Source organism: Arthrobacter sp. M4 (genome assembly GCF_020251205.1).
GTDB lineage: Bacteria > Actinomycetota > Actinomycetes > Actinomycetales > Micrococcaceae > Arthrobacter.
In genome coordinates, this window is sequence record NZ_JAIWYX010000013.1 from 1 (window position 1) to 56414 (window position 56414).

The window sequence follows — 56414 nt, forward strand, 5'->3', positions numbered from 1 at the left end:
GGCGAACCGCCGCTCAAAGTGGGGAATTACGTGGCGAGAACCCACCTAAAGTGAGGAATTCCGTGGCGGACGACACACGGTTGGACGCCTGTAGACGCCTTGTTGGATGCCCTGCGCAAAGAGTCTCCAGAGTGGTTCGACTTAGACCTATCCGACTTGCAGATGATGATTAATTCCGCAGCAAAACCTCGTCACGAGATTCGGGGCGAATTGATTCGTGCATTGTATGGACACAGCACGCCGGGAGCCTTTGCCGTGGTCGCCGCTATCCCGCCAGCCGAACTCTTCCACGGAACATCCCCGGAAAGTATCAGGTCCATCTTCACCGTTGGCCTCCTGCCGATGAAGAGACAATACGTGCACATGTCAGCAGATGCCGATACCGCAGTGCTAGTCATCGGAAGCCGTAAAAGCGAACATCCGGTGATTCTGACCATCGATACAGTTGCCGCTCTCGCTGCGGACACCACCTTCTACCGAGCAAGCAACATGGTTTGGCTTGCCAGCCACGTTCCTGCGGAATTCATTCGAATATCTCGGATGGATTGAAGAGGAACGATGGGTCTTGGGTCTTGGACGTCGTCAGCCAACAGCGCAACCGGCTCAGCAGAACGGACCTGGTGTCGAAATCGACCGTTTTTGCTACAACGGTCGTTTGCTTCGCAAGGAAGTGTGAATCGCGACGTTCAGTGGCCATCTTTCCGCAGTGCTAAATGGCCCCTCTGCCCCTGGAGGGTGGTCGTTGAGCATGAGGCGCCACGGAGGGGAGAATACCGATTATGTAGGGTGTTGCTTTACGCATTCCCATCTCTCCAAAGTCCGCTCATTTCCCAGATAACATTCGAAAACAAGGGATACCGTGCCCCTGCGGAGGATATTCACAATCTACAAGCGATTGCTTCCCCAAGGAGTCCTCCAACGAAGTAGAGCGCCACTTGGGCCAGCGTGACTTCCTCGGCGAATTAGGCCACCGCGCCCCAAGCGAGGGCAAACAAGACGTCCTCTGCGGCGAAGAGGGATGCCGTAGCTGGAAGTAGGACTCCTGCCGCAGCAAATATGCAGCCTAATGAAGGATCGTCAAGGCCAGTTGGGTCAGTGTTGTTGACTCGGCTGCAGCCCGCGTAGGCATAGCGGTTAGCGCTCTTACCCGAGGGGTCCGCCTGTGTGAAGCGGCCGATGGTTGCGTCGTAGTAGGGTGCTCCGAATTTGGTGTATCGGATCTAAATCCTTCCTGAAGATTTAGCCTTCCGATACCTGAAGAATGTTGTGATGGACAAAAGCAGACCAAATATCGTCAACATGAGACCGGCAAAAAACGCATCCTGGGACCTAATCAAAACGATAAACCCAGATATAGCGGCAACGAGCCCCAGAACTATTATGCTGACAAAATATCCTTTACTCATCGGTAAACCTCCACTCAATAATCAGTGTTTTAAATTATGCATATATTTCAGGAATCATTGAGTCATCACCCGCAAACACTGGCAAGACCAAAAAGCGATCCGAGGAAATATAGTGTTGACTCTACAAGGACCGTTTCTTCGGGGAAGAAGGCGATATCACCCAAGGCGAGGGCATTAAGTACACCCCGGAGGCCACTAGAACCGCCCCGCCCAGAGCGAGTACGCCCAAGGCCAGGAAGAAGCAGGTAGTCTGGTCGGCCAGTCCTATTGGATCGCTGGCATTGGCCGGTTGCAGCCAATGTAGGCGTATCGATGAAGGCTCTGGCCGCTGGGGTCCAGTTGCATGAAGCGGCCAATCGTTGCGTCGTGTTCCGCACTCCGAATTTGGCGTATCCGGTTACCGTATGTTTGTAGCCCCCGCCATACTGCCATGGTTTGGCAGCTGCCTACACGCCGGCGGCTACCGACACCCTAGGCGTCGCGCTGTATGTGGCAACTACCGCTTGACTGCTGTCGGTGAGCAGGACCGTTGAGCCTAGCCAAAAGCATCCGCAGGATCGGCGACCTCTTCGGTACCAATGCAAAGCGGGCAGAGCCCTATTTCATTTTCTTGTCTCTGCAATCCCGTAAGACCTTTCGCTGTATCCAAGCCAGCTTCCAAGTCCGGGATCACGTACCTTCTGACGAGAAGAATGCTGCACGGTGGCCGTCACCGGGTCCAGCGGTCAATCCGGCCTTGTATCGGGATCGGGCTTGTTCGGAAGGTTCGGATTGGGAGACGAATCATGGTCTGTGTCGTTCCGGCCAGAGATCAGTTTCTGGCGATGCTCCTCTGTCTTCGTGGACTCCCTCGATCCCCATCCGAATCCAAAGTAACCTCCCAGAATTGTGGCCATCACAAGGAACGCGGTGCCAGCGGCCGCGGCGCCCAAAAACCATCCCAGGATTAGTGCGATAGCTGCCGCGGTCAGTAGTGCAACGAGCACCTTGATTACATTTCTCATCCGCGTTCCAATCCAGTTTTACTGCAACCACGACCATACGTTGAGGATGTCTTCTTGAAACGCTCTAGAGGCGAAATAAAGGGCCGCCCAGTAGAAATTCACTTCATCAACATCCTGCTGGACATGCCAGCCCGTGCGGCGTCATTCCCTGTGCCGGTTTCGCGAGTCGTTCCTTTGCTGCCGCCATACCCTAGCCTTCCGTACAGTCAGCATCAAAGACGTCAGCCCAGATAGCAGTGACAAGATCCTAACGAGAACGTCGGAAACGACCGCCGCAACGACCAACACAACCACAGCGGCCGAGAAAAAAACAATGGTGAGGGCAGGAATAAGCCACCGAGGTGTACCTGGCGGTACCCGCCGACCATTCTCCCTGCTCGACTCCTCAGGCATCATCTTCCCGTCCGCACAAGATGCCAGCGCCCAACGAAGTCGTGCCGAAGCTGACTGCTACGGATGCCAACGTAGCTTCCCATTCAGCCGCTGCTGCGGCGATAATAACTCCCCCACAGGTACATATACCGGTTGGGGGTTCCGGTCTCCAGGGTTTTCCCTCAGCAAAGGAAATCTATGGTGCAGCGTCGTTGCTGCCTAGGGGCTTAGGGTCGTCGCGGTGGCTATCCTGGGAAATAAACGGGCCCGTGCCCGGGTTCGATACTGAGCAGCGACAGTTCCAGGATGTCTTCGAGGACGCTGGCGATCTCGGGCAGGCCGTCATCCCCGGTCGTTTTGGACTCGGTGCCCATGGCGGTGTTCCCCCGGCGGTTCGTGGCGGCTTTGGTCCTTCCACTGTAGCCGGGATCCTTGGCCGGGCTTGGCGCAGGTGGTGGGTCCGCGCAGCCCTCCCCGTCCAGGTGTTCTGCTCAGCGGGGGAAGTGGGGGTAGATGTAGCCCTCGGCCCAGTAGGGCGTGTAGTTGTAGTGACCATAGACCGCTTCCTGGTAAGCCTGGGTGCTGCTTAGTTCGGGGTCGTACTCGGGTGCCCCGGCCACGTGTTCGCGCGCAAGGTCCACGGTAACTTCCTCGGCGCTAATGCCTGTGACGGCATCCACAGGGATGAAAGAGTGCTCCTTGCCAATCCCGAGGAAACCCCCGGAGGCAACCAATAGGAAGCGCACCCTGTCGCCCTCGAGGTCGATCAGAAGATCATCGACCTTGCCGAGGTCTTCTCCGTCGCGGTCTTTCACCGCGAAACCACGAATGTCTTCCTCCCCCACCGCCACGGTCCTGTCCGTCTCGCTCAGTTTCACCAGCTGACGTGCTTCATTTGCAGTCATTGCAGTCCCTTCACTGTTCGTTTGCTGCTTCCTCAGCTGGCAAGACAGGAGGTGGTTTTTCCTCGGCGTAACCCATGCCGCCGGGCCTGCTGCCGTCGTGCCAGGCTCTGTTCAACCATCGTAGGAACCCGGCAGAAAGCAGGCAATGACCGGCCGACCAGGACCGGTACAAGCTCAAGTACCCAAACATCCAATGGAACCGTGGGGCCAATACTGGCGCATCGTGTCAGATGAAGAGCTGGCTACTATCCAGAAGCGCGAAGCGCTGCAGAACCAACGTAAGGAAGAGCTTCCCAAGCTTAGGAATGATTCAGGCCAAGGACACTCGCTGCGGGAACACCCTCACCTACGGCGTTAGTTTTGTTCTGGCTCCCCGTATCCGCGCAGTGGTGGATGGGGTGAACCGGGGGGCGCAAAGTAGGACGGCGTGCAAATCAGGAACTTCTGGAAACACGTGGCCGGCTTATCCGGCGCGGACCCCCGGTCATCAGGCGTAGGGAAGGGGCGCGGCCCTTCTCGATATGTGTGAAGGCATGGCCTCGGCGAGGTGGTCGTTGCCCGCGCGGATCGCCTCCAGCAGGCCGTGGTGCTCGTCGGACTGCTGGCGCTGGTCACGCGCGCTGGTCAGGTAGAACAGCCAGGTCATGCTGCCGCTGACCGCGCGCTTCCATGAGGTCAGAAGCGCGCTGCTTGCCACGTCGACGATGGCTTCATGCACCACCGTGGAGGTTTCTGCAACTTTCAGCCAGTCCTCACTGTCCGGCGCGGGGTGTTCTGCGTCGATCGCGTCGAGCAGCGGCTGCAACGAGGCGCCGCGGCCACAGCTTTCGCGGCCAGCCGAGCAGCGAGGGTTTCCAGGCTCAGCCTCACGTCGAACAGTTCGGTAACGTCGGCTGCGATCCACTGCATAACGCGGGAGGAGCGGCGCGGCAGGATGCGCACGAAGCCCTCGTTCTCGAGGTGCGTTAGGGCCTCCCGGATGGGTAGCCGTGACACGTTCAGCTCAGACGCCAGTGCGGCTTCCACCAGCCCGGAGCCCTGCGGGTAATGGCCGCGGATGATCTCTGCGCGGGCCGGCTCAGCGTCTTGGGGAGGAGCCGGGCGCGGCTGTCCACCTTGCTGATGGCCAGGCCTTGCCGGACGAGTGTTTCCACCAGCAATGTGGCGGCTGCGACGCCGTCGATCACCGGAACGGGAGCCGCCCGCAGACGTGTTCCTCCAATCCGGCCATCCCGGCACAACCGAGGCAGATGACCTCGGCGCCGCGGGCTCGAGCGCAATGAACAGGTATGCAACCAAAGACCTCAACGGAACCGGCGTACCCCGGCACCCCGCCCACTATCAGTCAGTTATGAAGCTGTTAGCCTGCCGGGCCGGTCCCTCCGCGACAGGACCGGCTTGGTTCCTCTCTGAGGAAAGAACTCCCGGCCATCCGCTCAGATGCACCAGCGGCAAAGTCATGTAACCCTCTGCCAGTCACACCATGAAGGTCTGACCGAAGAGATTTGGCCTCCCCTGACCCGGGGTGCCGTCAAAAGAATTCCAGAAGATTTACGCCAAGGTCATGCACGAGCCCTTGAAAGTCGCCATGAACAGGTATGAGCACAGGACCCCACGACCAGCAGCGCACAGCCTCACTCCCCTCGGGAACCTGGTCATACCGTTACAGCTGAATCAGTCCATGAATGAGTGAGAACCCAAAACGTCGCCAATTCAGGAAGGAAGCGCCGGCCCCGCGAACGGCCAACTACAACTAAACACCGCGACTGACACACCGTCAGCAACACGCTGGCAAGGGTGTGGACAGTGTCCACATGGCCAGAGGCCCAAAAACCGCGCCCAGCCTGAGGGAAAACGCGTGCCCGAGGTGGGACTCGAACCGCATTCCAGCCCCTGGAAACAAAGGGAACTCCAGAAAACATCCGCAATCCGGCCCAGTCCGGCCGATGTACGACCCAGTCCGAAGCGAATCCTGTTGACATTGTCAACGACGCCTTCCTGATAGATTTTGAACAGATTTCGGACAAAACAGAGCGACTGCGCTCCCCATTTCAAGGGGAGCGCAGTCGCTCTGTGTGCGGGTCAGTGGCCCCTAATGATTTGAGTTCAGGCCAGCCGGTTCTACCCGTATCTATTCGCAGCACATGTGTCAGCTCGATTTCAGTCATGGCAGATTGTCGGGACCGGGCAATGCAGCGGCCCCAAGGCACTCGAGCCGAATTCCGGCGTCGTTATGACGGATAACGGAAGCATGCCGGACTGGTGACGAAACAGTTCCCGGAAAGCGCCGAAAAGGCTGCAGAATCACGCCCTCGTGACCGCGAAGGGGACCGATTAACGGTTGGGCGCCGAAACGGCAACAGCCCTCCTTATTGGGCAGCCCGCGCTCCTAGGCTGGTGATACCACAAACACTTGAGGAGGTGGCACTCACACTCATGAAAAAGATTCATGCGTGGCTGGCCGCAATTCTGTTGGCCGCCGGACTGGGTCTCGTTACTCCGAGCATGGCCTCGGCAGCGCCGTATTGCGGGCAGGTCTGGGGGTCGCTGGCGAAAACAAGCGCAGCCATGTCCGCTGCCTCTGTCTTCAACGTCCGGACAGGGCAGCACACCTGCTTTGACCGGCTGGTGGTGGACATCAACGGACCGGCCGGGGGCTACAACGTCCAGTACGTTTCCGTCGTAACCGAGGATGCAAGCGGACGCCCGGTGCCGCTGCGGGGCGGGGCCTTCCTGCAGGTGGTAGTGCACGCGAACGACTACGACATCAACACCGGCTTGCCCACGTACAGCCCGTCCAACAAGAATGAGCTGGCCAATGTGTCCGGGTACCAGACCTTCAGGCAGGTGGCCTTTGCCGGCGGCTTCGAAGGCTACACCCGCCTCGGTCTGGGCGTCCGTGCACGGCTTCCGTTCAGGGTCTTCACACTGGCAGGCCCGGGTACGGGATCGCGCCTTGTCATCGACGTGGCCCACAGGTGGTGAGCCAATCTTGTCCGCACCTTCTTTCGTGAGGAGACCTAATGAACCGCCACAAGTTCGTGACCGCCGCTGCGGCCACGACGGCCCTAAGCGCGGCAATCGCGCTGATTGCCTGCTCGCCGCCCGCTCCGCAACCGTCGCCGAGCAGCTCCAGCAGTTCGCCAAGTTCGTCGGCCACCCCGACAAAACCAACGACCTCGCCGACCCCCTCGGCAGCCTCGAGTAGCCCCACCGCTACCCCAACACCCACTCAGACGCCACAGCCGATTACTCCGTGGTCTACCGCCGACTTTTCGTCGCCAGCCGCCATCACCGCTGGCAGCGCTAAGCTGACGCAACTGCGCGTGGGCGCCCATCCCGATGAGGGCTTTGACCGCATAGCGTTCTTGTTCGAGGGAATGGCGCCAGGCGTCACCGTGCACTATGTCGCCCAAGTGGTCGGGGGTGCCTCGGGTAAACCCATCAGTCTCACCGGCGGCGCCAACCTCCAAATCGTGTTCCATCCAGCCGCCGCCCACAATGACGCCGGCCAGCCCACCATCACGGTTCCCGCAGGTGTCCAAGTCACAGGCTATCCGGGGATCCAGTCCTACGTACTCAACGACGACTTCGAAGCCGTGCTATCGGTAGCTATCGGCCAAGCCACCAAGTCGGGCTTCCGGGTGGGACAGTACTACCAAAACGGCTTCTGTACGGTCTATGTAGACGTACCCCGGCCATGACACCGGTCATCATGACCAATAAAAGTCCCCGGCTGGCCTTTGGCTACCCGGGACAAGCTTCCTGCTAGAGTTCCGGCAGCTGAAAACACACACCGCATAAATGCGTACCCGTGATCACGCACCGATTCGGGCGTATGCTCATCCGGTCGAAAGCAGAATCACGCCCTCGCCGGGCTTATCGGGATGCCGCAGCTCGCCACACGGAAGACCAGGGCACAGGTGTCGGTACAAGTCATGTAGCCCGCCCCCCATAGCCACGGGGGCGATCAAGCCAAAGAGCGCCGTCGCGCTGGCCGCACTTCTCAATCTGGTGGGTGCTTTCTTTCCACGGAAGTTGCCAGGACCATCTCTGGCGGACTGATACGAGAAGGGTCCGGCGGTGTCCGGATCACCCCGGAAATCATCTTCGCCGGTCTCGTGGGCGCAATCATCTGGAACCTATTGACGTGGTTGCTCGGCCTTCCATCCACTTCGACCCATGCTTTGTTCCGGGTCTTATCGGAGCAGCCGTCGTGGGTATGGGCTTTGGCCTGTGGACTTCACCGTACTGAGTGCAACGTCGGTTTCCGGCAGCGGGCGGCCGCGTTCTGACAGCAGCGAGGTGACTTCCGCCGGCGTCGGCATGGCATCGCACAGGAAAGCCGCGAGGCGACAATCGCCCCTGCGGCATTCGCGTAGTCCAGGACGCGGGCCAGCGGCCAGCCGGACAGCAGGCCGTGAACAAATGCCCCACCGAACGAATCACCGGCACCCAGGCCATTCACCGTCTCCACGGGCACCGGGGCGGAGACAACGCGCTCGGCGCGGGTCTTGGCCATCACGCCTTCCGGACCCAGCTTGACCACCGCGATCTCGACGCCGGCAGCCAGCAGGCGGTCAGCCTGCTCATCCGGAGTGCCCTCGCCAACCGCCACGGCGCATTCCTTGTCATTGCCGATCGCCACCGTGACCTGCGGCAGAATCTTCGCAACCTCGGTCTGGGCCTCCTCCTCGGACGCCCAGAACATCGGCCGGTAATCCAGGTCAAGAATGGTGTACTGGCCTTCCTTCAAACCCGCGCGGGGGCGGGCCCCGTGAGCAGCAATGTGCGCGCTGCGGCTGGGCTCCTGACACAGGCCCGTCACCGTGGACCAGAAAATCTTCGCCTCCCGGATAGCATCCAAGTCCAGTTCCTCAGCCCTGATCTGCAGATCCGGAGCCGTGGGAAAACGGCCATAGAAATACAACGGGAAGTCGTGCGGGGGCTGGATGGCGCAGAAGGTGGCGGGCGTCTGGAGGCCTGGGACGGGGGTGACAAAACTGTCATCAACGTTGAACTTCTTCAACTCCCGGTGCAAGTAATTGCCAAAGGGATCGTCACCGGTCCGTGTGATGACACCGGTACGGCGGCCATGCCGCGCAGCGGCAACCGCCACGTTGGACGGCGAACCGCCCAAATACTTGCTGAAGGTCTGCACATCCTCCAGTCCCACCCCGATGTCGTTCGGGTAAATATCAACGTTGATGCGCCCGATCGTAAGCAACTCGTGGGTCACGATAATCATGCGCCTTTCCTCTGGCCTTGTGGCCAGGATCCGTAAAGTTAGATTGCTAGCTGCCGTGCCCCTTGTCCGGTCACAAAGCGAGCTGGAATGCCGTACCTCGGCGGCTATCGGATAAACGTTCCAGCCTGCCGCTGGCGGATGAGTATTCCTTTGCGTTCGAGGTAAGCCCAAGCGCTGCGCACGGTGCCGATGGTGACCTTCAGTTCTCGTGCCATTACCCGCTCAGGGAGCAGCCTGATCCCATGCCCGATCACACCGATTTCCAGGGCGTGTTCAAGGCTTTGCGCAAGTTGGTAGTACAGCGGTTCGGGGCCCTGGCGCTTGAGCTGCAGCAACTGTGAAAAGGGTGGCGGGGTGGTTCCCGATGGCCCCTCGGAGAGGCCATCGGGAACCGTGCGATGCTGGTCAGAGGGCATCGTTGGAACGTGACAGGCCAGCGTCGAAGCGCAGCGCATGGACTCCGCAGCCGCCAAGGTAGGACCGGGTGCGCTGGGCGATGGGGAACGGGGCATCCGGCGGGCAGGGGTACATGTCCTGCTCCACGATCCCGAAGATGTCCGCGCCGGTCCGTGCGACCGCTTCCAGCAGCGGCGGGAACTCCGGGACGCCAAGCGGTGGCTCGGTCATAGCGCCGAGCGTTACTGCCTCGCTGAACGGCAGCTTCTCCGCGTGGACCCGCGCGACAACGTCGGAGTTGACCTGCTTGAGGTGCAGGTAGCCGATGCGTTCCGGATGGCGGTTGATGATGGCAAGGTTGTCCCCGCCGCTGTAGGAGACATGGCCCGTGTCCAGGCAGAGGTTCACGAACTCCGGATCGGTGTCCTGAAGGAAGCGGGTGATGTCCTGTTCGGTTTCCACGTGACTGTCCGCGTGCGGGTGATACTGCAGCCGGACGCCGTACTGTTCGAACATCGCCTTGCCAAGACGGTCAACGCCGGTGGTCTTCGCCTGCCACTGCTCAGCTGTGAGTTCTCCCGGCTCGAGTTCGGCACCGGTGTAGAGGTCGCGCCACATTTCCGGGAGGACCACCACGTGCTTGCCGCCGAGCGCTGCGGTGAGGGCCGCGACGTCGGTCACCTGATCCCAAACAGCGTTCCAAGAGTCCGGCTGGTGAAGCCGCTCAGACACAGTGCCGGCCGAGAGGCGAAGACCCCTGGACTCGAGCTCGTCGCGGAGCTGCGCCGGATCGGTGGGCAGGTATCCATAGGGCCCAAGTTCAATCCATTCGTACCCGGCTTTGGCCACCTCATCGAGGAAGCGGGTGTACGGGACCTGGTTGGCATCGCTGGGGAACCAGACGCCCCAGGAATCGGGGGCTGTTCCGACGCGAATGGAAGCCATAGTCTTTGTCCTTATCTGGGTGGTGGTCAGGCTTGCTGGTGCGTGTTGATGTCGATGACCGCGTTCGATGCGGCCGAGTCCAGTGCCGCACCGACCACGCGCATCATTTTCACGGCGGTGTTGAAGTCGGTGTCCATGGGGCTGCCATCGCGGACGCAACGCAGGAATTCCTGGATCTCCGCGACGAAGGCCTCGGCGTAGCCGGTGCCGACGCCGGCGCCGGGCATGGCGGCGACGTCGTTGAAATACGGGTGCTCCGGCCCGGTGAAGATCCGGCGCGGTCCATTGGTGGCAGAGGTGGCGACGCCGTTCTGGAAAAGGTGGAACTCACCGGCGCTGATCGAGTCGAAGAGGGCGTGCCCCTCCGAACCGAAGGCCTCGACCCCAAGGGAGTTCGGAATTCCGCTGGAGATCCGGCTGAGCGTAATTTGGCCCACGGCGCCGCCGTCGAACTCCACCGTCAGCAGGGCGACGTCATCGTTCGTCACCGGTCCGCGCTCCTCGGTGGTCGCGGCGCCGTGCCCGATGGCACCAGCCGCTGGCTTTGGGCGTTCGGTGATGACGGTGCGAAGCGTGGAGTTCAGGACACGGGTGACGGGTCCGACGACGAACTGGGCGGCGTCGATCGCGTGGGCGCCGATGTCAAGCAGGGCGCCGCCGCCGGAGAGCTCCTGCGAATAGCGCCAGGACAGCGCGCCGGCCGGATCGGCCGCGTAGTCCGCGTTGTACCAGGCCCGGACGGTATGGACCTGGCCGATCGCGCCGCCCTGGACCGCCTGCGCGAGGGCCGCCAGTCCGGGCAGGCGTCGAAAGGAGAACCCGACGCCAGTCACCGCCGAAGACGCTTCAGCCAGCCCGGCCAGCCAGGCGGCTTCCTCCCGCGTGCGGCCGATGGGCTTCTCGGCGAAGAGGTGCTTCCCGGAAGCAATGACCTTGGGCAGGATCTGGGCATGCAGGTGGTTCGGCAGGGCGACGCTCACAGCGTCGATCTCGGGATTGGCCAGAAACGCGTCGATGTCGGCCACGGCGTTGGCGAAGCCGTATCGCTTGGCGACAGACTGCGCCAAACCCAGGTTCGGATCGGCGATGGTGTGCAACTGCACGTCGACATCGCCGAGGTCGCCGGCCATCATGGCGTTTCGGTAGCCGAAGGCGTGCGCCTGGCCGGCCATGCCTGCGCCGATGATGCCAATGCGGATGGTGGTGGTCATAGTGCTCTTTCTCTTTCTGGACGTGCTGGGATGAGGTGGCCGCGTTCAGCGGCCCCCGAACCCTGAGTGAGTGAAGCCGGGCCAGTGCCTCCGGCCGGACCGGTACGCGAGGCTAGCGGCCGATGGAGTGGAGTTCGTGCTGGAGGGCTTCGAGTTCCGCGCCCCCGGACATCTGCTGGGCAAGGTCCGCGATGGTGATCTGGGCCTTGGAGTAATCGCCGATTGTGCGGCCCCTCTGCAGGAGCACGAAGTGGTCGCTGACCGGGTAAGCGTGGTTGGGGTTGTGGGTGATGAAGATGACGCCCAGGCCGCGTTCGCGGGCCTGGATGATGTACTTCAGAACCACGCCGGACTGCCGGACGCCGAGCGCGGCAGTCGGCTCGTCGAGGATCAGCACGCGGGCGCCGAAGTACACGGCACGGGCGATCGCGACGCACTGGCGTTCGCCGCCGGACAGGGTGCCAACAGCTTGCTCGGGGTCGCGGATCTGGATGCCCATCTTTCCGAGTTCATCGACGACGATGTCCTTGCTCTTGTGCGGCGTGAGGAACCCGCTCTGCGTGGGCTCGGAGCCGAGGAAGAAGTTGCGCCAGATCGGCATGAGGGGAGCGAGGGCGAGGTCCTGGTACACGGTGGCGATGCCGCGCTGGAGGGCAGCGCGGGGTGAACTGAACCGCGTCGGCTCGCCGTCGACGAGGAACTCGCCCGAGTCCGGCGGGTGGACCCCGGAGAGCGTCTTGATAAAGGTGGACTTGCCTGCGCCGTTGTCGCCCAGCACGGCCGTCACCTCGCCCGCCTTGACCTTGCACGAGACGTCCTGGAGGGCGCGGACGTGGCCGAAGTTCTTGCTGATGTTGCGGACTTCGAGAATGGGGGTTGTCATGATCCCACCGCCTGAGACTTCTTCTTAAGGTAGAGGTTGATGAAGACCGCGATCAGGAGGATCGCGCCGAGGAAGAATTTAAACAGTTCGCTCGGGAATCCGGCCAGGGGCATGCCCTGCTGGACCATGCCGAAGATGAGCGCCCCGATCGAGGCTCCAAGGGCCGAGCCGGCGCCGCCGGTGAGGAGGCAGCCGCCGATCACCGCAGCGATGATGAAGTTGAACTCAGCGCCGATGCCCGTGGTGACGGTGGCCGACGCGTAGCGGATCACCGTGAGCTGCCCGACGAGCCAAGCGGCCGTCGCTGTTCCGACGAAGAGTCCAACACGGACCTTGGCAACGGGGACGCCGACGGCGAGAGCACCCACGGCGTTGCCGCCGACGGCGGCGATCCAGTTGCCGATCTTGGTGCGGGTGAGCAGGACGACGCCGACCGCCGTGAGCACGATCCACCAGATGAGGGATACCTGGAACCCGCCGACGGAAGAGCCGAAGAGGGCCTTGGCGCTGTCGAAGCCGGTGTATGAGGAGACCCCCGAGACCGTCACCTGGTGGGTCATGTTCGTTGTCACCGCGTAGTTCAGGCCCCACAGCATGAACATCGTGCCCAGCGTGATGATGAAGCTCGGGAGTTTCGTCTTGTGGACAAGGATCCCGTTCAGGAGCCCGATTGCGACGGCGAAGACGAGCGACGCGAGGATGCCGAACCAGACATTCGTGTTGAGCTGGGTCGTGACGAGTGCGGTGACGAGGCCGGTCGAGCCGGTCATGACGCCGGTCGAGAGGTCGAACTCGCCGCCGATCATGAGCAGCGCGACGGCGACGGCCATGATCCCGAGGGTCGCGGCCGGGTCGAGGAAGTTTCCGATGCCCGCCTGGCTCGCGAAAGGCGGTGCGATCACCGAGAAGCCGATGAAGACGATGATGGCAGCGGCTGCCGAACCGAATTCGGGCGACATGAAGATCCGGCGAATGCGCCCGACCTGGACGAGCCGGTCGTCAGCGCCGGCCGGCGCCGCGGCGTGGGCCAGTCCGGCCAGGGCCTTGTCCTTCTCGGGGGGCGTTTCGTTCGCTGTGTTGAGGTTTTGAGTCATGGTCATCGCGTTCCCTTGCTGACGAGATCGGCGACGGTGGAGACGTTGTCCTTCGTGATGAAGGCCGGCCCGGTCAGGACGGGCAGTCCGCCACCGACGGTGTTGAGGTTGTCGTGGTTCAGCACGAGGAAGGCGATCGGCAGGTAGCCCTGCAGGTACTGCTGCTGGTCCACGGTGAAAGCGATATCCCCCGCCTTGATGGCACTGAGCACGTCTTTGTCGATGTCGAAGCTTCCGAGCTTGGCCGTGCTTCCGGCGTCCTTCATGCCGGCGAGGGTCGCCGTGGCAACTGACGGGTTGAGGGCCAGGACGGAGTCGAAGGACTTGTCACCGAGCAGCTTTGACTTGACGGTCGCCTGGATGCCCTGCGGGTTGTTCAAGTCCACCTGGAGCTTTTCGATCTGGCCGCCGAACGCCTGCGCCGCACCCTGGCAGCGCTGCTCGAGGCCGATGTTGCCGGCCTCGTGGATGAGGCAGAGCAGCTTCTTTCCGCCGGCCGCGGCAAGCTTCTGCCCCGCGCCCTGTCCGGCGACAGTCTCGGTCTGGCCTACATGCTCGAGGGCGCCGAGCTTTGCCGAGACATCCACACCGGAGTTGATGCTGACCCACGGGATGTTCTTCGACTTGACGTCTCCCAGAGCGGACCCGAGCGCGTCAGGGTTAGCCAGGGAGACCACCATGCCGTTGGGGTTCTTCGCCAGTGCGGCCTCGATCAGCTGCGCCTGCTTGGCGCCCTCGCCGTCGCCGGTGATGCTCACGTTGACGCCGTACTGCGCCGCTGCGTCTTCGGCGCCCTTCTTGACGACGTTCCAGAAGGAACCGTCCGGATTGCCGTGGATGACGACGGCGAAGCTCAGGTCTCGCTTTGTTCCTGCGGCTGCCTGCGCCCCTCCAGTGTTGACGTCGTTCGCTTTCCCGCCGGTACCGCAGGCGCTGAGCGTCAGTGCGATCGCGGCAATTCCAGCGACCGTCAGGGATTTCCAACTCTTCATCGAGTTCCTCGTTTCATGGATGCCGCCGGAATCCGGCGGCGGGAAGGTTTGGGCGGATGCTCTCCCGCCCGGTGCGTCCAGGTTCGTTGCCCGTCCCGGCGATCATGTCGGGGAGCGTTCTTGAACCAGAATCTAAAGCGCTCTAGATGTGATTGTGCATACAATCTAAAGCGTTCTAGAATTACCTGTCAAGAGGGTGTTGAAGGCCAGGTTGCTGGAGGCGCGCAAACTGAGGAGTGATCTGATGAAAGTGACCATGGCAGACGTGGCCCGGGCCGCGGGGGTGTCGTCGGCCCTGGTCTCCCTGGCGTTCCGGGATGCCTACGGAGTCAGCAAGCCCACCCGGGAACGGATCCTGGCCACCGCCGAGAGCATGGGGTACCAGCCCAATCGGATGGCGTCCCGGCTTGCCAGCAAGGTGGATGACACTTTGGGCGTTTTCCTCCTGGACCTGCACAACGAGGTCTTTGCGGACATGTTCGATGGCATGCGGGACTCTGCCCATCAGAGCGGACGTGAACTCGTACTCACTGTCGGTTCCATCAGCGGTGACCTGGATCGGCCCGCCCTGGACTCCCTTGTCCGTGCCAGGGTAGACGTGGCGATTGCGGCTGGCTTGCTGCTTTCAGATGCCGAACTCCAAGCATTCCGAGGCAGGCTGCGGCTGGTGAGTGTTGCCCGTGTTGTGCCCGGCTTCGATGCCGTCGCCTCGGACAATGTGCTCGGGGCAACCATGGCCGTGGAACACTTGCTGGAACTGGGCCACCGGCGGATCGTCCATCTCGCTTCACCCCCGACTGACGGGTACCTGGGCAGGCGGGAAGGCTATACGGCGTCGATGGCACGGGCGGGGCTCACCCCCCATTTGGTCACGTGCGGGTATTCGCGGCAGGAAGCCTCCGACCTTGCAGGACCGCTCCTCGATGCCCCGGACCGGCCAACTGCAATCTTCACGCACAACGACCAGACCGCGCTCGGAGTCCTCGATGCCGTCCATGCCAGAGGTCTGAGAGTTCCCGAGGACATTACAGTCGTGGGGTACGACAACACCTCCGCGAGCAAGCTACCCGGAGTGGACCTCACTACTGTCGACCTGCATCCTGTTGACCTCGGCCGGCGAGCTGCCGAAATAGCGGTTCTTCGCTCCAATAACCCTGCCTTGGAGCCCATGGTCGAGGTCCTTTCTCCCTCGTTGCTCGTGCGAGCATCTTCCGCACCACCGCTGCCATGACCATGAATCGCGTAGCGGCTATCCGCCGAAGATCTTCGTCAGCGCTCCGCTGATGAAGCCCTGGCCCGGAGGAAGTCCTGAAGCTCACGCAGGCTGCACCGAGAGTAATGGGGCCCTCCGGAATCGGCGGAGCCGCAGGAAAATGCATGACCATCTGTCAAGGCCATCCGGGCAGCAGCTGCCGAGCACGGAGTCACTGTCTGGCCACAAGATGGGCAGCGATGAGTTCGGCACTGGGATGCAGGGACACACCCCCGGCGGCCACGCCCACCACCAGATCGAAAGCCTCGTCGGTGCTGAAGTCGTGCCGATAGCCGTTGATCCACAGCAGCAGCACCATCAGCGTCCACGCCGTCCGCTTGTTCCCGTCCACTAGAGATGGAACCTGGCCACCGATTCCAACAACGCTGCCGCCTTCAACGGCAACTCCGGGTACGCCTCAGACCCCATCACCGTCGTCGCCGGCCGGGCCAACGCCGAAGACAGCAACCCCACATCCCGGATATGAAACCTGTACCGGTCAACAACCTGCAGGGCATCCTCAATGTCCAGATAGGACGTCACGCGTCCTCAAGGCGCTTGAGCAGCTCCGCGTCATGGCTCATCACAAACTCCAAACTCTCGCTGATCTCACGCCGACGCCCATACCGCTGCAACACCAACTCCGCACCCTGCAACAACAGAGCCGACTTCGACGTGTGCTCCTCGGCAGCCAACTGCTCCAAACGGCGATCAAGATCCTCGGGAACACGCAAATTCATGGCCATAAAATGATGGTACCAAAGCAGTACCAGACCGGCTCCTGCTCACAAGACTGCAAAGGCAGTGCGGTGGGGGTACGCGCTTCGACAGCAGACGGGGGCACGCTCGTATTCGAGGATGAAACAGGAAGTCACGGCTGGTTATCGTTCGGATTGCTCCATGATCGCTGGGCGGACCCTCCGCGCAACCAGGGCGCTGCCGCGCCGGTACCAATCCAAAACTCTTGCTCGGCGCTCCTTCGTCACTTTCTCCCTCGCAAACTTTTGGATTGTCCCCGGTACCCCAAGTTGCACTCCAGGCCCGGACCCCAGCGCATTGATCCTCTATCCGAACAACGTCCAAGACCAACGACGGCTCCGAGCCGCACCGACGTGAGGCTCCATTTGGCATGAGTTCCTTGAGGAGCGGGCAGCGCCATACCTACGCCCTCGAGGGCCGCGGGGCACCAGCCCGAACGCCAGACGCCCAAGCCGGGCGCCTTGATTCCTACGCTCAATTGAAGCTGGTGAGGTAAGCCTTGCCGTCATGGTTCCGGGCAAGTTTCGCCAGGTCTTGCAGGACCTGCTGTTGGCGCTGTTGCCTGCCGTCGGGGTCCCGGTCGTCTACGTGCTCTGTCCGTAGGTCCTTCTTTCTCGGGTGCCTGTGCAAGGCAGGTTCGGAGGCACCTGCCGCGGCATCCATTGCTTTCAGCGGGTCGTGAAAGAGCGGGAGCGCCGAACGGCGTCTAGACCTATTTGGTATGTCCAACGTCTTCTTTCGCTTGCCCTAGTCCTTCAGCGGCTCGAAGGCTGTTTCCCGAGTCGTTGCAAGGCCTATGGCACCGATGACAGCCACCATTGCGGTGCAGATGGCAATGGGTAGCCAGGTTCCCAGGCTGCTGAGCATGGCGAAAGCTATGAGGGGTGTGAGGCCGGAGATTGCTCCGGCGAGCTGGTATCCGGCGGAAATTCCGCTGTAGCGGACATCTGCGGTGAAGAGCTCAGCCTGGAAGGCTGCCTGCGGGCCCCAGGTGGCGGCTACGAAGAATAGTAGGCCGGTGACCGCCAGCAGCAGGCGTGGAAAGCTCCCGTCATTCAAGATTGTGAAATAGACGAATCCCCACACGGCGCAGCCAATGGCTCCGAACGCAATCACTGGGCGTCGACCGATTCTGTCCGACAGATAGGCGAAGGAAACCGACAGGGCAATGTACAGCAGCTGTGCGACGCTGATGGCGGCGAGGACCGTGGAGGCTTGATAACCAGCGTGCTGTGTGGCGTATGGGGTGATGAAGACCAAGCCGATTTGGTAGAACACGAGAGTCGTCAATGGGACGGCAAAGGCGGTGATCAGGGCCCGCCATTGTTTTCGGATAAGGGAGAGTAGCGGGACTTTGTGGATGGACTGCTTCTTCTTTTCCTGCCCTGAATCCTTGAGTCTGGCGAATTCCGGCGTGTCCTGAATTTGTTTGCGAATGAAAGAGCCGACGAGTAGTAGGACGGCGCTGATCAGGAACGGGATTCGCCAGCCCCAGGTTTCAAACTGCTCTTTCGTTGTGACGGCAGTAAGGAAAGACAGGAGGGCTGAGGCCAGGAGGAATCCCATCGAGGCTCCCACATTGGCCCACGAGGAATAGAAGCCGCGGCGGTTCGATTTTGCCGAATGTTCAATGATCAGGAGGGCGGCTCCACCGTATTCGCCGCCAACAGCGACACCCTGGACTACCCGAAGCAGGACCAGGGCGATAGTAGCGCCAACCCCGGCCGCACTGTAGCTCGGCAGTAGGCCAAGGGTGACGGTGCTCAGCCCCATGAGCCAGATGGTGATCATCAGCATGGACTTGCGTCCGAGTTTGTCGCCGAAGTGTCCGAATATGAGGCCGCCAAGGGGTCTTGCGAAGTAGCCGACCGCGAGGGTGCTGAATCCGAGCAATATCTCGGCCACCGGATCAGTGGGGCTGAAAAAGAGTCGTCCCAGGATAAGGCCCGATAGGGATGCGAAGACGAAGAAGTCAAACCATTCGAGGACTGCACCGATGGTGCTTGAGATGACAATCTTCCGAAGAGACGCCGCTGTGGGAGTGTTCTTGGCCGTCAGTAGATCGTTGTCAGTCGTCATGCTTGCTCATTTCTGACTCAATACGTGCAGAGGCTGTGGAGTAGTGGAGGATGCGTGCCGACTGGGTTTGTCGGCACGCATCGTGAATGGGGTATTAGCCCTTTGCCGGAGTCGCGGCGGAGGCGTCGATATTGAACTCCTTCAAAATCTCTGCCAGTTTCCCGCTGTCACGCAGTTTCGAGATGTGGTTGTTCAGGGCTGCGGTGAGTTCATCGTTGCCTTTGGTTGTCGGGAAACTCGTAACAGCAGCGTTTTGCGTGGCCTTGATGATGGGTGTGGGAACAGCTTTGACATAGCTGAGCTCCGAACCGGATTTGAGCCGGTAGGCTGCTTCGTTCACGGCCATGAGGGCGACGTCGATGCGGCCGCTGACGAGGTCCTGGTAGACGGCGTCGGGTGACTGGTAAAGCTTCGCGTTATCCCCGGCGAACTTCACCAGATCATCAACCCAGTTGTAGCCCTGGGTTGTGCCGATCTTTTTTCCCGCGTAGTCCTCGATCTTGGTGGAGGGGTTCTTGCCTACAAGGACGACGGGGTCGCCATAGATGGGGTCGGTGAGGTTGACGACCTTGGCACGTTCCGCCGTCGGATACCAGCCGCCGGCCCCCAGGTCTGCCTGTCCGCCCTTGACTGATTCGATGACGCCCGCGGCGGGCAGGACTCTGACATCTGTAGTGAGGCAGTTGGCGCTGGCGAAGGATTCGATAATCTTGCCATCGACGCCATCCAGGTTGCTCTGGTACATGAACAGCGGCGGGTAGTCGGGGCCGACGATGGTGAGGGTCTTGTCGCGCATGGTCTTAAACTGGGATTCGGGTGTGCAGTTTCCGGCGGCGCCGGATGCTCCGGAGCCGCATGCGGAAAGGAGGGCGGCTGCCGCGGAGAGAACAACGCTGACAGCTACTGTGCGAACGGTGGGCTTCAAGGGTATTCCTTAGATTGTTGTTGGGATGCTGGGTTTTGGTGGGTGGTCAGGCGGTGCGGCTCTTGGCGTCCCGCCGACTGCTGTGTTCGGCCAGGACGGTCAGCGGGATGGCGACACCGGCGTAGAGCATTGCGGCCAGGCTGAGCATGTTCAGGTATTGGAAGTTGGTTGTGGCCAGCACATAGGCGCGGCTGAGGAGCTCAGGCACTGCCAGCGCGAAGGCCAGCGATGTTGCCTGGAAATAGATGACGGCCCATCCCAGCAGCGGGGGGACCACGATCTTGAGTGCCTGGGGCATTACGACCTTGCCAAAGATCACTCCCCCGGACATGCCCAGCGCCTTGCCCGCTTCGGTCTGGCCCTGGGGCACGGATTGAATCCCTGCGCGAAAGACCTCAGAGGTGTAAGCCGCGAAGGAGACTCCGAGTCCGATCATGGCCGCGGGCATGGCGTCGAGCGTGATGCCTGTTTGGGGCAGTCCGAAGTAGACAAGGTAGAGCAGGACCAGGGCCGGCACTCCCCTGCCGACTTCCACTACGGCCACCGCCGGGTACCGCACGATTTTGTCTTTGCTGGAGATGCCCACGGCGAGCAGTAGTCCCAAGGGAAGACCGATGGCCAACAGCCCGGCGGTAAGTTGCAGGCTCACTCCCAGGCCTGGGAGCAGGTCCAGGAAGAGCTTCGTCCAATTGTCGTTTGTCATGCCCTAACCGCCCATCGTGCTGCGATCTTTGCTCCTGCCCAGCGGCCAAAGGCGGCCACCGGAACGCTGATGATGAGGTAGACCGCGCCGGCCAGAATGAAAATGAGGAGACCATCCATGGAGCGCTTGCTGGCCGCGAGGGCCATGGCTGTGATGTCCTGGGCGCCGATGACCGAAGCCACCGCGCTGTCCTTCAGGAGTCCGATGAAGTATGCAATCGCCAACGGAATAACAGCCACGAGTGCCTGGGGCGCTGTGACGTTGGTGAATGAAGAGATCCGGGACAATGACAGTGCCTGTGCAGCCTCCTGCTGCCCACTGGGCACTGAGTTCAGTCCGGCCCGGTAAATCTCTGCGATGTAGCCCGCGGAGATGACGCTCAGGCCCACGATGGATGCATTGACGCTGGAGAAGTGAATCTTGAACTGCGACAGGCCGAAATAGATGACGAACAGCCACACGATGGGCGGAACGCCGCGTGTGATCTGAATGTACGTGCCGCCGATGAGTCGCAGCAGCGGTAACCGGGATACCCGGGCGAGTGCAACAGGTATGGCAATTATTGCGCCAAAGACGAAGCTGGAAATTGTCAGGGTTGCGGTTGTGCCGATTCCGGCGGCAATGGATGAAAACGCCCCAGGGAGGTTCATCTGTCGGTCACCGCCTTCAGGAACTTGCGTGTCCTGTCGGCCTGGGGGTTGCGGAGGACCGATGAAGGGTTGCCTTGTTCGACGATGACCCCGTCGGCCATGAAGACCAAGTGGTCGGCCACATCTTCGGCAAAGTGCATCTCGTGCGTGACTACAAGCATGGTCATACCTGTCCGGGCGAGTTCCCGCATGACGGCCAGCACTTCGGCGCCAAGTTCAGGGTCAAGCGCGGACGTCGGCTCATCGAAGAGCATGATCTCGGGGTCCAGCGCCAAGGCCCGGGCGATGGCGATACGCTGCTGCTGGCCGCCAGAGCATTTGGAAGGCTTGACGTCCGCTTTCGAGGCAAGCCCCACCCTGTCCAACAGTTGAAGGGCGCGATCGCGCGCTGCATCCTTGCTCCGTCCCAAAGCCTTCACCTGGGCCAGCATGATGTTTTCTGCCGCAGTGAGGTGTGGGAAGAGGTTGAACGACTGGAAGCACATGCCGACTTTGCGTCGCAGAGCCATCAGTTCCGCTGCAGTGGGTTTGCCCGACCGGACGCTGAATACCCCGTCAATAAGGATCTGGCCGCTCGTGGGCTCCTGAAGGTGGTTAAACGTCCTGAGCAGAGTGCTCTTTCCAGAGCCACTCGGTCCGATAATGGCGCAGACTTCACCCTTGGCCACGCCGAGGGATACGTTGTTCACTGCCTTATGGCCATGAAACTCGACGACGATATCCCTCGCCTCGGCAGCGTAGGCGGCCGGTGCTTCGCCCTGCGGACGGGAACTGGCGCTGTGAGGTAAGACGGCGTCCATCCTGAGGCCTTTCGCTCGTGGGCCGGTCCCTTGTCGACCGGCTGTTTACTCGAATGTAGATCTGTGTCACATTGCGAGGAACTGGAATCATTCCGAAAAGGATCCGGTTGGGTTCAGAAATCCCACCATTGGTCCGCCTTGGGGTTCCCGACATGATGAGTTCGGAGATATCCGCAAGGAAGACGGGAAGATGAGTCAGTTCGAACCCGACACAAGCCGCTATGGACGCGACGACCGTCGCCGGGAACATGTGCATTTAGAGGCGCCGCGCACGTCCATCGAGTGCCCTGACGATTGCCTTTACTGCGCAGGACCTGAAACTGACTAGCCCGTCTGCATCCCCGCGTGGATGTAGATCAAAACTGGCTGGCGCATGCCAGGGAGGGAACGAGTAAATGATGATGGAAATCAACATCGACACGGTGCCAAAGGGTCGGCATTACAGTCATGCGGTACGCATGGGAGATCTTGTCTTTACGACGGGGCAGGTTCCCGTGGACTCAGGCGGGAACACGGTTGGCAACGATATCGTGGCCCAGGCCAGGCAGGTTTTTGCCAATCTGGAGGCGGTTCTGTCTGAATCCGGAAGCAGTCTTCGTCAAGTCGTGAGGACGACGATGTACCTGACGGACATTGAGGCGGTCAGTCAACTCTCCGATTTGCGAGATGAAGTGTTCGGCGAGTCCCGCCCGGCCAGTGTCGCGGTTGAGGTTCCACGCTTGTGGGATCTGCAGCACTTGATCGAGATTGAGGTCATCGCCACCGTCTCGGCTCGCTGAGAGACAACACAGATCAAACAATCAGAAATAGAAATGTGCCGGCTGAGCCGTTCAACGCTCAGCCGGCATTTCGTTGTAGTAGCGAGGACACCGCCCCAGGAACACTTTCGCCCACCTGGACAAGGACGCGGGATGTTCTAGTCCCGCCAGGATGCGGCGATGTCGCTAATTGTGGTGAGCCAAACCCCGTCATGGGAAGTGACGTGGTCGAGGAATTGCTCAAGCATGAGCAGGTGGTGGCCGCGTCCGATGGTCTGCGGGTGCAGGGTCAAGGCGAATACGCCGTTTGGCACCCGTTGGTAGGCAAAATCAAACAGGTCAGTCCATCTGGCCAGGACATCCCTGGTTGATGCCATGCCCACGCTGCGCGGAAGGTTCTCCAGTGGGGGAAAGTCATCGAGGTACCAGGAGACGGGTATTTCCAGCACTGGGCTGGGATCGCCGAAAACATTGCCTTCTTCGCGGCTTTGGCTGATGACGGGTCGCGGGCGGTAGGGTTCAAAATCCCTCCCCATGAGCGACGAATCCCAGACGAAATCGAATTCCTCCAGCAGGCCCAGGGTCGAATCCGAAAAGTCCCATGCCGGGGACCTGTAACCGTTGGGCCGCCTTCCGAGGAGTCGCTCGTGTTGGCCTATTTGAAGTTCCATGAGCCGGCGTTCTTCGGCTGGCTCAAGTTTGGGAATGTATTCGTGGTAGACCCCGTGTGCGGCGATTTCATGGCCATGCTCTGCAATGGCGTGGCATTGCTTTGGAAACGTCTGCAGCGTGTGGGTGGGAATGCACCAGGTGGTTTGGATGCCGTAGCGCTGAAAAGTTTCCAGGAGCCGGGGTACACCGACTTCGGCTCCGAATTCGCCCCGTGACAGGACTGTGGGTGAGGTGGAGCCAAAAGATCCCATCCAGACGCTGTGGGCGTCAAAGTCGGCGCTGATGGAGACGGCAAGCCTTTTTCCCTCGGGGAGCTTCAGAGCCATGCGAGGTCCTTTGTGCCGTGGCTGATCTTGTGGCCGATGAGGGCGTTGAGAACTCCGTTGGATCCTTCGCCGGCGAGGAACAAGGCTGCGTCCCTGAGCAGTTGGGCGAAGCGGTTGTCTTCGAGGTAGCCGTTTCCTCCGGCCAGTTCCATGGCGGTCAGGGACGCCTTGACGGCAGCGTCAGCGGCGAAGACCTTCGCGGATGACGTCTCGAGGTCGTGTCGTCCGCCTGCCTGCTTGGCGTTCGCCGCTGCGTTGGTGAGTGCTTTGGCGGCCGCCAGGGTGTTGGCCGTCTCTGCCAGTTGCGCTTGAACCGCTGGCATGTCACTAACCGTCTGACCGAAGGCTTCGCGCGCCCGGACGGATTCGACGGCGTTCCAGAGGGCGCTGCGTCCCACACCCACTGCCGCGGCTGCGACAGCGAGGCGCCCCACTTCGAGAGCGTCCATGACCTGGGCGAAACCGTGCCCGGGAACTGTGCCTATCAGGCGGTCTTTGGGGACCTGGAGGCCATTGATGCGCAGCTCACAGGTTTCGATGCCTTTTGTGCCCAGCTTGGGGAGCTTCCGAACTACCTCCCATTCGTCGCGGTGCAGCATGAACAGTGAGAGTCCGGGCTGGCCCGGGACGCGGTGGTCGGTTCTGAGCAGGACCATCATGGCATCGCTGTGATCAGCGTGGGTGATGAATGTCTTGTGCCCGTCAATCAGCCAGCCGTCACCGTTGGGGCGTGCCGTCGAGGAGATGTTTTGGAGGTCTGATCCTCCGCCTGGTTCGGTCAGGCCGAGGCATGCTGCCTTGTCGCCGGAGGTTAGGGCCGGAAGCCAGTCCCTCTTCTGCTCCTCTGTTCCGTAGTGCTTCAACGTCCAGACCGAAGATGAGTGGGCATTGACTACGGGTATCAGGCTGAGCCAGCCACGGGCTATCTCCTCCAGCGCCAGGCAGTAAACGGGAAGTGGGCGCCCACTGGCCGCAAAGAGCCCGAGTTCCCTGAGCCGCTTGACCAAGGTCGCCGGATACGAGCCTGAAGCATCGAGTTCGGGGGCTTGGGGTATGACTTCTTCGTCTACGAATTGCGTGATCCGGGCCAGGAATTGCTGGTCGTGTTCAGAGAGATCCTGTTGCATAGAGATGGTTGCTTCCTAGGTTGAGGCTGGGACGTCCCAGCGAGAATTCCTCGAAGGGCATCCCCGGGTCTTCGCCGGCCACCATTTGAGCCATCAGTTCCCCACCGTAGAGTCCTGTGGCGGCTCCTGCGCTGTGGCCGGTGTTGATGTAGAGGCCTTCGACCTGGTCGATGATGGGCAGTTCGTCCGGGGTGCTGCCCACGATTCCCGCCCAGAGGCCGGTCACGCCAAGTTCGCCGTACTCCGGTCGGCGGTTGAGGATCGTGTCGATCATGACCCGGGATGATTCAAGGGTGATGTGGGGGTTGAGTGAGTTGGCGGCATCGAGTGTATGGCCCACGTATAGGTTTCCCTCACCACCTTGGACCACGACGTCTTCGTATCCGGGCTTGCCCGGCAACGGTTCCGGATCGCTGAATGCGTCGTCCCTGTAGGAGGGCAGGGCCGTGAGGGGCTTCAGGTGCCGGGCGCCAAGTGGTCCCCGGGTCATGGCGGGCAGGTTCGCCCGAATGGGCTGGGTCATGAGCAACCCGACCCTCACCAGCTTTAGGGGCAGCTGAACACCTTCGGAGTCGAGGTTGGTGGCCCATGGACCGGCGCACCAAACAACACCACCGGCAACAATGTTGCCCCGCATGGTTCTGATGCCGGTTACCGCGTTGCCGCTTCTGATCAGGCTCAGCGCCGGGGTGTTTTCATAAATCCGGACACCGAGCTTCCGGACAAGCTGCCCCAGGCCCTTGACCAACTTTGAGGTGTTCAGCTTCGCGTCGTCCGCGAAGTACACCGCCCCGATAGCCGACTCGGGAACACCCGGCGCCATCTTCCGAGCGTCGTCGGCAGAGATTTTCTCAGCCGACAGGCCCAGGCGACGTCGGTCCTCGGCAAAGTCTGCAAGTATCTGGGCCTGCTGTTCTGTTTCGTAGAAGAACACACCGCCCGAGGCCGTGTAATCGAAGGTTGGGCCCAGCTCGTCTTCAAGGTGCCGCAGTGCTTCCAGGCTGTTTTGGGCCAGGCTCAGCTCGGCTCCGGAACGCATGGACTGAAGCCAGACCCCTCCGGAGTTCCGGCCGGAGGCGCCGAAGGCGAGGAAGCGCTGTTCGACGAGAACGACGTCGTAACCGCGGCGGTTCAGGGCATGCGCGGTGGCCAGCCCTGCGATCCCGCCGCCGACGACAACGATGTCCGCTTGGTCCAAGTTCATGTCCCGCTCCTTTGCCCGTGTGCGACGCCTATGTGGCGTGCCACCCTCCATCGACGTGAATCACCTGTCCAGTAATGTACGACGCCTGCTCGCTGGCCAGGAACACGACGAGACCTGCGACCTCCTCAGGTTGCCCCGAACGCCTGAGGGGAATGAGGAAATCCATCAGTTCGGGGGTGGCCCCGACGCCCCGGTTCATGTCCACGAGGTGGCCGATTTGGTCTCCCGAGTTGGCGCGAATGTTCGTCGCTGTCACGCCTGGGGCAACGACGTTTGCCGTGATTCCGTCGGGTCCGAGGTCCACGGCCAGTCGCCGGGTCATGCCTTCAATCGCGGCCTTGCTGGCTGCGTAGGCGAAACCGTCTGCCGCCCCGTGCTGGCCGGCGACGGATCCGATGTTGATGATCCTTCCGCCGCGGCCCTTCAGTGTTGCACGTGCCGCTTTGCAACCGTTGAAGTAACCGGTGAGGTTCACGTCGATGATGCGCTGCCACAGTTCGGGCGTCGTCTCGTCGATTCCGGCGTAGCCGTCGAAGAGGCCAGCGTTGTTGACGAAAACATCCAGGCCCTCATCAGCGGCGGCCGTTTCGGCGAAAGCGTGCATGGCCTGGAAGTCCGACACATCGAGCTGGGTGGTGTGGATGTCGCCGCTGACCGTGCTTTTCAGCTCGGCCAGCCGGTCCTCCGAGATGTCACCAACAAATACGGTGTCGCCCAGTTCGATGAATGCTGCGGCGATGGCGCGGCCGATGCCGGCTCCGGCGCCGGTGATGGCTACTCTGCGTCCCATCCGGATTCCTTTCTGTCTGTTTCAAAGTCCCTGACTGTCTGGTCATATTCAGCCGTGCCGTGGGGCACGACCCTGATGGGGCGTCCTGCCCGCAGCTCCTCGGTCACGTGGGCGATGACTCCGGGCAGCGTCGAGAGGATGGCCAGGCCGGTGGTTTCCTCCGGGGAGAAGCCCATTTCGACCAGGACGAGGCCCATCATGCCCACGTCATTGAGGACGATGGATTCCCTGCCGGGCAGGCGGGTGAATGCCGCATGGATCTGTTCGAAGAACTCCGCGCGGGGACCCCACACGCCCGCGGCGACCGCTTTTTCCCGCAGCTTCCGGGCGCGCGGGTCGACGAAACGGAATACCGGGTGTCCCAGACCCGGGATGCGCTGCTTCTTGGCTCGAAGTTCCTCCACGATCTGCGCGGCGAGCTGGGGTGCCGGGATCTGTTCGGTTTCCAGCCGCTGGTAGGCCTGGATGCAGAAACGCGCGGTTTCTGCCGGATCCATCGTGTTTTTTCCAACGCCAAGGACACTGGCCGCCATGGCCGCTGCCATATTCGGGTTTGCCGATGCCACGTACCGCGCGGCAACGGTTCCGGATTTCTGAAGTGAGTAGTCCAGCACTGCTGAAAGTACGGCGTCGAGCAGTGCCGCCTCGGCCGGCGTCGGGATGCGTCCGCGGAGAAGGAGGAAAGTGGCGGCTGAGAACGGCAATCTGCCAATCAGCTCTTCGAGATCGTAGCCACGGATAAACACTTTTGAGTCGGTGACCCTGCTGATCGAGGTAGACCAATAGGCCGAAGTTTGCTCCGGTTCCTCGGGTTTCAGGGGATTCTGTGCAGCGGGTGCGGCATGGACGTTCATGCAAACAGCGTAAGGTTCGGCCTGCGGGGAGACCATTGGAGGCTTTATGGGAGATGGTTCGTCTTTTCGTAAATGTAACTACGAAAAGCCGGTCCAGTCTTTTCGCTCCCTGGCTAGAATCGCAATATGCAAGACGCTCAAGGAGGGTCCAGGCCTTCCAGCGCAGACCAAGTCGGCGCGGGGGCCCAGGTAACTCCATGCACGATTGGGGATCTGCTCAGTCATCCGGCACTTCAGCTCGCTCCCATCCGAATGCCCGATTCCGCCCGGACCCGGGTCATCGTCTCTGCCCAAATCGTGGTGGAACCTGAGGACGTGGAGGGACTCGGCCGCAATGAACTAGTCCTGATTCTTGGTTCCATGCCGCAAGACGGTGCCGAGTTAGACCGGCTGGTCACGAAGATCTTCGAGGTGGAGGCTTCTGCGGCCGCTCTTCCCGAGACTTATCGCGGACCCTTTCGCCGCGCTTTGATCGATGAACTGGCCGGCCGCCGGATTCCTGTGTTGGAGGTGCCGCAAAGCACTCGTTTCGCTGACCTCATCGACACAGTGAACCGCTTTCAGGCCAGTCCCGATTCGGTGCGCTTCAACCGCATGCTCACCATGCAGCAATCCCTCGTTGCAGCGCTGGGACCCAACCAGCCCGTGACGGCGTTGCTCTCACGCCTGGCCAAGGTGTGCGGGGGCGGCGCCGGAATGCTCCGTGCCTCCGGCGAAGTGGAAGCCTCGGAGGGTGTTTTGCCCTTCCGGCTCCTCTTGGAGGAAATCGCTGATTCGAGGTTCCCGGAAATCGAGGTCAACGTCTCCGGATGGAATGCCCTCGCGATCAGGTTCGCCGAGTCGACGAACCGCCCTGTCCGCTGGCTGCTTGTAGGCAGTCGCAGGGAACAGTTTGTCAGTTCCTACGTCAGGGCGGCTGCCCGGGTCACGGCCTCGCTCATCGATGCGACGGATAGGATTGACGTTCTCGTGGCCAATCAGGACCAGGCCGTGCGTAGTTCGGTTCTCAGTCAACTGCTTGACCTCAACCCGTATGACAATCCCGATGTCCTTGCCGGTCGGGCGGCGTCCCTGGGCGTGACGTTTGCCCGTGAGGTGCGTGTCCTGGACATTGTGAGGTTCGGGCCGAGGACGGTTTCCGGCACGCTGGCGACTCCGCTTGAAGAACGCATCAGCCGGGCCTTTATCAAATTCGGCGCCACCGTCCTCGTTAGCCGGCGCAGCTCGAGCACCGCTGTGCTGGTCGAGGCCGAACCGCGGGTGAGGGATCAGGCGCTTTCCTACCTTGCGGCCGAGGACAGTGGCCTGGTCATGGGACTTGGACGCGCGATCACCCATGTGCGGGACGTGAGCACGTCACATTACGACGCCGTTCTGGCACTTCAGCAGGCCCGTCTCCAGGCCGGCACGCGGGTCTTCAGCTATGACGATTTCAAGTTCACGACACGGTTGCTCGCGCATGTGGGATTGGAGCGGATGGCCGAATGGTCCACAGACATTATGGGTCCGCTCAAGGACAAGCCCATTCTGGTTGAAGCCCTGGATGCCTTCTTCGAAGCTGAACTTGACGTTATGGCCGCTGCCAAGGCGCTGCACATTCATCACAATTCCCTGCGCTACCGGCTTCAGAAGATCGAAGAAATCGTCGGGGGAACACTGCGCTCCCCCGATGTGATCGCAGCGGTTCAGCTGGCCAGGCTCGCTGAACAGGCCAGCACAGCCGCCGGCCGTTCCGTTCGACGGCCGGCGCAAAGGCAGGCCGGCGTCGCCCGAGGCGCTGCCGCCGTCGAGAGTCCCCTGGACAGAAGCGAGACGGAAGCACCGACCGGTCTTGGTGCGGTGCCAATAGACTGAAGGCCGGGCCCGGATCCGCGATCCAGACCCGGCCAAAAGCCGGTCACTAAGCGCGTTGGTTCAGCCGATGCAAGATGTTCTCGGCCTCCGTAACCATGTTTTCCACGATCTTGGCTGCAGGCAGGATTTCAGTGACGGTCTGAATGCCTTGGCCTGCCGGCATCATGCCGGTGGCCAGGTCTCCGTCCTGGTAGCCCGTCTCCACCAAGGTCCCCGCTACCGCGTACTGGGCGGGGAAGTTGGCGATCTCGCCGGATAGTTCCTCCCATCGCGAGGTCCACTCGTTGCGGAGAGCCCGCAGAGGTTTCCCGGTGTAGGACTTGGTCAGTACCGTGTCTTTGCTCTGCCCTTCGACGACGCGCCTTTTAAAGGATTCGTGGCCATAGGCTTCGTCCGAGGCGATGAAGCGGGTGCCGACCCACACTGCCTCAGCTCCGAGGGCGAGGGCAGCAGCGAAGCCGCGGCCGTCGCTGATGCCGCCGGCGGCTGCCACAGGAACGTCGACAGCGTCGACCAGGCCGGGGATAAGGGCCATGGTGCCGACGTGGCCGGTGTGGCCGCCACCCTCAGTGCCCTGTCCAATGATGAAGTCTGCACCGTTTTCCACCGCGGTCCGGGCCCTGCCGATGGAGCCGCACAGCGCGCCCACGAGAATCCCTCTGGTGTGGCACTGGTCGATGAACTCCCTGGGTGTTGCAAAGGTCAGGATGACCACGGGGGGCGCCTCATCCAGGACCACATCCACCTGCCCTTGAACTGCTCCCTTCGTGAGCAGCGCTTCCACGCCCTTGAGTTTCGTCCTGTCGTCGGGCGACAGCCGCTCCCACAGCTCGCTGACGGGTGCCCAGCTGGCATCGTCGTCGGAAGTGAGAACTTCCGGCAAGAGCAGATTCACCGCAAACGGGTTTGAGGTTCGTGCCTTAATGTCGCGTATCTCGGCCCGGAGGGCCTCAGGGAGGAAACTGACGCCGCCAAGACAGCCCATGCCACCGGCGTTGCTGACAGCCACCACCAGGTCTGCCTGGGAAACCCTGGCCATGCCCGCAGAAAGGACAGGATGCCTAATGCCGAGCAAATCGGTAAGTCGTGTTTTCATGTTCTGGCTCCAACTGATGATGACGGGGTGGTCGCGGACTCGGCAGACCGCAGGCGCAGTGCAATCTGTTCGGGTATTGGACGTGCTGCCTCGGCGTCCGGGTCGACGTTGACGTAGATGCTTTCAACCCGGCACACCTGGTGCCTGCCGACGGAAAGCTCGAACCGTAGGGTGAAACTTGATGTGCCGACCCGCGTGCAGCCGACCTGGACGTCCACCAGATCGTCCAGCCGCACAGGCCGGGTGAATTCCAGTGAGGTTTGAACGACGGATGGGTCAAAGCCCTCCTCCAGCATCTGGGGGTAGCTCCATCCGAGGTCCCTGAAGAACTCGGTCATAGCGACGTCGGTATATTCGAGGTATCGGGAATTGAACAGATACTTCTGGGCGTCCGTCTCGTGGTATCTGGCCCTGATCCTGTGAATAAACGGTTCGCTAGACACGCTCAATGCTGCCTTCCCGGATCGCATCATACAGCTCGGGTCTGATGTATTTGAGGCCCGGAGGCTCCGGATTCGCCCTGGAAACGGCCACCAGCTCGGTGTCGAGGTCAGCAAGGATGATGCCTTCCTCACGAGTGTCGGCGTGGGCGGCCAATACACCATCGTTCAGCCCGAAGGTCCGGTCAAGCGGCGTGGCAACCATCGCAAAGCCTGTGCATCGCAAGGGCGAATCATGGGGGATGCCGTTACTGCCCACCAAGGGCGCGACGGCGACATACAACTGGTTCTCCATCGCACGGGCATGTGCCCCGTAACGGACCCTGTTGGCGCCACGGCTGTTCCAGGTCAGGGAAGGTGCAAGGATGAGCTCTGCTCCTCGGAGGGCCAATTCGCGGGACACTTCGGGGAACTCGATATCGGCGCAGATTTGAACCGCGACGCTCACACCCTCCACCCGGGTGAGCATGACACGTTCTCCTGGTGAGATTCCCATGGCGCGCTCCGGCGGCGTGAGGTGCAGCTTGTCCTGCTGGTCGACCCGTCCATCCGCATGGAAAATATATGCCGTGTTCCTGAGGCTGCCGTCGGGCAGGCGCCGGATGTTGCTTGCCCCGGCGATTGTGGTGCCGCACCTTTTGGCAATTGCGGACATGAGATCCACGTAGTGGTCGGCGATGAGCGGGAAGAGCGTGCGGTAGGCTTCGTCGATCCGGCCCGCTTCCAGGGCGGCTGGGTTTGGATGGCTGGCGAGCAGGCCTGTCGTCACCAGTTCCGGGAGGAGCACAAGTTGGGCGCCGTCAGCAGCGGCACCCTCCACGAGGGAGGAAACGTGCTGCGATAAAGCTTCGAGGGAGGGCTCCGGACGAAGGGCGAACTGTGCGGCCGCGATCCGCAGCTGGCTCATGCGGGGACTCCCTTCTTTTGTAGGTCCTGCTTGAGTTGCCGGCGGTCTACCTTGCCGGTTCGGGAATTGATTGGAAGTGCGTCCAGCGCAACGAATAACCCGGGCACCTTGTATCCAGCCAAGTGCGCCGTGCAGTGCGTCCGTAGCCCCTCAGGATCGAGGGTGTGGCCCTCCCGCAGGATGAGCGCGGCCGCGACTAGCTCACCGTACAGTTCGTCCGGTAGTCCGACGACGGCGGCGCTTCGCACGGACGGATGGGAGGCAAGGACTGCCTCAACTTCAGAAGGCGAAACGTTGCTGCCGCCACGGATGATAATGTCAGAGAGCCGGCCTTCCACGAAGACGTATCCGCTCTCGTTGACCTTGACCAGATCCCCCGTCCGGTACCAGCCGTCGGGCGTCAGGGCTTTGGCCGTTTGTTCCGGATCCTTCCAGTACCCGAGGAAGAGAGCAGGCCCCTTCCACAGCGCCTGACCCACGGTCCCCGGTGCGACGTCGCGGCCGTTCTCGTCGACCACGCGCATGCTCGCGCCCGACGCGACCTTTCCCGATGAACCCTGCACGGGAATGGGATCGACGTACGGGTCGTATGTAACGGCGGGAAAGCATTCGGAAGCGGCGTAGACATCATGGACCGGGCAGCCCGTTGCCTGGGTCCAGCGGGCGAACACGTTCTCGTTACGTGGCTCGCCACCGGAGATGCAGAGCCGCAGCCCGGGCATATCGACGTTGCCGATTTCTTCCAGCCGCTCGGTGAGCTTGACGAACATCGTTGTCACTCCGGCCAGGAAGGTCCCGCCAAACCTGTTCAGGGCTTCGATGATGAGGTCCGGTTTAGTTCGCTGCAGGACGATGATTTGCCCGGCTGCGGTCAGGGTTGCCATGGACGTGGTGACTAGCCCGAAGGCCCAGGCCATCGGCAGGCACACGACGGTCCGGTCCTCCGGACCGAGATGCCAGACTTCGGCGTACGCCTCTGCGGCCGCAAGCAGCCCAGTATGGGAGTGCATAACGGCTTTTGGAGCGGCAGTGGAGCCCGAGGTGTAGCAAATCAGGGCGAGATCACTGGGATCCGCTTCGGGGGAATCCCAGCGCTCCCACGTGACAGGTACGTCGGTGGCCGCAAAATCGTCGTTGGAGATGGTGACCGTGGGCGGCGCTTCGGGAACGCTTCGGACAAGGTCATTTGCCCTAGCGTCAACAACTGCTACGACGGCTTCCGAATGGCTCAGGGCGTAGGCAATTTCCGACGGGCCTGAAGAGGCATAGAGCGTGGTCAGCACCGCGCCGGTGCGCCAGACGGCAACTGCCGCGGCCAGGTGGATGGCGGAATTGTCCGCCATGAGGATCACGCGGTCCCCCGGCTTTGCGCCGGCCGCGGCGATGCGTCGTGCCAGGGCGTCGCTGGCACGGTCCAACTGCTTGTATGTCACGACCAGTTCGCCGTCCCGTACTGCGTCACGGTGCGGGTGAGCGAGGGCTCTCTGCCTCAGGACATGGGAAAAAGTCTGGTTCAGAGTCATCCGTTGGCCCGCTTGAACATGACGACCCACTGCCCTTCCTGACAAACCTCGCCTTTCTGATTAACGACGGAAACGTCGAACGTCACCACTCCACGGTCCGGCTTGGAGGACGACGCCTTCTTGCCCGCAACGGCCTGCTCGACTCGGATAGTATCCCCGATACGGACCGGTCCTTTAAGATTCCAGGTCATCCCAAGGAAAGCGATCGCCGTGCCCTCCTTGATGCCGAGACGAGACTCGAGCCCGGTAGCCACAGCGAAAACGCCAGGACCGTGAAATATACGTCCCCCAAACTGAGTGCGCTTGGAGAATTCCTCATCCGTGTGGAGCGGGTTAAAATCGCCGGAAATACCGGCGAACATCACCACGTCAGCTTCGGTGATGGTCCGGGCCGGTGAGGTCCAAGACTGCCCAATCTCAAATTCGTCAAAGTACAGGCCGGTGGAGCCTTTCAACTGGGTTTCAGTCATTCTGTATGTTCTCCATGGGAGCCAGGCGGCACAGCCGCGATTACAAGTCCGTCAGTGTCATCCTGACGCCGCCCCAGCGCCGGTTCCATTGGAGGGATGCTCAAACAAGACGTCTCAATTCATAACAATTACAACGGCCCTTACATTTGCCGGAGATTCGGCCCTCCCGTCGTCCAGCCCACCAAACATTTTGGTAGCTCTCTAAAGAAGCAGGCCTCTTCTCGGAACTCCTACTATTCCTCCCGCTACATGGGGGGGCGTAGCGTCCCTGACATGAAGCACACAACTGATGGACGCACGCGCATCTGTTTCCTGAACCCGTTCGGTACAGATCGGTACGATGACCTGATCAAAGAAGTCCTTAGCTCCTCGCTGCGCGACACAACGGAATTGGATATCTGGCACTTGCACGCCGGTCCGAGGAACCTTGACTATTACGCGCCAAAGCAAGTTGTCCAGGTAGAAATCCTGCGGGCTGCCAAGGCCGCGGAAGCTGCCGGCTATGACGCCCTCGTCATCGGTTGCCTTTACGATCCCGCACTGACGGAAGCCCGCGAACTGGTGAAAATCCCTGTGATCGGACCACTGGAGGCTTCGACGGCACAGGCGCGGATGTTTGGCCACCGCTACGCGATCGTGACCGACCATCACAAGGCAGTCCCTGAGCTCGAGGACAGGCTGCGGATCTACGGAACGGAGGCCAACTGCCGCAGCGTTGAAGCCGTGGGCTGGTTCGTCGATGACATGGTCAAGGACACCGACGCCGTGGCGACAGACACCTACGCCGTCGCACAGGAAGCCCTGAAAAGGACCGGCGCCGAAGCCATCCTGATCGGCTGCACGATCGTATCCGCTTGCTACGAACTCGCCGTCCAGCGCGGCCGAACCGAACTGGCGGACCTCCCAGTGATCAACCCCAACCTCATCGCGGTCAAGACCGCGGAAATGTTCGCGGACATGAACAAGGCAGGACAATACCGTATTGCCCGCAACGCCTACTACCAGAACCTCGCCGATCACAACCCGGCAGAGGCGGACGACGTCGCTCCGTACTTCGAAACGGACATCTACGAAAGGACCATCTAAGTGTCGACCTCCGTATTGATCGTTGGTGGCGGCCTCGTCGGCACGTCATCTGCCTACTTTGCTGCCCGGGAAGGCCTCAACGTCACCCTCCTTGAGCAAAAGCACGTTGGCTACGGCGCCTCCGGACGGAACCCCGGCTTCGTCTGGCTGCACTGCCGGAACCCCGGCTGGGCGCTGAACATCTCCTTGAAGGGCCGGGCGCTGTACGACCAGCTCCGCCAGGATCTTCCCGTGCCGTTTGAGTTCCGGACCGATGGCGGACTCATCTACTTCTACGACGAGCGCCAGGAACAGGTCTTCAAGGAGTTCGTGGCCGCGCGCCAGACCGACGGCCTGGACATGTCCCTCATCGACGGCAAGGAAGTCCGCTCACTCGTCGGCCCCATCAGGGAAGATGTCGTAGGCGCGAGCTTCTGCTCCAACGACGCCCAGATCAACACCCCTACTGTCGTTGCTGCGCTGGCAGCAGGTGCCCGAGCTGAAGGCGCGACGCTGCGTGAAGGCATCACCGTTTCCAAACTGATCTTCTCCGGGGAGAGGATCATCGGCGTCGAAACCAACGAAGGCAACTTCTTCGCCGACAAAGTAGTCATCGCCTCCGGTGCGTGGACGGAAAAGTTGATGAAGGCCAGCGGACTTGACGTTCCCGTCGGCCGCGAACGCCTGCAGGTAATGGCCACGAAGCCCCTGCCTCCACAGATAATGCCCGTGGTATATGGGCCCAACGCCACGAAAGCCTACTCGCTCTTCAGGAACCTCCCCAGCTGGGACGATGAGCTGTTCCGCAGCCGCATCGAAGAGGAAACCGGATACTCCTTGCTCACCCTCGCTGCCCAGCGGGCCAACGGAGAAATCCTGATCGGATGCCCGATGGACTACCCGGCGGAAGTAGATCTCTTCCCCAGCTTGGATGGACTCAAGGCTCTGGCAGAAGACATCATTGGCGATTTTCCCGGACTGGCCAAGGTAGGCATTGACAGGGTGTGGGCAGGCGTTCTTCCGTTCACCTCGGACATGGTGCCCGTCATCGACGAGATTGCCCCCGGCCTCGTGATGGCGGCCGGACACGTTTTCGGCAACTCCGCCGGGCCGATGACTGGCAAACTCATTAGCCAGCTGCTGACGGGTGCCGAGTCAGAGCTCGACATGACAGAAGTGCGCTGGAACCGGCAACTGGACCCGGTGATTCCAGGCGCATCAGTCAATTGGTGAACTAAACAGCAATTCACGGAGTACCCACGTCCAAGGAGAACCATGAGAGCGCTTCATGTCCGGCACCATAGAGTGGTGCTTGGTGACGTTGATTCCGCGGGTGTTGTTTATTTCGCAAGCGTCTTCCGCTGGCATGAGCACAGCTTCTCAGAATGGCTGGCTGAACGATATGAACCCCTCGGCCGCATCCTGGGCACGGGATCCGGTTTGCCAGTGGTGGCGTCCTCCGCTGAATACCCGGCGGCCATCCACCAGGACGACGTCCTCACCCTGCAATCGTGGGCGACAGAGGTCAAACGATCATCGTTCCTCTTTGGGACCACGATGCTGCGTGAAGGCACCTTGACGGCGACAGTCACCACGCGGCACGTCTGGACACGACGGAACCCTGACGGGGACTTTAGCTCCACGGAGCTTCCGCCTTCGCTGCGGATGCAGCTGTCTGGCCCCTGAGGTAGCCATCACCACAAAGCGCCGCCGGCATCCCGGCGGCGCTTTCGTTTTCCCGCGCACGCACTCCACTCAAGCAGCCGAACACCTCAAACCCGGGATTCCAGGACCACAGACGATCACGACATCCCGTCCCGCACGTCCGGTCCGCGCACGAATTACCCAAAGGCCACCCTGGAACCCACTTTCCCCCGGGCGAACAGACGGGCCGTGCGGTGGACTGCAGGCCCGGCGTGGCGCACCTGCTGAGCTGTGCTCCGGGAGGAACGCCCATTTCGGAGTGCCTCTTTCGAGAGTTCCTGATCCATTGAGCGGAGAAGAATGGAACCACCCCGCCCGCTTGGGCCCGGACCGCCGCCAGCCCAAGTGCGAAACCACTTCGCTGCTCCCTGAAGATGCCCCCTTCCCAGGCGTCGCAGGGCAGCGCAAAGCCCCGATCCCTCCGGAGAAGGAATCGGGGCCGTGATCGCGATACGATGCCTGCCCGGACTTCCCGGGCAGGCATCAGTCAGCAGTCACACTCGGGTTTGGCTGATCATCACATGCTTGACTTGGGAGTATTCATCCATGGAGCGCCCTGATAGCTCCTTGCCATAGCCTGATTGGCCGAAGCCGCCGAACGGCATCTCGGCGACCGTGGTCAAATGGCCGTTGACCCAGACCGTGCCAAAGGAAAGGTCCTTGGTCAGGCGGATTGTCCTGGAGAGGTCACGGGTCCAGATACTGGCTGACAGACCATAATTCACGTCGTTGGCCAGTCGCAGCATCTCTTCCTCGCTGGCCGCCCGCTGAACCGTGACGACGGGGCCGAAGACTTCCTTCTGCACCACTTCGTCGTCCTGATTCACGTCCACCAGAACGGTGGGCTCGATGAAGAATCCGGGCCGGTCAACCCTGCTGCCACCGGTGAGCACCCGTGCGGAGGTTTCACCAGCACGCTCAAGGAAGCCAAGGACGCGCTCCAACTGCCGCTCGGAGACCAACGGTCCCACCTGTGTCTCCGGATCGGCCGGATCTCCCACGCGCAGGCGCCGGACATTTGCCACGTACTTTTCCATGAATGACTCATAGACAGAATCATGGACGATGACTCGGCAGGCGGCCGTGCAGTCCTGACCGGTGTTGGTGAATCCTGCCATGGCCAGATATTCGGAGGCGTACTCAACGTCCGAGTCATCGAAAACCAGCACGGGCGCCTTGCCCCCAAGCTCGAGGTGAACCCGCTTCAGCGTGTTGGAGGCCGCAGCAGCGATCTTCTTCCCCGTGCCTCCGTCTCCCGTCAGGGAGACCATCTCGATCCCCGGGTGGTCCACGATCGCCGCCCCGGTCATGCCGTCGCCCAAGACGACGTTGAGGACCCCGGCAGGGAGAACAGACGCCGCAAGTTTGGCAAGGACCACAGTGGTGTAGGGAGTCAATTCCGAGGGTTTGAGTACCACGGTATTCCCTGCCGCAAGTGCAGGACCGATCTTCCAGACCGCCTCCAGCAGCGGGTAGTTCCACGGTGCAATGAGTCCGACCACCCCCACGGGTTCGCGCAGGACAATGGAGGTCATGCCCCGCTCGTACTCTCCTGCTGCGGTGTTCTCACCGAGCCTGGCCGCACCGGCATAGAACCGGAGCAGGTCCACGAGCAGGGGAATCTCTTCCCTGGCGTTGGAAATGGGCTTTCCCACATTCCAGCTTTCAAGCTGAGCAAGCTGTTCGCTGGCCTCGTCGATGCGGTCTGCGAGCCGGTTGAGGTACTCCCCGCGCTCCCGCGGGGTGGTGCGCCGCCATTCTTCGAAGGCGGCCCTGGCCGCCTTCACAGCGCGATCGACAGTATCGGAATCTGCCACCGGGGAGCTACCGGTGAGCTCCGCGGTGTTGGGGTCAGTCAATGTAAAGACCCCATGGGACGGTACCCATTCCCCACCGATAAAGTGGGCCAGTTCCGGAGTCTCAGCCGGGATATGCGATTGCACTCGCTCTGTTGAGGTCGTCATGAGTTGTCCTCCTTGATCAGGTCGGCTGCTTTGGCCCCGATCATGACCACGGTCATGTTCGGGTTGACGCGGACGAGTTCTGGGAACACGGAGGCGTCGGCAATTCGCAGTCCCTCGACCCCGCGTACCCGCAGCCGCGGGTCAACAACAGCATCAGGATCGTTCAACGAACCCATCTTGCAGGTAGCGCTTGGGTGGTAGACCGTGTTGGAGTAGCGTCGGGCGTACGCGCCAAGTTCCTCGTCAGTTTGCAGTTCAGGGCCGGGTGCGACTTCCTGGACGATCCAATCCTTAAGCGCCTCGGACTTGGCCAGTTCGCGAGCCAAGCGGATACCTTCAACGAGCAGGCGTTCATCGCGTCCTTCTTCGTCAGTGAAGTAACGCGGATCAACGATCGGCTTGTCCTTCGGATCCGCCGAGGCGAGCCGAATCGTTCCCTTGCTCGCAGGCCTTGCGACATTCGGGGCGAAAGTGAACGCAAGGGGAGGGTTGGGCAATTCGTTGAACGGCTCTGAGTGCAGCCAGTACGTGAAGTGCCCGATCGTGACCTGAATACTGAAATCGCCCTCTTGGAGGACGTCCGCGTAAAGCCCCAGGTCCAGTCCGTTGATACTGTCACCCGGTTCCTTCGTGGACTCCCAGATGACTGGGGTCTCGATGTGGTCGGACAGGTTGGCACCGACGCCGGGAAGGTCCTGGACCACCTCAACGTCGTGCTGCTTCAGGTGCTCTGCCGGGCCAATACCGGAAAGCATCAAGAGTTTGGGCGTGTCGATGGCGCCCGTGGAAAGAATGATTTCCCGCGTTGCTTCGAAACGACCCTTGTTTGTCTCGACCGCCACAGCCCGGCCGTCTTCCACCACTACACGGTGGGCCAGGGTTTCCAGCTGCAGGTATAGGTTCGGCGGGAGTTTGCTCGTGGGGAAAAGGTAGGCCACTGCCGTTGAGACACGGACGCCGCTGTCCTCGTTGAGGGAAACCCAGGAGATGCCTTGGCGGTAATCGCCCTGGGTGTTGTCGATGGTCTCGAAGCCTTGCTCATTTGCCGCGGCGATCCATGCGTTGGACAGTTCGGCTCCCTTGGTCACCGGGTGGACTCGAAGGTCTTCGAAGATCTGGTCGAAGTAGGGGGCGACGCTGGCTGCGTCCCAGCCCTCCGCGCCGAGTTCGCTCCACCGGTCCATGTCGGCGTCCGGGGCGCGAAGGGCCCAACAATCGTTGTGGGCACTGCAGCCCCCCAGCATTTTCGCCCGGCTTAGCCGCAGCAGCGAGTTCCCGCGTTCCTGGGGTGCGATGCCGTAGTCGTAGTCGTATTTCGGGTCCCCGACCAGGCCAAGGGATTCGTTGAGCATTAAGACCTTGGGGTCATTTTCGTTGGCGGGGCCTCCCTCAATGAGACACACGCTGACTTCCGGATCGTTAGCGAGCCGTTTTGCCAACGTGGCACCGGCCGATCCACCGCCAACAATGACGTAGTCGAAGGTGTTCTTTGCGCTGTTCATTACTCGTTACTGCCTTCCGATTCGAGCGTAGACGTGCGGTTTCTTACGACGTAGGACTTCTGCGGTTCCAATGCCGGCGACAAAAATCGCCAGCGAGGAAAGCAGCATGATGCTTGAGAGCAGATCCGATCCGCCGATAAGTGAGGGAAAGTTATAGATGCCGAGGATGACCATGCCGGTCATAGCCAGGAAGGCCAACAGCGGCGCCCAAAACGATTGCCAGCCGTTCAAGTTCGACGTGCGGTTTCGCCGGAAATAGACGACGGCGGCGAGGCTGGTAAGCGTCATTGCGACCAGGATCGTGAACGCGGCTGCGCCGGCGAACCAGGCATAGATTTCCGTGGCGGACAGACCTGCAATGATCAGTACGCCGGTGAGGATGAGGAAGGTGGCGCTGGCGGTCATTGACGCCCGGTAGGGTGAATTGAACCGCGGATGGGCGTGTCCCAGACCCTTCGGAAGGATGCCGTCGACACCTAGGGAGTAGGTATACCGGGTGGTGACATTCTGGATGGAAAGGTGCGCCGCCAGGATGCTGGTAATGAGCAGCAGGTTCGCGGCGTCGCTCAGGATCTGCCCGCCAAAGGCGGTGGCTACCTGGAAGAAGACGCCGGCCGGGTCCTCCGTCGCCTTGGCAACGGCTTGGCTGGTGCCCAGGCCGGTGATCATGGCCCAAGCTGTGATCGCGTAGAAGACACCAATCAGAACGACCGTGATCATGGTGGCCCGCGGGATTGTCCGGTCCGGGTCCCGCGTTTCCTCGCGATAGATGGCAGTCGCTTCGAAGCCGGTGAAAAGAGCGATGCCAAACAGCAGCGCAATGCCAGGCGAACCGGAGAATAGGGCGGGGAGGGTGAATGGCTCGAGGGAGAATCCCTCTTCGCCGCCGCGGCTCATCACCGCTATGTCAAAGATCGCCACGACCAGCACCTCGAGCAGAAGAAGCACTCCGAGGACCTTGGCGCTGACCTCGATTCTGAAATAGGCCAGTGTTCCCACTGCCGCCCAGAACACGAGCGAAAAGACCCACCAGGGTAGTTCCGGACCGCCATGGGTGACAACAAACTGTTGGACTGCCAGACCGGCGAAACCGTAGAAGCCGACGCCGATTGCGATGTAGGAGGAAAGAATGAGGAATGACGAACCAAGCCCGACGGACCGGCCGAGCCCTGCCGTGATGTAGGCGTAGAAAGCGCCGGGGTTGGGAACAAACCTTGTCAGGGCACCGTACCCCGTGGAGAACAGGATCAGAACTGCCATTGTCACGAGGAAGGTGCTCGGGGCCCCGATGCCGTTGCCGGCTGAAATGAGGATGCTGATGTAGCCGGCGGTACCGGCCAAAGGGCCAGCAAATGCCAGCGCAGCGAGGACGAGGTCGGCAGTGCCGAGTCGCCCGGTAAGACCCTCGGATGCTTGTATTTTCCGGTTGGCGCGTTCGCCTTCCGCCAGATCCGTATTAATCATGAGGACTCCCAGTCATTGATTCTGTGATGGAGTTACCGCAACAACCACTTAGCCGTACCGGAATGCGGAACCTCGCCCGAATTCTCTTATGAGTTGAGTTTCTCGGCGGGTGTTGTGGAAGACGATGTAAAGAGACTAGGCCGTGAGCTGCATCGCATGAACTGGAAAATCAACCACTTTCGACCGGGCCTTTCATAAGAAATCCGACGACGCCAAACCAAACGAATGCCTGACCGTCAGCTATCGGCGGTTTTTCGCGTACGGCTAGACGCTGGCTCTTCGATCAGGCTTGCTGATCGTCTCCGCTGGTTATCCCATTACGACTTGGGGCGGATCACGCTGGAGACACCATCGGTGATGAGGCTGAAGAACGAGTTTTCGAGGTCGGAAACGACGATTCCGATGGTGAACATGCGCCCGCGCATGCCGCGCGCACGGCCGTGGTGGCGGTAGCTGAGCTCCTCCATGGAGGCTTGGACGCGGGCGCGCATCGACTCACTGGCGCCGTAGTCGTTGCGGAGGGCTTTGGAGGCGGAGGCAGTCGACACTCCCGTGCTTGGTCAGGTCCACGATGGTCCTTCTAATCCACAAGTGCGATGTCATGATGGCATTCCGCCCAGTCGATGCCGCAGAACACTTCGGTCAATGCAGGTGGTCCTTCCTTGTCTTCGGTCAATGCAGGTGGTCCTTCCTTGTCTTCGAATGTGGCCTAGGGACCATTGCGACGTGGGGACAGGTGCGACCTAACGGAAGAGCTCAGGGCTCGACATCTGATTGGCAATCTCATCCCGTGTCAGACGCTGCCGGGGTCGGGTCTTGGCAGAGAACTCCAAGGTTCGCATTGTCGTGGAGACGTTTGCCGGGAGCTAGGTTCCTGAGGTCAACTTATGTTCCGAAGGTGTGAGGGAGCCAGAGGGAAAATCCTTTTCGACGGCTCCGGGCCAAGATAACGGGAAGACCTCAACTGGCTCCCTCACCTCCCATTAGGTAACGGGGCTTCGCTTGGTCCACCATTCATGCCGCAGGCGGTTCCGAGGACGTGTCTGAATAGAGATGCGAACAACACCGCGGGCAACAAGGTCGGCCCGCATCGGTCCTACCACGGGAACTTCTCCCCTAGCCTACGATCCGCGGAAAGCGTCGTTAGAGATTGCGCACCGAGCGAGGCTTAATGACCGGCGATGGTCCAGAACGTCCGTTCCGCCTAGGCTGGTTCTCCTGCTGCGACCGTCGAACCGGCACGGTAGTGACCGTGCCGGCTCGGTTGCGGTGGAGAGTTTGGGTGATCAGCGTCCGAAACGAGAGCGGAAGGAGTTCTCGATCTCCTCAAGGCTGCGTCCGCGTGTCTCCGGCAGGGCGGCCGCGACGAACCAGATGGCGAAGGCCCCGATCCCCGCGAATAGCCAGAACGTGCCAAAGCCCATTGCCTTGATGAGCGTCGGAAACACAAGAGCGATGATCGAGTTCGTGACCCAAAGAGCGAGCATTGTCACGCCTACCATGAGTCCGCGCACTTTGAGGGGGAAGATCTCGGAGAGCAGGACGAAGAGGACGGGTCCCAGGCCGCCCTGCATGACCCCGATGAATCCGAGGATGAGGACGAGCAACAGCCAGGGCCGGAGCGGGTTGTCTTCGGGGAGGAATATACCGACGCAGCCGATGAGGATGTGCGCGGTGGTTGTGCCGATGTAGCCGGCGAGCATGAAGGCCCGGCGGGGGTAACGGTTGACGAGGGCCATGGCGACGCCGACGGCAACCACCGCCATTACGCCTGAGAGGACATTGAAGGTGAGCGCTGCGTTGCGGGTGAAGCCGGCCTGCTCGAGGACCTGGGTGCCGTAGTACATGACGGAGTTGACGCCGGTGAGTTGCTGGAAGCAGGCGATGCCGATGCCAATGAGCATCAGGCGGCGCAGCCACGTGACGCGCAGGATGTCGCGGAGGCGGGTGCGGTCTTCGTGGGCGCGGATGCTTTCGAGGTGCTCGACGACCGCGATCTCGGCGCGTGCGCGCTCGTCGGAGCGGATGGTCTTGAGTACCGCAAGGGCTTCGTCGTGGCGTCCCCGGCCGGCGAGCCAGCGGGGGCTCTCCGGCATGGTGAGCATGCCCACGAACAGCAAGATTGCAGGGACGACGGCGATGGCGAGCATGTACCGCCAGACGTGCTCGTTGGAGCCCCAGACGTTTCCGATGATTGCGTTGAGCAGGAACGCGAGGAACTGGCCGACGACGAGCATGAACTCGTTGCGGGAGACGAGGCCTCCGCGCTTCTCGTGGGGTGCGACCTCGGCGATGTAGGTGGGGACGACGACGGAGGATGCGCCGACGGCGAGGCCGAGGATAAGGCGGGAGGCGAGAAGGACTTCGAGATTGAACGCGGCGACGCAGCCTGCGGCGCCGATAGTGAAGACCATGGCCATCGCGGTGATGATTCGTTTTCGCCCGATGGCGTCGGCGGCTCGTCCGCCGATCATGGCGCCGATTGCGGCTCCGGCGAGGAGGAAGAAGGTGATGTAGCCCTCTTGTAGGCTGTCCAGGTGGAAGTAGTCGACCATGTAGGCCAGTGCTCCGTTGGTCACTCCGGTGTCGTAGCCGAAGAGCAGCCCGCCGATCGTGGCAATGGCGGTGATCCACAAAAGCTTCCGTGTGAACCCTCCGCTCCCGAGCACAGGCAGCGAGGCCGTGCTCGTGCTGATCCTGGTGCTGCCGGGACTTATCGTTGACGTATTGCGCGTCATGGACACTCCTTTGTGAGATGCGCGCCCCCGCCTTCGGGCCAGGGCGTTCGCGCTGAATTCATTCGTGGCCGACGGGCGCGCTGGCGTGCGCCGCGATTCGGCTTGGGCAACGACGTTGCGCTGAGGCTGTCGGCAAGAGGTTCTGCGGACGAGCGCAACGAGTGCGAACGCGGAAGATCCGCTGTTCCGGCCTCGTGAGCCGGTTCAGCGATCCGCGGTCGTGGTTCTCAGTCGAACGTTTGGTGCGATGCGGGCCAGCCGCCCGCCGATCAACCACTCAGTCATCAAGAGGTGATCTCCGTGAGACGTGAGCCCGTGGGGGCTGTTGAAGACAGCAGGCTCGAGCGATGGCGCGGCAAGGGTGTTGCCGTCGGTGCCGACCTCGTTCGGCCAACCCGGATGATTGGTCGAACGGCCTCGGCGTGTTTCGAGTGTTCGGACAAAATTGTTGGAAGCGTCGAATTCGGCGATGCCGCCAAAAAGTTCCGTCACGTAGAGGTGGCCATCAAGCATGGCCAGCGAGGAAGGGCTGTCGAGATCGTTCTCGCCGAACTCTCCCTTGTAAGTACCGTCGAGGTGGAGACGCACGAGCCGATGGTGGCTGCGGTCGGCGACGACGACCTCGAGATCGCCGTCTACGGTGCGCAACAGGATGCCGTGAGGGCAATCGAACACACGGCCCGATTCCGAGCCGTCGACGGTACCTCTGTAGGTTCCATGGCCGGTGAAGCGGTGGACCAGGTTCGCGCCGTAACCGTCTGCGATCCAGACCTCGTGCTCGCCGGCGGCGGTCACCGCCGTGGTGATCGACGTGGGGCGCCACACGTCTTTGCGGTAGGCGTCAATGTCCGGCTGGGCAAACTCGACAACGATGCCGCCGTCGGAGACGTCGACAAAGGCGGCGTGGCCCGGGGTGAACTCCTCGAGGTAGTGCCCGGCGTCATCCAGGCGCGTCATGCGGTAGCCCGGATCCGCGACCGCAAGCACTCCATCAACTCCGCTCAGCGCGATCCCGTGGAGCTCAGGGAAGGGTACGGGCACGATGCGAGTGGAACGGCCTGGCGCTATCTCGAGGAGCGCGTATCCCTCGGGGTGGGCGCAATAGATGGTCCCTGTGGCGTCGACGGCGATCCCTGAGTGCATCCAGCCCTGCGTTGCCGGGAGCGACTCAGTCAGGTCCTCCCAGCCCTCGACGGCCCGGGTCACCGGTTCGGCGCAAGGCAGGACGTTCAGGCCCATCGGGCCGCTTCCTGCATCTCCAGCAGATATGAGCGGATGTCCTCGCGTCGGGTGAGCGGCGCGGGCCAAGCAATCCGGCCAGCGACTACGTCCGGGATGTCGGACACCTGCAGTACGAGTTCGGTGCTCGTGATGTCCACGATCTTCGCCTTGTCGGTGGCGAACCCGTGAGCTCGGGCGATGTCGGTCAGGGCGTCGGCCTGGTTCTGGTTCATGTAAGACGCGATGAAGTCGACGGTGTCTTCGGTGGGGTGGTACACGGTACCTCCATTGGTATCGAGGATCCCTGCACAGCCAGTATTGGCGCGCTCTACTATCTGTAAATAATAGCGCGTGCCAACATAAGTGCAAATCGAGGTCAGCGGCCGCGGTAGAAGCTGGAGGAGCCGCGGATGATCAACTGCGGGGCGAGGGTAAGGGTCTGGTCGGCGAGCGTCGGGTCGGCGATCCGATCGAGCAGGAGGGCGGCAGCGTTCGCGCCCATAGCGCGTGCCTGCGGGTCGACTGACGTGAGGTCGACTCCGGGATAGGCGGCGGGACGGGTGTTGTCGTAGCCGACGACGGCAAGGTCGTGGGGAACGCGGAGCCGCTCACGTTGGGCGCAGGTGAGTGCACCGATGGCGGTCGAGTCGTTGTAGCAGAGCACTGCCGTAGGGAGCATACCCGAGCGGCGCATCTTGAGAAGAGCCCGTTCTCCCCCGGTTTCGCTCGCGTCGCCATCGACGACACGGGTCGGCAGGGACTCCTCGGACATGGCTTCTGCGTAGCCGGCTCGGCGGGCGGTGTTCTGCTGGGTGGCTGGGCCGGCGATGTACACGATGTCGCGGTGACCCTGTCCTATCAGGTGCTTGGTTGCCTGGTAGGAACCGAGGCGGTCGTCGCCGTGCACGGCGTCGACGCGGTCGATCCGCGGGTCCTCGCCAATGGTTACTGTGGGTGTCCCGGCGAGCAGGCGCGCAAGATCAAGCTGATCGGGTATATGCGTCGCGAGGAGAACGCCGTCTGCCCGGAGACCGATGAGAGACTCGATCCCTGCCGTTAGGCTCTCCCGGTCCCGATTGTTCGTAGAGAGCAGGAGCTGAAACCCAGCGGGCTGGATTACATCAAGAACGCCGTCGGCGAAGTCGGCGTACACCTGGTTGTGTAGGTCGAAGATCGTGAGGCCGATCGAGTTGGTGCGGCGCGCAGCGAGGCTGGCCGCGAGAACGTTCCTCCGATACCCGAGCCTCTCGGCGGCCCGCAGCACGAGCCCGCGCTTCTCGTCGGAGACGTAACCGACATCGCGCATCACGAGCGAGACCAACTGGCGGGAGACTCCGGCTTCGCGGGCGACGTCGGCCATAGTCACGGAACGGACATCACCTTGGGAAGCTGCTGCCATAAATGTAGCGTACCCCAATCATGGCACGCGCCATGAGTCAATCCACAACGATAAAGCAAGCGAGAAGGTCGCCCGCACGCTCTGCTCCATCGACTTTGACCAAACGAGATTTCCGTCTGTCAAACGGGACCATACATGCGCCAGCCGCTCAAGGCGAGCGACGGCGACGCATGTCTTTCTTGGGCAGTGCGACGGCCCCGACGCATGACGCCGTCGCTTGCGCGACCGGCCCCTCGTTTCCTGTTGACACACATGATGGCGCGCTCTAACATCGAACAATGTTAGCGCGTGCTAACACGACCCAATGGAGGGAAGCGTCGATGTCCATCAACATCGAGAAGCCGTACATCGAGAGCGAGTACGCGCCTATCTACGACCCGTTTACCCCGGAGTTCCAAGCCGACCCGTTCTCGGTGTACGAGCGCCTCCGCCGAGAAGCGCCCGTGTATTACAACGAGAAATGGAACTTCTACGCGCTCAGCCGGTTCGACGATGTCCGTGCTGCCCTGAGGGACCACGAAACGTACCTGAACTACCAGGGGGTCGACATCGATGATTTCGAGCAGGAGCAGAGCGGCTACCCCGGCATGCTGCCGAACATCGACAATCCTCGTCACGATCAGCTCCGCGCCACCGTCCAGCGGTCCTTCATGCCGCGCAGCATCCGAGCACTGACCGATGAAGTCCGCCAGGTCTGCGACCTTCTGATCGACAAGTTCGCCGACCAGAAGGACGTTGACATCTCCGCCGACTACTCATGGCCGATCCCGTTCGAAGTGTTCTACAACTTCCTCGGCATGCCGGAAGGAGACATCCGGGAGAAGTTCGTTCGATGGACCCACGGCATCAAGGACCGGAAGATCGGCTCCACCGAGCTGACTGACTTTGCCCGCGAGTCGTCGCGCGAACTACGCGAATACCTCGCCTACCTGTTGCGTGAGCGCCGCAAGAATCCGCGCAACGACGTACTCACCGCGATCGTCCAAGCCGAAATCAACGGCGTCCCGCTCGCTCCTGAGGACATCGATTACGCCGCCGAGGCCACCGGCCTCGCCTTCGCGCTGTACCTCGGAGGCGTCGAGACCACCGCCGGCACGATGTCGACTCTGTTCGAGCAGCTCGCGAGGTACCCCGAGCAGCAGCAAGCGTTGCACAACGACCCCATGCTCATCCCGCGCGCAGTCGAGGAGTCGCTGAGGTACCGCACGATCTTCCAGGTCACCGCCCGCACGACCTCCCGCCCCGTGGAGGTGGATGGTGTGCAGATCCCCGAGGGGAAGCGAGTGTTCCTCATCCTCGGCTCCGCCAACCGCGACGAAACGGTCTTCGAGAATGCAGACCAGTTCGACATTTTGCGGACACCGAAGCCCCACCTCGGCTTCGGCGAGGGCCTTCACGGGTGCCTGGGCAACCCGCTGGCCCGCCTGGAGTCGACGGTGGCGCTGGAGCAGCTCGTGGCCCGCAAAGGCATGTTTGAGCTGGCAGGCGAGCCGCGCCGCTACATCACCACTCCGAACGCCTACGTCCTCGACCGAGTCCCGGTCGCGTTCAAGTAACTCAGCGAAAAGAGAAGAATCATGTCCGCACTTGCTACCCTCACCCACAGCTCGACCGTCACCTTTGAAGAGGAAGAACGCGAGATAAAGACGACTGTCGTCGCGCGTCTCGACGCCGCGACCGACGTCGTCCTGCTCACCCTCGCCGCGGCTGACGGATCGGAACTGCCCGCGTGGCGGCCCGGCGCCCACATCGATGTGCTCCTCAGCAACGGGATCACCCGCCAGTACTCGCTCTGCAGTGACCCGGACGACAGGAGCTCGTACACCATCGGCGTCCTCAACGCGCCCGCGAGCCGCGGGGGTTCCCGCTACGTCCATGAATCGCTGCACGTCGGCACATCCCTAACGATCCGCGGACCACGCAATCACTTCGAGCTCGTCGATGCCCAGCGGTACGTATTCATCGCCGGCGGCATCGGCATCACGCCGATCGCCGCGATGCTCCGCGAGGTCGAAAACGCAGGCAAGCCGTGGATGCTCTACTACGGCGGCCGCACGGTCAGCTCCATGGCGCTCCGCGAGGAACTTGAGTCCCTGGGCGACCGCGTGTCCATCTGGCCGGAGGACACGGCAGGATTCATGGACCTCGCCACGATCCTCGGATCCCCCGACGAAGACACGGTCGTCTACACGTGTGGACCCGAGCCGTTGCTCGCCGCGATCGAGAAGATCTGCGACGCCAGGTGGCCGGAAGGCTCCCTCCATTACGAGCGGTTCGCGGCGAAGGCGATCGAGGGCGCCACGGACACGGCGTTCGAGGTCGAGCTCGCGAAAAGCGGCCGCCGAATCACCGTCCCCGCCGACAAGAGCGTGCTGGAAACCCTCGGGGAAAACGGCGTCCACATCCTCTCGTCCTGCGGCGAGGGCACGTGCGGCACCTGCGAGACCCCCGTGCTCGAGGGCGAAGTCGACCATCGCGACTCCGTGCTCACCAAGGATGAGCAGAGCCGCAACGACTGCATGATGGTATGCGTCTCGCGCTCGAAGTGCCCGCTCCTGGTGCTGGACGTATAGCCTGCGCTGCGGATGTGAGTGACCAACAGGCGGACATCGTGTTGACTTCCCTTCTCCCTGGTGACGCACAGGTCTCAATTGATCCGGTGGGCGTCCCAATCGGCCCCCTGGGTCCGGAGGTCTGCAATGGCGCCCGCCGGGCCCAGCGGCCGGACTCGAGTCGGAACGAGAACCCCGACGCCACCGCAGCGCCGGACCAAGCCTGGTTGGCCCGGGTGCTGCACCTCAAGCGGAGCGGTCCTGAACCCCTCTACTACCAGCTGGCGTGCAGCGTGGAAGCCGCCATCGCAGCGGGAACCATTCTCAGCGGGACCAGGCTCCCACCCGAGAGGGACATCGCCCACGAGCTATGCCTCGCCACGGGCACGATACGCCAGGCATGGTCGTACCTCGAAGGCCGAGGCGTGATCAAGCGCGCCAGGAAAACTGGCACGTTCATCGCGTGAGCTTGCCTTTGCCGCTCTCTTGAACGCAAGGGGTCCCGTCAAGTACCGCCGGCATCCGTCCTATCGTGACAGCGGCGCCGGCGCCTGGCGTACGGGCAAAGTCGTGCTACGTTCGACCAGGTATGGCGGCACGAGGGTCATCTCGCCGGGCGTCGCATCTTTGTCCAGACGTCGAACAGCATGGGCTATCGCGCTTCGCGCCGTGGCCGCGGCATCTTGCCCGACTGTGGTCAGGGAGATAAATGGGAGGGCTGCCATGTGGACGTCGTCATATCCCACGACGCTAATGTCCTCTGGCACGCGGATCCCTGCCGCACGCAGGCCGAACATGAACCCGACCGCAACGCGGTCGTTGTAGCAGATAACTGCGCTTGGGAGCGAATCTTGTTCCCGTGCCAGCGCTTCTGCAGCCCTGATGCCCTGGACTTCTGTGTTTCCGCCTTCGAGGACACGGATGAACTCGCCCAGGTTCTGTCTCTTCATAAGCTTCCGATAGCTGCGACGCCGGTCGGATGCGCCGTGAATCTTGGCACCATCGAGGTGTGCAATGTTTCTGTGGCCCAGGGACGTCAGATACTTCAGGGCTGTGTCAACGACCTCTTCGTCGGCAGTCATGACCACGTCGATGGCCGCGTGCGCTATGCGGCGGGAGATGGCAATCGTGGGCACCCGCTCAGCGACATCGGCAAGCCAGCTCTCTGGCTGCTGAGGTGCCACGAGCAGGAGCGCCTCGCAGCGGTCACGAAGGAGACCGTCTATGGCGTCCACCTCCGGACGGGTTTCAGTGGTCGCGCTTAGAACAAGATCGTACTCGGCGGCGGCCGCGACCGGATACATCGCCTCGACCAAATCCGAATGGAAGGCGTCCTGTACTTGGAAAACAACGCCCAGCAAGCGTGTCCTGCTGCGACGCAGCATTCGGGCACGATTGTCCAGCTGATATCCCAAATCTGCGGCCGCCTGAAGTACCCGCGCCCGCGTTACCGGGCTGGCGCCGGGGACCTCCCGAAAGACCGTTGAAACCAACGACCGCGATACGCCAGCACGGGCGGCGACATCTGCCATTGTCGGATTTTTCCCGGAAGCGGAGATCTCTTCCATGGTTACTTTGCCTCCCCTGTCGCCTGCCTGGCCTAAGTTACGCGGGGCGAGCATGTTGCGCTCCCGTGTGACCCAGCTTACTATAGATCGTGACATATAGATCGTGCCATAAGGGTGGCCCCTCTTGAGAATGCGAGCCCCAGGTTGCGAGTCCGCCTATCCAAGGCGTCGTTATGGATCGATCTATAGAAGAGTTTGAAGAGGTCACTTTTATGGATCGATCCATAGAAAATGACGCGCTTATTCAGGTGCCGCAACGGGCACCGTAACGGCTGCCGGTCCGCTACCGGAGCCCCCCAACGCAGAGGTTCGGGGCAACAGTTTCATCACCCCGCCGACAACGCAGGGTTCCCTTTGGCAATGGAGGCCACCACGAATGACCACAGACCCCGCTGAGCACATCGATACTTTGCAACATAAGACAACGAGTACAACTGTCATGGCTAGAGAATTTGAAGCCGATGTCAGGGTGGAGGAGAAGCGCGAAGTTGCGGAAGGTGTCGTCATGCTGTCGCTGCGCAGCGTCGGAGGTCACTCGCTTCCCTCATGGACTGCCGGCGCGCATATCGACCTGATCCTCCCCGGCGACGCACCGACGCGCCAATACAGCCTGTGCGGAAGTACTGTCGAGCACACATATCGCATCGGAATCCTGCGCGACCCAAACAGCCGCGGCGGCTCGAGCTACGTCTACGACAAGCTCCAGACCGGTGACGTCATCCGTATCCGCGGGCCACGCAACCACTTCGCCCTGAATGACTCTCCCCGCTACATCTTTATCGCCGGTGGCATTGGGATCACGCCGATACTGGCCATGATCACTGAAGCGCAGAAGGCAGGTGCCGAATGGCAGCTGGTATATGGCGGGCGCATGCGCTCATCAATGGCGTTCCTTGACGAGCTCGCGGTCTATGGGGACCGGGTGTCGATCCAGCCGCAAGACGAGGTGGGACTTCTGGACCTCGATTCATTGCTCGACAACCCCCAGTCCGACACCTTGGTCTACTGCTGTGGGCCCGAACCCTTACTTGCAGCGGTCGAGCAGCGTTGCACCGCGTGGCCCTCCGGGTCGCTCCATTTAGAGCGTTTCGCGCCCAAGGCTCCCGCGGGACCTATCACCAACGTCACCTTCGAGGTCGTCTTGGCGCAGAGCGACCTCACACTCCACGTTCCGGCTGACCGCCCGGTCCTGGACGTCTTGGAGGACGCGGGCATCCACATCCTCTCCTCTTGCCGTGAAGGAACTTGCGGCACATGCGAGGTCAAGGTTCTCGAAGGCGAACCGGATCACCGTGACTCAGTCCTGACCGAAGAGGAACAAAAGGCGAACGACTGCATGATGGTCTGCGTTTCCCGCTCACGCAGCAAGCGACTCGTCCTTGACCTCTAACATCCGACCAACGATTGGGCATATAGATGCAATATTCAGACATTGAGCTTGCCGGGCAGAAGGTAGGCAAAGCAGGCTTTGGGGCCATGGGTTTTGCCGGGTGGTTCGGGAATCAGGATGAACGAGAATCTGTGCGCGCACTGCACTACGCGCTGGACCACGGAGTGAACTTCATCGACACCGCCCGCGCTTACGGGGAATCGGAAGCGGTCATCGGGCGGGCGCTGCGCAGTTGGAGAGGCAAACCGCCGATCGTAGCCACCAAAGTGGAGTCGCTCGGTGCGCGGCGCCGGTGGGGCATGCCAGTCGACGTCGAGACCGTATTCCCACGTGGGCAAGTCCGCGCAAGCGCAGAACGATCGCTGAAGGAACTCGGCCTGGATAGGCTTGACGTCCTTCAGTTGCACCTGTGGTGGCCCACATGGGGCATGGAGGGCTACTGGATGGATGAGCTGCAGCAGCTAAAGGCGGAAGGTATCGCCCGGCATGTTGGGGTCTCCATCCCGGATCACCGCTCCGACCTGGCTCTCGGACTTGTCGGCAGCGGACTGATCGACACCGTCCAGACCATCGTGAACATCTTCGACCCGCTGGCCCTTGATGCTCTGGTTCCGCTGGCCGCGCAGCGGGGTGTCGCGGTTATCGCCCGGTGCGTGCTCGACGAAGGCGGTCTCACGGGGGCAGTCACCGCTTCGACAGAGTTCCCTAAGGGGGACTACCGACACGGCTACTTCGACGACACGGTGCCGCGCTCGGTGTATCTGGAGAAGGTAGAAGCCCTGCGGGAGTTCGTTCCCCGCTACGCCGGCTCCCTCGCGGCCATGGCGCTTAAATTCGCATCCCAGCCCGAGGGCATCACGACTGCCCTGACCAGCATGCATATCCCGGAATTCGCGGAAGCCAACATCCAGGCCATCGATGCCCCGGACCTCCCCGAAGATGTCTTCGACCTGCTTCGGACCCGCCACCGGTTCATTAAGAACTTCAACAACGCGACGCACTGGGACTAGACATGGATTCAAGAACTGTCCGGTGGGAAGAACTCCTCCCCCGCGAATTTAGGGCACGCCAGGATCAAATGCCCCTTGTATACCTGCCGCTTGGCCTGTGCGAACCCCACGGCCATATTGCAGCATTCGGCCTCGACACCTTCAAAGCTGTGTGGCTATGCGAACAGGCAGCCAGTCGTTTCGGCGGAATCGTAGCACCCACGCAGGGCTACCAGATTCACGAGACCGGATACCACAGGCCATGGCTCAAGGAAGTAATCGGCGATACCAACCCGAATCTTGGCAGCGTCCCGCCCGACGTGCTTCTTCGGATGCTCCTCTTCCAGCTGCGGGCGTTCGTCAATGCAGGCTTCCGGGGCGCCGTACTCCTCACCGGGCACCACGGCAATCAGGCGGACCTGCGAATCGTTGCCGAAGAACTTATGACGCTCAGGCCGATCCGCATTGTGACCGTGAGCGACCCGGAACTGGCCAGGGTTGCCTTCCACGGCGATCACGCAGGCAAGTACGAGATATCCCAGCTGCTCTTCATCAGGCCTGATCTCGTCGACCTCGACCGCGCAGGAGACATCAGCACAAGCCCGCTGGGCCGATTTGCCCAGGGGGAAGACGCTTCCGAAGCAACGGCGGGATACGGCCGCGAGATCCTGGAGCACAGTCTCGAGCAACTTGAGCGTCTCATCCGCGATTCCCTGCCGTTTGAAGATGCAATAGACCCACTGGGTATCGAGGAGACGGACGAGATTTGGCAGAGCATCCTCGCCCGCCGGGGCGAATGGCGCACCCTCTCCGAGCGCAACCCAGACCTCGCCCGCGAAGCCTAGCTTCCGCGAAACCCGGTAAACAAAGCAATAAATCCATATGTCAGTATGTCCTGACATAAGAATGTTAGGACAAAGCATTGACAGCAGTAAGAGACATGCTGTTTGCTTGTGATATAGGCCACAAGTACTGCCTGTCAGCGGACCGCCCGGCTCCGGGCAGATCCAGCCTCCTAGAAAGGGAACGCAGTAATGACAACGAAGTCGACCGCTCGAATCGCTTGGGGGCGCCGCGCTATGACCGCCGCGGCGGCCGTAACTGTGCTGGCAGTCAGCGCATGCGGCCCCGGCGGCCAATCGTCGGGAACCGCCACTGGCGGGGGCGCCCCCGCCAGTGGCAACGTGAAGATTTTCGTCATCGGCGGCAAGTCCGATGACCCCTTCTGGTCAAAGGTGAAGCGCGGAGTCGATGACGCCGGCAAGGTCGTCTCCGCACAGGGCGGCTCGGTAACCTTCCTCGGCCCGCAGAACTACGACAACCTCGGCCCGGACGCCGCCAAACTCATCGACTCGACACTGAGCCAGGGCGCGACGGCCGTCGTCGCCCCGGACTGGGTACCCGATGCGCAGGACGCGGCCCTCAAGCGGGTCGTTGACAAGAAAGTTCCGCTGTTTATATACAACGCCGGCGGACTCGAAGCGGCTGACAAGGCCGGAGCTGTCAACTTCATCGGAACCGCCGAGCACAATGCCGGCCTTGCCGGAGGTACTTACCTCGGCAAGAAGGGCCTGAAGAACGTCCTCTGTGTCAACACCCTCCCCGGTGCAACCAACACCGAGGACCGCTGCAGCGGCCTCGCCGATGGAATCAAGGCCAACGGCGGCTCCGCGAAGCAGCTGCCGTTGCCCTCCTCCCAGTTCGGCAACAAAACTGCCGTGGCACAGGCCATCAAGGCAGCCGTGCTCAACGACAAGACCATCGACGGCGTCGTCACCATCGGCACCGTCGACTCCGACAGTGCCGTGAGCGCCATCCAGCAGGCAGGCAGCAAGATCAAGCTCGCCACCTTTGACACCGACGACATCGCACTGAAGCGGGTCAAGGACGGAACCCTGCTCTTCGCGATCGACCAGCAGCCGTACATGCAGGGCTACCTGGCCGTTTCCATGGCAAACGCCTATGTGCGCTACGGGCTCGAGCTGCCGCAACGTCCGCTCCTCACCGGACCCGCACTTGTCGACTCCAGCAACGTCGACCAGGCCCTCACAGGCGCCGCATCCGGCGTCCGCTAAAACGACGAGCCGGGCTCTGGAAGCACAGAGCCCGGCTCCCGACCTATTACACGCAGGCACAGTCGCAGAGTCTGTGCTATCGAAGGTGGTTTAAGAATCATGGCAGTGAAAACGGCTCCCGGCTCGCCCGAGGTCTCCGCGAACCCCCCGCGGACAACACCGGCGTCGGCTAACTCGGTCGCCACACTCATCCGTCGTCCTGAGTCAGGGGCCCTCATTGGGACGCTGGCAGTCTTTGTGTTCTTCGGCATGTTCGGCGGAGAACAGTTCCTCTCCCCTGGCGGATCGGCCAGCTGGCTTAACGTCGCAGCAGAACTGGGTATTGTCGCAATCCCGGTCGGGCTGCTGATGATCGCCGGCGAGCTTGACCTCTCAGTCGGCTCAATTATCGCCTCGAGCTCGATGACGTTAGCCATCGTCTCCGGCTACTGGGGCGCCCCCACAGCCGTCGGCATCCTGGCCGCCCTCATGCTGGGGCTCCTCACCGGATTCATCAACGGCCTCCTCGCTACGCGCACCAAGGTCCCGTCCTTCGTCGTCACCCTGGCAACAAACTTCGGCCTGGCCGGCGCAACACTCGGATTTTCACGTGTCATCACCGGCACCACCAGCGTCGGCGTCCAGCCGGAGTCATGGGCCAAGAGCCTCTTCGGCACCCTTGTCGCGGACCAGTTCGAGGTCGCAATCTTCTGGTGGATCGCAGTCATCGTAATCGTCGGCTGGCTCCTGCACATCTCGCGCTACGGGAACTGGATCCTCGCCGTGGGCGGTGACACCATCAGCGCCCGTGCAACTGGCATCCCCGTCCAGAAGGTGAAGATCGGCCTCTTCATGGGATCGGGCCTCGGAGCAGCACTCATCGGCGTCATCCAGACTATCCTCTACAACGGAGCCCAGGTCGCCAACGGCCAGGCCTTCGTCTTCAACTCGATCATCGCCGTCGTCGTCGGCGGCGTCCTGCTCACCGGCGGCTACGGATCCGTGGTCGGCGTCGTCTTGGGCACGCTTACCTTCGCCATCGTCAGCCAAGGCATCTACTACACCGGCTGGAACTCCGACTGGGCCGCGCTCATTCTCGGTGTCCTGCTGCTTGTGGCGGTACTGATGAACAACACTTTCAGGAAGATGGCACTATCCT

Annotated in this window: 56 protein-coding genes and 2 pseudogenes (1 of these 58 running past the window's edge); 18 read left to right on the forward strand and 40 right to left on the reverse strand. The window is 61.7% G+C overall.

Annotated elements, in window-relative coordinates; all coding sequences use genetic code 11:
• Positions 1-57 precede the first annotated feature (57 nt).
• Positions 58-549 (forward strand): RNA 2'-phosphotransferase, encoded by a 492-nt coding sequence (locus LD110_RS18455; protein WP_225501048.1) that lies wholly within the window; start codon positions 58-60, stop codon positions 547-549.
• 413 nt (positions 550-962) lie between these two features.
• Here LD110_RS18455 and LD110_RS18460 read toward each other — a convergent pair whose 3' ends face one another.
• The 6 genes from LD110_RS18460 to LD110_RS23955 form a co-directional block, all read right to left on the reverse strand.
• The gene (locus LD110_RS18460) at positions 963-1220 is read right to left on the reverse strand and encodes an RHS repeat-associated core domain-containing protein (RefSeq protein WP_225501051.1); all 258 of its coding nucleotides are present in this window, start codon (positions 1218-1220) and stop codon (positions 963-965) included.
• Between the two features lie 1807 nt (positions 1221-3027).
• The gene (locus LD110_RS23735; RefSeq protein ID WP_263855351.1) at positions 3028-3156 is read right to left on the reverse strand and encodes a hypothetical protein; all 129 of its coding nucleotides are present in this window, start codon (positions 3154-3156) and stop codon (positions 3028-3030) included.
• A 117-nt stretch (positions 3157-3273) separates the two neighbouring features.
• Positions 3274-3687, reverse strand: coding sequence for a PRC-barrel domain-containing protein (locus LD110_RS18465; protein WP_225500908.1), 414 nt, complete (start codon positions 3685-3687; stop codon positions 3274-3276).
• A gap of 487 nt (positions 3688-4174) precedes the next feature.
• Positions 4175-4492, reverse strand: coding sequence for an FCD domain-containing protein (locus LD110_RS18470; protein ID WP_225500910.1), 318 nt, complete (start codon positions 4490-4492; stop codon positions 4175-4177).
• The gene (locus tag LD110_RS23950; RefSeq protein WP_308012459.1) at positions 4429-4713 is read right to left on the reverse strand and encodes a GntR family transcriptional regulator; all 285 of its coding nucleotides are present in this window, start codon (positions 4711-4713) and stop codon (positions 4429-4431) included. Before LD110_RS23950 ends, LD110_RS18470 begins: the two co-directional genes overlap by 64 nt.
• Complete coding sequence (locus tag LD110_RS23955) at positions 4686-4874, reverse strand: hypothetical protein (RefSeq protein WP_225501060.1); 189 nt, start codon at positions 4872-4874, stop codon at positions 4686-4688. Before LD110_RS23955 ends, LD110_RS23950 begins: the two co-directional genes overlap by 28 nt.
• 1249 nt (positions 4875-6123) lie before the next feature.
• On the opposite strand from LD110_RS23955, the gene LD110_RS18485 reads away from it, so the two are divergent.
• The 3 genes and pseudogenes from LD110_RS18485 to LD110_RS18495 all read left to right on the forward strand — a co-directional run.
• On the forward strand, positions 6124-6672 hold the full coding sequence (locus tag LD110_RS18485) for a hypothetical protein (protein WP_225501055.1): 549 nt from the start codon (positions 6124-6126) through the stop codon (positions 6670-6672).
• Between the two features lie 38 nt (positions 6673-6710).
• Complete coding sequence (locus tag LD110_RS18490) at positions 6711-7391, forward strand: hypothetical protein (protein ID WP_225500912.1); 681 nt, start codon at positions 6711-6713, stop codon at positions 7389-7391.
• A 247-nt stretch (positions 7392-7638) separates the two neighbouring features.
• Positions 7639-7918, forward strand: a pseudogene (locus LD110_RS18495) (inorganic phosphate transporter); the annotation flags it as partial.
• Here LD110_RS18495 and iolC read toward each other — a convergent pair.
• The 7 genes and pseudogenes from iolC to LD110_RS18530 form a co-directional block, all read right to left on the reverse strand.
• A pseudogene (iolC, locus tag LD110_RS18500) lies at positions 7887-8926 on the reverse strand (5-dehydro-2-deoxygluconokinase). The pseudogenes LD110_RS18495 and iolC overlap by 32 nt on opposite strands.
• Positions 8927-9039: 113 nt before the next feature.
• The gene (locus tag LD110_RS18505) at positions 9040-9351 is read right to left on the reverse strand and encodes a GntR family transcriptional regulator (protein WP_225500913.1); all 312 of its coding nucleotides are present in this window, start codon (positions 9349-9351) and stop codon (positions 9040-9042) included.
• On the reverse strand, positions 9341-10276 hold the full coding sequence (locus tag LD110_RS18510; protein WP_225500915.1) for a sugar phosphate isomerase/epimerase: 936 nt from the start codon (positions 10274-10276) through the stop codon (positions 9341-9343). Before LD110_RS18510 ends, LD110_RS18505 begins: the two co-directional genes overlap by 11 nt.
• Before the next feature lie 26 nt (positions 10277-10302).
• The gene (locus LD110_RS18515) at positions 10303-11487 is read right to left on the reverse strand and encodes a Gfo/Idh/MocA family protein (RefSeq protein WP_225500918.1); all 1185 of its coding nucleotides are present in this window, start codon (positions 11485-11487) and stop codon (positions 10303-10305) included.
• A 112-nt stretch (positions 11488-11599) separates the two neighbouring features.
• Positions 11600-12370, reverse strand: a complete 771-nt coding sequence (locus LD110_RS18520) for an ATP-binding cassette domain-containing protein (protein WP_225500919.1) — start codon at positions 12368-12370, stop codon at positions 11600-11602.
• The gene (locus tag LD110_RS18525) at positions 12367-13470 is read right to left on the reverse strand and encodes an ABC transporter permease (RefSeq protein ID WP_225500921.1); all 1104 of its coding nucleotides are present in this window, start codon (positions 13468-13470) and stop codon (positions 12367-12369) included. Before LD110_RS18525 ends, LD110_RS18520 begins: the two co-directional genes overlap by 4 nt.
• Entirely contained in the window at positions 13467-14456 is a 990-nt protein-coding gene (locus tag LD110_RS18530; protein WP_225500923.1) for a sugar ABC transporter substrate-binding protein, read from the reverse strand. The genes LD110_RS18525 and LD110_RS18530 overlap by 4 nt, the downstream gene beginning before the upstream one ends.
• A gap of 244 nt (positions 14457-14700) precedes the next feature.
• Here LD110_RS18530 and LD110_RS18535 point away from each other — a divergent pair, with 244 nt between their 5' ends.
• Positions 14701-15687, forward strand: coding sequence for a LacI family DNA-binding transcriptional regulator (locus tag LD110_RS18535; RefSeq protein ID WP_225500925.1), 987 nt, complete (start codon positions 14701-14703; stop codon positions 15685-15687).
• A 193-nt stretch (positions 15688-15880) separates the two neighbouring features.
• Here the strand turns inward: LD110_RS18535 and LD110_RS18540 are convergent, their stop codons facing one another.
• From LD110_RS18540 to LD110_RS18575, 8 genes are all read right to left on the reverse strand, one after another.
• A complete protein-coding gene (locus LD110_RS18540) occupies positions 15881-16060 on the reverse strand; it encodes a hypothetical protein (RefSeq protein WP_225500927.1) in 180 nt (59 codons plus the stop codon).
• Positions 16060-16251: a hypothetical protein gene (locus LD110_RS18545; protein WP_225500929.1), complete on the reverse strand. Its 192-nt coding sequence runs from the start codon at positions 16249-16251 to the stop codon at positions 16060-16062. Before LD110_RS18545 ends, LD110_RS18540 begins: the two co-directional genes overlap by 1 nt.
• Positions 16248-16454, reverse strand: coding sequence for a ribbon-helix-helix protein, CopG family (locus tag LD110_RS18550; RefSeq protein ID WP_225500931.1), 207 nt, complete (start codon positions 16452-16454; stop codon positions 16248-16250). The genes LD110_RS18545 and LD110_RS18550 overlap by 4 nt, the downstream gene beginning before the upstream one ends.
• Before the next feature lie 760 nt (positions 16455-17214).
• Positions 17215-18546, reverse strand: a complete 1332-nt coding sequence (locus LD110_RS18555) for an MFS transporter (protein ID WP_225500933.1) — start codon at positions 18544-18546, stop codon at positions 17215-17217.
• A 94-nt stretch (positions 18547-18640) separates the two neighbouring features.
• A complete protein-coding gene (locus LD110_RS18560) occupies positions 18641-19471 on the reverse strand; it encodes an ABC transporter substrate-binding protein (protein WP_225500935.1) in 831 nt (276 codons plus the stop codon).
• A gap of 46 nt (positions 19472-19517) precedes the next feature.
• A complete protein-coding gene (locus LD110_RS18565; RefSeq protein WP_225500937.1) occupies positions 19518-20174 on the reverse strand; it encodes an amino acid ABC transporter permease in 657 nt (218 codons plus the stop codon).
• The gene (locus LD110_RS18570; protein ID WP_225500939.1) at positions 20171-20824 is read right to left on the reverse strand and encodes an amino acid ABC transporter permease; all 654 of its coding nucleotides are present in this window, start codon (positions 20822-20824) and stop codon (positions 20171-20173) included. The genes LD110_RS18565 and LD110_RS18570 overlap by 4 nt, the downstream gene beginning before the upstream one ends.
• A complete protein-coding gene (locus LD110_RS18575; protein ID WP_225500941.1) occupies positions 20821-21624 on the reverse strand; it encodes an amino acid ABC transporter ATP-binding protein in 804 nt (267 codons plus the stop codon). Before LD110_RS18575 ends, LD110_RS18570 begins: the two co-directional genes overlap by 4 nt.
• A 395-nt stretch (positions 21625-22019) precedes the next feature.
• Here LD110_RS18575 and LD110_RS18580 point away from each other — a divergent pair, with 395 nt between their 5' ends.
• Positions 22020-22403, forward strand: a complete 384-nt coding sequence (locus tag LD110_RS18580; RefSeq protein WP_225500943.1) for a RidA family protein — start codon at positions 22020-22022, stop codon at positions 22401-22403.
• A gap of 137 nt (positions 22404-22540) precedes the next feature.
• On the opposite strand, the gene LD110_RS18585 is transcribed toward LD110_RS18580, so the two are convergent.
• The 5 genes from LD110_RS18585 to LD110_RS18605 are packed head-to-tail and all read right to left on the reverse strand — an operon-like array spanning position 22541 to position 27355.
• On the reverse strand, positions 22541-23380 hold the full coding sequence (locus tag LD110_RS18585) for a polysaccharide deacetylase (protein WP_225500945.1): 840 nt from the start codon (positions 23378-23380) through the stop codon (positions 22541-22543).
• Complete coding sequence (locus LD110_RS18590) at positions 23371-24507, reverse strand: acyl-CoA dehydrogenase family protein (RefSeq protein ID WP_225500948.1); 1137 nt, start codon at positions 24505-24507, stop codon at positions 23371-23373. Before LD110_RS18590 ends, LD110_RS18585 begins: the two co-directional genes overlap by 10 nt.
• Positions 24488-25711, reverse strand: a complete 1224-nt coding sequence (locus LD110_RS18595) for an FAD-binding oxidoreductase (protein WP_225500950.1) — start codon at positions 25709-25711, stop codon at positions 24488-24490. Before LD110_RS18595 ends, LD110_RS18590 begins: the two co-directional genes overlap by 20 nt.
• A gap of 28 nt (positions 25712-25739) precedes the next feature.
• Positions 25740-26501, reverse strand: a complete 762-nt coding sequence (locus tag LD110_RS18600) for an SDR family NAD(P)-dependent oxidoreductase (RefSeq protein WP_225500952.1) — start codon at positions 26499-26501, stop codon at positions 25740-25742.
• Complete coding sequence (locus LD110_RS18605) at positions 26486-27355, reverse strand: citryl-CoA lyase (RefSeq protein WP_225500954.1); 870 nt, start codon at positions 27353-27355, stop codon at positions 26486-26488. The genes LD110_RS18600 and LD110_RS18605 overlap by 16 nt, the downstream gene beginning before the upstream one ends.
• A gap of 252 nt (positions 27356-27607) precedes the next feature.
• On the opposite strand from LD110_RS18605, the gene LD110_RS18610 reads away from it, so the two are divergent.
• Positions 27608-29209 carry a helix-turn-helix domain-containing protein gene (locus tag LD110_RS18610; RefSeq protein WP_225500956.1) on the forward strand — a complete coding sequence of 534 codons (1602 nt, stop codon included), beginning with the start codon at positions 27608-27610 and terminating at the stop codon, positions 29207-29209.
• Positions 29210-29255: 46 nt separating this feature from the next.
• Here the strand turns inward: LD110_RS18610 and LD110_RS18615 are convergent, their stop codons facing one another.
• From LD110_RS18615 to LD110_RS18635, 5 genes are read right to left on the reverse strand one after another with little or no spacing between them, the layout of a single operon-like run.
• Positions 29256-30305, reverse strand: a complete 1050-nt coding sequence (locus LD110_RS18615) for a nitronate monooxygenase family protein (protein ID WP_225500958.1) — start codon at positions 30303-30305, stop codon at positions 29256-29258.
• Positions 30302-30748: a thioesterase family protein gene (locus tag LD110_RS18620; protein ID WP_225500961.1), complete on the reverse strand. Its 447-nt coding sequence runs from the start codon at positions 30746-30748 to the stop codon at positions 30302-30304. Before LD110_RS18620 ends, LD110_RS18615 begins: the two co-directional genes overlap by 4 nt.
• Positions 30741-31652 (reverse strand): nitrilase-related carbon-nitrogen hydrolase, encoded by a 912-nt coding sequence (locus LD110_RS18625; protein WP_225500964.1) that lies wholly within the window; start codon positions 31650-31652, stop codon positions 30741-30743. Before LD110_RS18625 ends, LD110_RS18620 begins: the two co-directional genes overlap by 8 nt.
• Positions 31649-33175 carry a class I adenylate-forming enzyme family protein gene (locus LD110_RS18630; protein WP_225500966.1) on the reverse strand — a complete coding sequence of 509 codons (1527 nt, stop codon included), beginning with the start codon at positions 33173-33175 and terminating at the stop codon, positions 31649-31651. The genes LD110_RS18625 and LD110_RS18630 overlap by 4 nt, the downstream gene beginning before the upstream one ends.
• On the reverse strand, positions 33172-33645 hold the full coding sequence (locus LD110_RS18635) for a MaoC/PaaZ C-terminal domain-containing protein (RefSeq protein ID WP_225500968.1): 474 nt from the start codon (positions 33643-33645) through the stop codon (positions 33172-33174). Before LD110_RS18635 ends, LD110_RS18630 begins: the two co-directional genes overlap by 4 nt.
• 273 nt (positions 33646-33918) lie before the next feature.
• On the opposite strand from LD110_RS18635, the gene LD110_RS18640 reads away from it, so the two are divergent.
• Genes LD110_RS18640 through LD110_RS18650 form a run of 3 tightly spaced genes read left to right on the forward strand, consistent with a single transcriptional unit; the run spans position 33919 to position 36396 of the window.
• The gene (locus tag LD110_RS18640) at positions 33919-34731 is read left to right on the forward strand and encodes an aspartate/glutamate racemase family protein (protein WP_225500970.1); all 813 of its coding nucleotides are present in this window, start codon (positions 33919-33921) and stop codon (positions 34729-34731) included.
• Positions 34732-35943 carry an FAD-binding oxidoreductase gene (locus LD110_RS18645; protein WP_225500971.1) on the forward strand — a complete coding sequence of 404 codons (1212 nt, stop codon included), beginning with the start codon at positions 34732-34734 and terminating at the stop codon, positions 35941-35943.
• Positions 35944-35985: 42 nt separating this feature from the next.
• Positions 35986-36396 (forward strand): thioesterase family protein, encoded by a 411-nt coding sequence (locus LD110_RS18650; protein ID WP_225500972.1) that lies wholly within the window; start codon positions 35986-35988, stop codon positions 36394-36396.
• Positions 36397-36908: 512 nt separating this feature from the next.
• On the opposite strand, the gene LD110_RS18655 is transcribed toward LD110_RS18650, so the two are convergent.
• The 8 genes from LD110_RS18655 to LD110_RS18690 all read right to left on the reverse strand — a co-directional run bounded on the left by LD110_RS18655 (position 36909) and on the right by LD110_RS18690 (position 46702).
• A complete protein-coding gene (locus LD110_RS18655) occupies positions 36909-38378 on the reverse strand; it encodes an aminobutyraldehyde dehydrogenase (protein WP_225500975.1) in 1470 nt (489 codons plus the stop codon).
• Positions 38375-39880 (reverse strand): GMC family oxidoreductase, encoded by a 1506-nt coding sequence (locus LD110_RS18660; protein WP_225500976.1) that lies wholly within the window; start codon positions 39878-39880, stop codon positions 38375-38377. Before LD110_RS18660 ends, LD110_RS18655 begins: the two co-directional genes overlap by 4 nt.
• A 6-nt stretch (positions 39881-39886) precedes the next feature.
• A complete protein-coding gene (locus LD110_RS18665) occupies positions 39887-41344 on the reverse strand; it encodes an APC family permease (protein WP_225500978.1) in 1458 nt (485 codons plus the stop codon).
• A gap of 317 nt (positions 41345-41661) precedes the next feature.
• Positions 41662-41892, reverse strand: coding sequence for a LacI family DNA-binding transcriptional regulator (locus LD110_RS18670; protein WP_225500980.1), 231 nt, complete (start codon positions 41890-41892; stop codon positions 41662-41664).
• Between the two features lie 738 nt (positions 41893-42630).
• Complete coding sequence (locus LD110_RS18675) at positions 42631-44082, reverse strand: sugar porter family MFS transporter (protein WP_225500982.1); 1452 nt, start codon at positions 44080-44082, stop codon at positions 42631-42633.
• A gap of 204 nt (positions 44083-44286) precedes the next feature.
• The gene (locus tag LD110_RS18680; RefSeq protein ID WP_225500984.1) at positions 44287-45321 is read right to left on the reverse strand and encodes a hypothetical protein; all 1035 of its coding nucleotides are present in this window, start codon (positions 45319-45321) and stop codon (positions 44287-44289) included.
• Positions 45312-45581 (reverse strand): DUF2470 domain-containing protein, encoded by a 270-nt coding sequence (locus LD110_RS18685; RefSeq protein ID WP_225500986.1) that lies wholly within the window; start codon positions 45579-45581, stop codon positions 45312-45314. The genes LD110_RS18680 and LD110_RS18685 overlap by 10 nt, the downstream gene beginning before the upstream one ends.
• A 98-nt stretch (positions 45582-45679) precedes the next feature.
• Positions 45680-46702, reverse strand: a complete 1023-nt coding sequence (locus LD110_RS18690) for a LacI family DNA-binding transcriptional regulator (RefSeq protein ID WP_225500988.1) — start codon at positions 46700-46702, stop codon at positions 45680-45682.
• Positions 46703-47022: 320 nt separating this feature from the next.
• Between LD110_RS18690 and LD110_RS18695 the strand changes: the two genes are divergently transcribed.
• Genes LD110_RS18695 through LD110_RS18705 form a run of 3 tightly spaced genes read left to right on the forward strand, consistent with a single transcriptional unit; the run spans position 47023 to position 49721 of the window.
• Entirely contained in the window at positions 47023-48258 is a 1236-nt protein-coding gene (locus LD110_RS18695; RefSeq protein WP_225500990.1) for a cytochrome P450, read from the forward strand.
• A 21-nt stretch (positions 48259-48279) separates the two neighbouring features.
• The gene (locus LD110_RS18700; protein ID WP_225500992.1) at positions 48280-49275 is read left to right on the forward strand and encodes a PDR/VanB family oxidoreductase; all 996 of its coding nucleotides are present in this window, start codon (positions 48280-48282) and stop codon (positions 49273-49275) included.
• A 14-nt stretch (positions 49276-49289) separates the two neighbouring features.
• Positions 49290-49721 (forward strand): GntR family transcriptional regulator, encoded by a 432-nt coding sequence (locus tag LD110_RS18705; RefSeq protein ID WP_225500994.1) that lies wholly within the window; start codon positions 49290-49292, stop codon positions 49719-49721.
• 60 nt (positions 49722-49781) lie between these two features.
• Here the strand turns inward: LD110_RS18705 and LD110_RS18710 are convergent, their stop codons facing one another.
• Positions 49782-50786 carry a LacI family DNA-binding transcriptional regulator gene (locus LD110_RS18710; protein WP_263855353.1) on the reverse strand — a complete coding sequence of 335 codons (1005 nt, stop codon included), beginning with the start codon at positions 50784-50786 and terminating at the stop codon, positions 49782-49784.
• 475 nt (positions 50787-51261) lie between these two features.
• Here LD110_RS18710 and LD110_RS18715 point away from each other — a divergent pair, with 475 nt between their 5' ends.
• The 5 genes from LD110_RS18715 to LD110_RS18735 all read left to right on the forward strand — a co-directional run.
• Entirely contained in the window at positions 51262-52212 is a 951-nt protein-coding gene (locus tag LD110_RS18715; protein ID WP_225500996.1) for a PDR/VanB family oxidoreductase, read from the forward strand.
• Between the two features lie 26 nt (positions 52213-52238).
• Entirely contained in the window at positions 52239-53222 is a 984-nt protein-coding gene (locus LD110_RS18720; protein WP_225500998.1) for an aldo/keto reductase, read from the forward strand.
• Positions 53223-53224: 2 nt separating this feature from the next.
• Entirely contained in the window at positions 53225-54046 is an 822-nt protein-coding gene (locus LD110_RS18725; protein WP_225501001.1) for a creatininase family protein, read from the forward strand.
• Positions 54047-54235: 189 nt separating this feature from the next.
• On the forward strand, positions 54236-55276 hold the full coding sequence (locus LD110_RS18730) for a substrate-binding domain-containing protein (RefSeq protein WP_225501003.1): 1041 nt from the start codon (positions 54236-54238) through the stop codon (positions 55274-55276).
• A gap of 99 nt (positions 55277-55375) precedes the next feature.
• Positions 55376-56414, forward strand: the 5' portion of a protein-coding gene (locus tag LD110_RS18735) for an ABC transporter permease (RefSeq protein WP_225501005.1). It continues 26 nt past the right edge of the window; 1039 of the gene's 1065 nt are visible here — the first part of the coding sequence; the start codon lies at positions 55376-55378; the stop codon falls past the right edge of the window.

Coding starts and splice junctions, on each gene's coding strand:
- LD110_RS18655 (WP_225500975.1), bottom strand. CDS start 38,378: ATGACGACCTCAACAGAGCGAGTGCAATCGCATATCCCGGCTGAGACT.
- LD110_RS18630 (WP_225500966.1), bottom strand. CDS start 33,175: ATGACTCTGAACCAGACTTTTTCCCATGTCCTGAGGCAGAGAGCCCTC.
- LD110_RS18530 (WP_225500923.1), bottom strand. CDS start 14,456: ATGAAGAGTTGGAAATCCCTGACGGTCGCTGGAATTGCCGCGATCGCA.
- LD110_RS18680 (WP_225500984.1), bottom strand. CDS start 45,321: ATGGGCCTGAACGTCCTGCCTTGCGCCGAACCGGTGACCCGGGCCGTC.
- LD110_RS18565 (WP_225500937.1), bottom strand. CDS start 20,174: ATGACAAACGACAATTGGACGAAGCTCTTCCTGGACCTGCTCCCAGGC.
- LD110_RS18695 (WP_225500990.1), top strand. CDS start 47,023: ATGTCCATCAACATCGAGAAGCCGTACATCGAGAGCGAGTACGCGCCT.
- LD110_RS18600 (WP_225500952.1), bottom strand. CDS start 26,501: ATGGGACGCAGAGTAGCCATCACCGGCGCCGGAGCCGGCATCGGCCGC.
- LD110_RS18580 (WP_225500943.1), top strand. CDS start 22,020: ATGATGATGGAAATCAACATCGACACGGTGCCAAAGGGTCGGCATTAC.
- LD110_RS18590 (WP_225500948.1), bottom strand. CDS start 24,507: ATGCAACAGGATCTCTCTGAACACGACCAGCAATTCCTGGCCCGGATC.
- LD110_RS18700 (WP_225500992.1), top strand. CDS start 48,280: ATGTCCGCACTTGCTACCCTCACCCACAGCTCGACCGTCACCTTTGAA.
- LD110_RS18515 (WP_225500918.1), bottom strand. CDS start 11,487: ATGACCACCACCATCCGCATTGGCATCATCGGCGCAGGCATGGCCGGC.
- LD110_RS18710 (WP_263855353.1), bottom strand. CDS start 50,786: ATGGCAGATGTCGCCGCCCGTGCTGGCGTATCGCGGTCGTTGGTTTCA.
- LD110_RS18715 (WP_225500996.1), top strand. CDS start 51,262: ATGGCTAGAGAATTTGAAGCCGATGTCAGGGTGGAGGAGAAGCGCGAA.
- LD110_RS18675 (WP_225500982.1), bottom strand. CDS start 44,082: ATGACGCGCAATACGTCAACGATAAGTCCCGGCAGCACCAGGATCAGC.
- LD110_RS18555 (WP_225500933.1), bottom strand. CDS start 18,546: ATGACGACTGACAACGATCTACTGACGGCCAAGAACACTCCCACAGCG.
- LD110_RS18485 (WP_225501055.1), top strand. CDS start 6,124: ATGAAAAAGATTCATGCGTGGCTGGCCGCAATTCTGTTGGCCGCCGGA.
- LD110_RS18660 (WP_225500976.1), bottom strand. CDS start 39,880: ATGAACAGCGCAAAGAACACCTTCGACTACGTCATTGTTGGCGGTGGA.
- LD110_RS18650 (WP_225500972.1), top strand. CDS start 35,986: ATGAGAGCGCTTCATGTCCGGCACCATAGAGTGGTGCTTGGTGACGTT.
- LD110_RS18640 (WP_225500970.1), top strand. CDS start 33,919: ATGAAGCACACAACTGATGGACGCACGCGCATCTGTTTCCTGAACCCG.
- LD110_RS18465 (WP_225500908.1), bottom strand. CDS start 3,687: ATGACTGCAAATGAAGCACGTCAGCTGGTGAAACTGAGCGAGACGGAC.
- LD110_RS18550 (WP_225500931.1), bottom strand. CDS start 16,454: ATGGCCATGAATTTGCGTGTTCCCGAGGATCTTGATCGCCGTTTGGAG.
- LD110_RS18525 (WP_225500921.1), bottom strand. CDS start 13,470: ATGACCATGACTCAAAACCTCAACACAGCGAACGAAACGCCCCCCGAG.
- LD110_RS18585 (WP_225500945.1), bottom strand. CDS start 23,380: ATGGCTCTGAAGCTCCCCGAGGGAAAAAGGCTTGCCGTCTCCATCAGC.
- LD110_RS18720 (WP_225500998.1), top strand. CDS start 52,239: ATGCAATATTCAGACATTGAGCTTGCCGGGCAGAAGGTAGGCAAAGCA.
- LD110_RS18605 (WP_225500954.1), bottom strand. CDS start 27,355: ATGAACGTCCATGCCGCACCCGCTGCACAGAATCCCCTGAAACCCGAG.
- LD110_RS18575 (WP_225500941.1), bottom strand. CDS start 21,624: ATGGACGCCGTCTTACCTCACAGCGCCAGTTCCCGTCCGCAGGGCGAA.
- LD110_RS18535 (WP_225500925.1), top strand. CDS start 14,701: ATGAAAGTGACCATGGCAGACGTGGCCCGGGCCGCGGGGGTGTCGTCG.
- LD110_RS18625 (WP_225500964.1), bottom strand. CDS start 31,652: ATGAGCCAGCTGCGGATCGCGGCCGCACAGTTCGCCCTTCGTCCGGAG.
- LD110_RS18690 (WP_225500988.1), bottom strand. CDS start 46,702: ATGGCAGCAGCTTCCCAAGGTGATGTCCGTTCCGTGACTATGGCCGAC.
- LD110_RS18615 (WP_225500958.1), bottom strand. CDS start 30,305: ATGAAAACACGACTTACCGATTTGCTCGGCATTAGGCATCCTGTCCTT.
- LD110_RS18510 (WP_225500915.1), bottom strand. CDS start 10,276: ATGGCTTCCATTCGCGTCGGAACAGCCCCCGATTCCTGGGGCGTCTGG.
- LD110_RS18665 (WP_225500978.1), bottom strand. CDS start 41,344: ATGATTAATACGGATCTGGCGGAAGGCGAACGCGCCAACCGGAAAATA.
- LD110_RS18570 (WP_225500939.1), bottom strand. CDS start 20,824: ATGAACCTCCCTGGGGCGTTTTCATCCATTGCCGCCGGAATCGGCACA.
- LD110_RS23735 (WP_263855351.1), bottom strand. CDS start 3,156: ATGGGCACCGAGTCCAAAACGACCGGGGATGACGGCCTGCCCGAGATC.
- LD110_RS18610 (WP_225500956.1), top strand. CDS start 27,608: ATGCCCGATTCCGCCCGGACCCGGGTCATCGTCTCTGCCCAAATCGTG.
- LD110_RS18490 (WP_225500912.1), top strand. CDS start 6,711: ATGAACCGCCACAAGTTCGTGACCGCCGCTGCGGCCACGACGGCCCTA.
- LD110_RS18725 (WP_225501001.1), top strand. CDS start 53,225: ATGGATTCAAGAACTGTCCGGTGGGAAGAACTCCTCCCCCGCGAATTT.
- LD110_RS18730 (WP_225501003.1), top strand. CDS start 54,236: ATGACAACGAAGTCGACCGCTCGAATCGCTTGGGGGCGCCGCGCTATG.
- LD110_RS18635 (WP_225500968.1), bottom strand. CDS start 33,645: ATGACTGAAACCCAGTTGAAAGGCTCCACCGGCCTGTACTTTGACGAA.
- LD110_RS18595 (WP_225500950.1), bottom strand. CDS start 25,711: ATGAACTTGGACCAAGCGGACATCGTTGTCGTCGGCGGCGGGATCGCA.
- LD110_RS18520 (WP_225500919.1), bottom strand. CDS start 12,370: ATGACAACCCCCATTCTCGAAGTCCGCAACATCAGCAAGAACTTCGGC.
- LD110_RS18505 (WP_225500913.1), bottom strand. CDS start 9,351: ATGCCCTCTGACCAGCATCGCACGGTTCCCGATGGCCTCTCCGAGGGG.